The 56,080-nt window shown below is 66.9% G+C and carries 49 protein-coding genes and 1 other RNA gene (2 of these 50 cut by a window edge); 21 read left to right on the top strand and 29 right to left on the bottom strand.

Annotation, left to right across the window (positions count from 1 at the left end):
* Window positions 1-864: the 5' portion of a two-component system sensor histidine kinase AmgS gene (gene amgS, locus AC4OR5_RS08525; protein WP_058161024.1), read on the bottom strand. It extends 456 nt beyond the left edge of the window; 864 of the gene's 1,320 nt are visible here — the first part of the coding sequence; the start codon lies at window positions 862-864; the stop codon falls past the left edge of the window.
* 94 nt (window positions 865-958) lie between these two features.
* Window positions 959-1,702 (bottom strand): two-component system response regulator AmgR, encoded by a 744-nt coding sequence (gene amgR, locus AC4OR5_RS08520; protein WP_003096259.1) that lies wholly within the window; start codon window positions 1,700-1,702, stop codon window positions 959-961.
* 188 nt (window positions 1,703-1,890) lie between these two features.
* On the opposite strand from amgR, the gene AC4OR5_RS08515 reads away from it, so the two are divergent.
* The 3 genes from AC4OR5_RS08515 to gshA all read left to right on the top strand — a co-directional run bounded on the left by AC4OR5_RS08515 (window position 1,891) and on the right by gshA (window position 6,421).
* The gene (locus AC4OR5_RS08515) at window positions 1,891-4,230 is read left to right on the top strand and encodes a Tex family protein (protein ID WP_009878279.1); all 2,340 of its coding nucleotides are present in this window, start codon (window positions 1,891-1,893) and stop codon (window positions 4,228-4,230) included.
* Window positions 4,231-4,268: 38 nt separating this feature from the next.
* Window positions 4,269-4,631, top strand: a complete 363-nt coding sequence (locus AC4OR5_RS08510; protein ID WP_042115369.1) for a PaaI family thioesterase — start codon at window positions 4,269-4,271, stop codon at window positions 4,629-4,631.
* A gap of 206 nt (window positions 4,632-4,837) precedes the next feature.
* Window positions 4,838-6,421, top strand: a complete 1,584-nt coding sequence (gshA, locus tag AC4OR5_RS08505) for a glutamate--cysteine ligase (RefSeq protein ID WP_031639614.1) — start codon at window positions 4,838-4,840, stop codon at window positions 6,419-6,421.
* 42 nt (window positions 6,422-6,463) lie between these two features.
* Here the strand turns inward: gshA and argA are convergent, their stop codons facing one another.
* A complete protein-coding gene (gene argA, locus AC4OR5_RS08500; protein ID WP_003096265.1) occupies window positions 6,464-7,762 on the bottom strand; it encodes an amino-acid N-acetyltransferase in 1,299 nt (432 codons plus the stop codon).
* Between the two features lie 336 nt (window positions 7,763-8,098).
* Here argA and AC4OR5_RS08495 point away from each other — a divergent pair, with 336 nt between their 5' ends.
* A complete protein-coding gene (locus AC4OR5_RS08495; RefSeq protein ID WP_003096266.1) occupies window positions 8,099-8,800 on the top strand; it encodes a MarC family NAAT transporter in 702 nt (233 codons plus the stop codon).
* Here AC4OR5_RS08495 and argE read toward each other — a convergent pair.
* From argE to AC4OR5_RS08480, 3 genes are all read right to left on the bottom strand, one after another.
* The gene (argE, locus tag AC4OR5_RS08490; protein ID WP_003457770.1) at window positions 8,773-9,927 is read right to left on the bottom strand and encodes an acetylornithine deacetylase; all 1,155 of its coding nucleotides are present in this window, start codon (window positions 9,925-9,927) and stop codon (window positions 8,773-8,775) included. The two genes, AC4OR5_RS08495 and argE, sit on opposite strands and share 28 nt — an antisense overlap.
* A gap of 99 nt (window positions 9,928-10,026) precedes the next feature.
* Entirely contained in the window at window positions 10,027-11,295 is a 1,269-nt protein-coding gene (locus AC4OR5_RS08485) for an inorganic phosphate transporter (protein WP_023092740.1), read from the bottom strand.
* A 46-nt stretch (window positions 11,296-11,341) separates the two neighbouring features.
* A complete protein-coding gene (locus AC4OR5_RS08480; RefSeq protein ID WP_003096272.1) occupies window positions 11,342-12,019 on the bottom strand; it encodes a TIGR00153 family protein in 678 nt (225 codons plus the stop codon).
* Window positions 12,020-12,132: 113 nt separating this feature from the next.
* On the opposite strand from AC4OR5_RS08480, the gene AC4OR5_RS08475 reads away from it, so the two are divergent.
* The 4 genes from AC4OR5_RS08475 (at window position 12,133) to AC4OR5_RS08460 (ending at window position 16,454) form a co-directional block, all read left to right on the top strand.
* Window positions 12,133-13,497, top strand: a complete 1,365-nt coding sequence (locus AC4OR5_RS08475) for a CYTH domain-containing protein (protein WP_023107374.1) — start codon at window positions 12,133-12,135, stop codon at window positions 13,495-13,497.
* 37 nt (window positions 13,498-13,534) lie between these two features.
* The gene (gene tfpB / locus AC4OR5_RS08470; protein WP_003096276.1) at window positions 13,535-15,319 is read left to right on the top strand and encodes a type IV pilus assembly ATPase TfpB; all 1,785 of its coding nucleotides are present in this window, start codon (window positions 13,535-13,537) and stop codon (window positions 15,317-15,319) included.
* Between the two features lie 221 nt (window positions 15,320-15,540).
* Complete coding sequence (locus tag AC4OR5_RS08465) at window positions 15,541-15,993, top strand: NfeD family protein (protein ID WP_003109994.1); 453 nt, start codon at window positions 15,541-15,543, stop codon at window positions 15,991-15,993.
* A gap of 131 nt (window positions 15,994-16,124) precedes the next feature.
* Window positions 16,125-16,454, top strand: a complete 330-nt coding sequence (locus tag AC4OR5_RS08460; RefSeq protein WP_003096280.1) for a DUF2388 domain-containing protein — start codon at window positions 16,125-16,127, stop codon at window positions 16,452-16,454.
* Between the two features lie 34 nt (window positions 16,455-16,488).
* Here the strand turns inward: AC4OR5_RS08460 and gcvP are convergent, their stop codons facing one another.
* From gcvP to AC4OR5_RS08430, 6 genes are all read right to left on the bottom strand, one after another.
* A complete protein-coding gene (gcvP, locus tag AC4OR5_RS08455) occupies window positions 16,489-19,365 on the bottom strand; it encodes an aminomethyl-transferring glycine dehydrogenase (RefSeq protein WP_031285798.1) in 2,877 nt (958 codons plus the stop codon).
* 173 nt (window positions 19,366-19,538) lie between these two features.
* Window positions 19,539-19,928, bottom strand: coding sequence for a glycine cleavage system protein GcvH (gene gcvH / locus AC4OR5_RS08450; protein ID WP_003107397.1), 390 nt, complete (start codon window positions 19,926-19,928; stop codon window positions 19,539-19,541).
* 46 nt (window positions 19,929-19,974) lie between these two features.
* Complete coding sequence (gene gcvT / locus AC4OR5_RS08445; protein ID WP_003136048.1) at window positions 19,975-21,057, bottom strand: glycine cleavage system aminomethyltransferase GcvT; 1,083 nt, start codon at window positions 21,055-21,057, stop codon at window positions 19,975-19,977.
* Between the two features lie 150 nt (window positions 21,058-21,207).
* Window positions 21,208-22,827 (bottom strand): ABC transporter permease, encoded by a 1,620-nt coding sequence (locus AC4OR5_RS08440; RefSeq protein WP_003099178.1) that lies wholly within the window; start codon window positions 22,825-22,827, stop codon window positions 21,208-21,210.
* A 67-nt stretch (window positions 22,828-22,894) separates the two neighbouring features.
* On the bottom strand, window positions 22,895-23,893 hold the full coding sequence (locus AC4OR5_RS08435) for an extracellular solute-binding protein (RefSeq protein WP_003096289.1): 999 nt from the start codon (window positions 23,891-23,893) through the stop codon (window positions 22,895-22,897).
* A gap of 67 nt (window positions 23,894-23,960) precedes the next feature.
* Window positions 23,961-24,875: a LysR family transcriptional regulator gene (locus AC4OR5_RS08430; protein WP_015503819.1), complete on the bottom strand. Its 915-nt coding sequence runs from the start codon at window positions 24,873-24,875 to the stop codon at window positions 23,961-23,963.
* Window positions 24,876-24,971: 96 nt separating this feature from the next.
* Here AC4OR5_RS08430 and AC4OR5_RS08425 point away from each other — a divergent pair, with 96 nt between their 5' ends.
* Both AC4OR5_RS08425 and AC4OR5_RS08420 read left to right on the top strand, forming a co-directional pair.
* Complete coding sequence (locus AC4OR5_RS08425) at window positions 24,972-26,165, top strand: MFS transporter (RefSeq protein ID WP_058161023.1); 1,194 nt, start codon at window positions 24,972-24,974, stop codon at window positions 26,163-26,165.
* Window positions 26,166-26,203: 38 nt separating this feature from the next.
* Complete coding sequence (locus AC4OR5_RS08420) at window positions 26,204-27,025, top strand: hypothetical protein (RefSeq protein ID WP_003136060.1); 822 nt, start codon at window positions 26,204-26,206, stop codon at window positions 27,023-27,025.
* Window positions 27,026-27,061: 36 nt separating this feature from the next.
* Here the strand turns inward: AC4OR5_RS08420 and AC4OR5_RS08415 are convergent, their stop codons facing one another.
* The 5 genes from AC4OR5_RS08415 to AC4OR5_RS08395 are packed head-to-tail and all read right to left on the bottom strand — an operon-like array spanning window position 27,062 to window position 31,885.
* The gene (locus AC4OR5_RS08415) at window positions 27,062-28,279 is read right to left on the bottom strand and encodes a 2-octaprenyl-3-methyl-6-methoxy-1,4-benzoquinol hydroxylase (RefSeq protein ID WP_009314482.1); all 1,218 of its coding nucleotides are present in this window, start codon (window positions 28,277-28,279) and stop codon (window positions 27,062-27,064) included.
* Between the two features lie 28 nt (window positions 28,280-28,307).
* Window positions 28,308-28,790 carry a hotdog fold domain-containing protein gene (locus tag AC4OR5_RS08410; protein WP_019372280.1) on the bottom strand — a complete coding sequence of 161 codons (483 nt, stop codon included), beginning with the start codon at window positions 28,788-28,790 and terminating at the stop codon, window positions 28,308-28,310.
* Window positions 28,791-28,794: 4 nt separating this feature from the next.
* On the bottom strand, window positions 28,795-29,979 hold the full coding sequence (gene ubiH / locus AC4OR5_RS08405; RefSeq protein WP_058161022.1) for a 2-octaprenyl-6-methoxyphenyl hydroxylase: 1,185 nt from the start codon (window positions 29,977-29,979) through the stop codon (window positions 28,795-28,797).
* A gap of 7 nt (window positions 29,980-29,986) precedes the next feature.
* Window positions 29,987-31,321, bottom strand: coding sequence for a Xaa-Pro aminopeptidase (gene pepP, locus AC4OR5_RS08400; RefSeq protein WP_003096308.1), 1,335 nt, complete (start codon window positions 31,319-31,321; stop codon window positions 29,987-29,989).
* 9 nt (window positions 31,322-31,330) lie between these two features.
* Window positions 31,331-31,885, bottom strand: a complete 555-nt coding sequence (locus AC4OR5_RS08395; protein ID WP_003099193.1) for a YecA/YgfB family protein — start codon at window positions 31,883-31,885, stop codon at window positions 31,331-31,333.
* 188 nt (window positions 31,886-32,073) lie between these two features.
* Between AC4OR5_RS08395 and AC4OR5_RS08390 the strand changes: the two genes are divergently transcribed.
* The 4 genes from AC4OR5_RS08390 (at window position 32,074) to AC4OR5_RS08375 (ending at window position 33,427) form a co-directional block, all read left to right on the top strand.
* Window positions 32,074-32,283, top strand: coding sequence for a TIGR02449 family protein (locus AC4OR5_RS08390; RefSeq protein ID WP_003096314.1), 210 nt, complete (start codon window positions 32,074-32,076; stop codon window positions 32,281-32,283).
* Complete coding sequence (locus tag AC4OR5_RS08385) at window positions 32,280-32,594, top strand: cell division protein ZapA (RefSeq protein ID WP_003096316.1); 315 nt, start codon at window positions 32,280-32,282, stop codon at window positions 32,592-32,594. The genes AC4OR5_RS08390 and AC4OR5_RS08385 overlap by 4 nt, the downstream gene beginning before the upstream one ends.
* A 33-nt stretch (window positions 32,595-32,627) precedes the next feature.
* Window positions 32,628-32,806, top strand: a non-coding RNA gene (ssrS, locus tag AC4OR5_RS08380) — 6S RNA.
* 9 nt (window positions 32,807-32,815) lie between these two features.
* Window positions 32,816-33,427, top strand: a complete 612-nt coding sequence (locus AC4OR5_RS08375) for a 5-formyltetrahydrofolate cyclo-ligase (RefSeq protein WP_003096321.1) — start codon at window positions 32,816-32,818, stop codon at window positions 33,425-33,427.
* Between the two features lie 50 nt (window positions 33,428-33,477).
* Here AC4OR5_RS08375 and AC4OR5_RS08370 read toward each other — a convergent pair whose 3' ends face one another.
* The gene (locus AC4OR5_RS08370) at window positions 33,478-33,609 is read right to left on the bottom strand and encodes a hypothetical protein (RefSeq protein ID WP_003096323.1); all 132 of its coding nucleotides are present in this window, start codon (window positions 33,607-33,609) and stop codon (window positions 33,478-33,480) included.
* Between the two features lie 184 nt (window positions 33,610-33,793).
* Between AC4OR5_RS08370 and AC4OR5_RS08365 the strand changes: the two genes are divergently transcribed.
* Window positions 33,794-34,252, top strand: coding sequence for an EVE domain-containing protein (locus AC4OR5_RS08365; RefSeq protein ID WP_003096326.1), 459 nt, complete (start codon window positions 33,794-33,796; stop codon window positions 34,250-34,252).
* A gap of 9 nt (window positions 34,253-34,261) precedes the next feature.
* Here the strand turns inward: AC4OR5_RS08365 and AC4OR5_RS08360 are convergent, their stop codons facing one another.
* The 4 genes from AC4OR5_RS08360 to AC4OR5_RS08345 form a co-directional block, all read right to left on the bottom strand.
* Window positions 34,262-35,386: an ABC transporter permease gene (locus tag AC4OR5_RS08360; protein WP_003110669.1), complete on the bottom strand. Its 1,125-nt coding sequence runs from the start codon at window positions 35,384-35,386 to the stop codon at window positions 34,262-34,264.
* A gap of 3 nt (window positions 35,387-35,389) precedes the next feature.
* Window positions 35,390-38,140, bottom strand: coding sequence for a ribosome-associated ATPase/putative transporter RbbA (gene rbbA, locus AC4OR5_RS08355; protein ID WP_033985198.1), 2,751 nt, complete (start codon window positions 38,138-38,140; stop codon window positions 35,390-35,392).
* Window positions 38,137-39,210 (bottom strand): HlyD family secretion protein, encoded by a 1,074-nt coding sequence (locus tag AC4OR5_RS08350; protein ID WP_003099200.1) that lies wholly within the window; start codon window positions 39,208-39,210, stop codon window positions 38,137-38,139. Before AC4OR5_RS08350 ends, rbbA begins: the two co-directional genes overlap by 4 nt.
* A gap of 206 nt (window positions 39,211-39,416) precedes the next feature.
* Complete coding sequence (locus tag AC4OR5_RS08345) at window positions 39,417-39,836, bottom strand: flagellar basal body-associated protein FliL (protein ID WP_033985196.1); 420 nt, start codon at window positions 39,834-39,836, stop codon at window positions 39,417-39,419.
* A gap of 154 nt (window positions 39,837-39,990) precedes the next feature.
* Between AC4OR5_RS08345 and AC4OR5_RS08340 the strand changes: the two genes are divergently transcribed.
* Entirely contained in the window at window positions 39,991-40,968 is a 978-nt protein-coding gene (locus tag AC4OR5_RS08340) for an NADPH:quinone oxidoreductase family protein (protein WP_003118041.1), read from the top strand.
* A 249-nt stretch (window positions 40,969-41,217) separates the two neighbouring features.
* Window positions 41,218-42,564, top strand: coding sequence for a glycerol-3-phosphate transporter (gene glpT, locus AC4OR5_RS08335; RefSeq protein ID WP_003096330.1), 1,347 nt, complete (start codon window positions 41,218-41,220; stop codon window positions 42,562-42,564).
* 36 nt (window positions 42,565-42,600) lie between these two features.
* On the opposite strand, the gene AC4OR5_RS08330 is transcribed toward glpT, so the two are convergent.
* The 5 genes from AC4OR5_RS08330 to trxA all read right to left on the bottom strand — a co-directional run bounded on the left by AC4OR5_RS08330 (window position 42,601) and on the right by trxA (window position 49,003).
* Entirely contained in the window at window positions 42,601-43,569 is a 969-nt protein-coding gene (locus AC4OR5_RS08330; protein WP_031639622.1) for a CDP-6-deoxy-delta-3,4-glucoseen reductase, read from the bottom strand.
* Window positions 43,569-45,035, bottom strand: a complete 1,467-nt coding sequence (gene ubiD / locus AC4OR5_RS08325) for a 4-hydroxy-3-polyprenylbenzoate decarboxylase (RefSeq protein WP_058161021.1) — start codon at window positions 45,033-45,035, stop codon at window positions 43,569-43,571. Before ubiD ends, AC4OR5_RS08330 begins: the two co-directional genes overlap by 1 nt.
* 78 nt (window positions 45,036-45,113) lie before the next feature.
* Complete coding sequence (locus AC4OR5_RS08320; RefSeq protein WP_058161020.1) at window positions 45,114-47,102, bottom strand: acyltransferase family protein; 1,989 nt, start codon at window positions 47,100-47,102, stop codon at window positions 45,114-45,116.
* Between the two features lie 70 nt (window positions 47,103-47,172).
* Window positions 47,173-48,432, bottom strand: a complete 1,260-nt coding sequence (gene rho, locus AC4OR5_RS08315; RefSeq protein ID WP_003096334.1) for a transcription termination factor Rho — start codon at window positions 48,430-48,432, stop codon at window positions 47,173-47,175.
* Between the two features lie 244 nt (window positions 48,433-48,676).
* Window positions 48,677-49,003 carry a thioredoxin TrxA gene (gene trxA, locus AC4OR5_RS08310; RefSeq protein WP_003096336.1) on the bottom strand — a complete coding sequence of 109 codons (327 nt, stop codon included), beginning with the start codon at window positions 49,001-49,003 and terminating at the stop codon, window positions 48,677-48,679.
* A gap of 198 nt (window positions 49,004-49,201) precedes the next feature.
* Here trxA and ppx point away from each other — a divergent pair, with 198 nt between their 5' ends.
* A complete protein-coding gene (gene ppx, locus AC4OR5_RS08305; protein ID WP_003099207.1) occupies window positions 49,202-50,707 on the top strand; it encodes an exopolyphosphatase in 1,506 nt (501 codons plus the stop codon).
* Here ppx and ppk1 read toward each other — a convergent pair.
* Entirely contained in the window at window positions 50,694-52,904 is a 2,211-nt protein-coding gene (gene ppk1, locus AC4OR5_RS08300; RefSeq protein ID WP_003096343.1) for a polyphosphate kinase 1, read from the bottom strand. The two genes, ppx and ppk1, sit on opposite strands and share 14 nt — an antisense overlap.
* A 17-nt stretch (window positions 52,905-52,921) precedes the next feature.
* Complete coding sequence (hemB, locus tag AC4OR5_RS08295) at window positions 52,922-53,935, bottom strand: porphobilinogen synthase (protein ID WP_003096352.1); 1,014 nt, start codon at window positions 53,933-53,935, stop codon at window positions 52,922-52,924.
* A gap of 243 nt (window positions 53,936-54,178) precedes the next feature.
* Here hemB and AC4OR5_RS08290 point away from each other — a divergent pair, with 243 nt between their 5' ends.
* The 3 genes from AC4OR5_RS08290 to AC4OR5_RS08280 form a co-directional block, all read left to right on the top strand.
* A complete protein-coding gene (locus AC4OR5_RS08290) occupies window positions 54,179-54,769 on the top strand; it encodes a DedA family protein (protein ID WP_003096354.1) in 591 nt (196 codons plus the stop codon).
* 164 nt (window positions 54,770-54,933) lie between these two features.
* Window positions 54,934-55,602: an isoprenoid biosynthesis glyoxalase ElbB gene (gene elbB, locus AC4OR5_RS08285; protein ID WP_003099212.1), complete on the top strand. Its 669-nt coding sequence runs from the start codon at window positions 54,934-54,936 to the stop codon at window positions 55,600-55,602.
* Between the two features lie 95 nt (window positions 55,603-55,697).
* Window positions 55,698-56,080, top strand: partial view of a thioesterase family protein gene (locus AC4OR5_RS08280; RefSeq protein WP_003096359.1) — the 5' portion only. The gene runs 91 nt beyond the window's last position; 383 of the gene's 474 nt are visible here — the first part of the coding sequence; the start codon lies at window positions 55,698-55,700; its stop codon lies beyond the right edge, outside the window.

Here is a 56,080-nt window from a genome sequence, read left to right as displayed (position 1 = left end):
GCCCTCCTCCACCGGCTCGTCGCGGCCGTCGCGGATGAAGGCGAGGAACTGGTCGAGGATCGCATCCATGTCCTCGATGTCGCGGACCATGTCCTCGACCATCTCCCGTTCGCTCTCCGGCAGCAACTCCAGCGACAGGCGCAGGCGTGTCAGCGGGGTGCGCAGGTCGTGGGAGACACCGGCCAACATCAATTCGCGTTCGCGCCCGCCCTGCTCGATGTCCTCGGCCATCTGGTTGAAGGCGCGATACACCTCGGCCATTTCACTCGGCGTCTCCGGCCCCAGCGGCAGACGCACGCTGCGCCCCTGGCCGAACTGGCGGGCGGCGACCACCAGGCGCTTGAGCGGCTGGCTGAGCTGGCGGACGAAGATCCAGGCGGCGGCGGTGGAGAGCAGGCCGATGCCGAGGAACCAGCCGAGCACGCTCCAGATCCGTTGGCCACGCAAGGGATGCGGATACAGCGGCACCGCCAGCCAGCCTTCGCCGAGGCTCGGCGCGCGCACCCAGAGCTGCGACGGCTGGTGGATACGCAGGCGGGTCTCGGTGTCCGGCCCCAGTTCCATCTGCATCTGCCGCTGGAAGATTTCCGTGTACGGCCAGTGCTGCTCGCCGGGCTGGTCGGCGCTGCTCGGCACCCAGCGCAGGCCGGAAGCCTTGGCGATGGCCGCACGCGACTCCTCGTCGGCAGCCCAGAACGCGCGGATGGTCAGCGCCGCGCCGTGACTGTACTGGCGGTCGACGATCACGTCCTCGTTCATCAGCAGGTAGACCAGGGTCAGCGCCTTGGAGAACAGCACGACGATCAGCACCAGCCAGAGGGTGCGGGCGAAGAAGCTTTGCGGGAACCAGAGCGGGGTTTTCATCGATCGGACCGGTTGCGCGCCGGCGGACGGGGCCGACGCCTGTTGCGGGTAAGACGACGCGGCCGGTGCATCGCTGCACCGGCCGCGCGGAGACTCAGGCCTTGCGCGCGTTGCCGTCCGGCACGAACACGTAGCCGACGCCCCAGACCGTCTGGATATAGCGCGGCTTGGACGGGTCCGGCTCGATCAGCCGGCGCAGGCGCGAGATCTGCACGTCGATGGAACGCTCCAGGGCATCCCACTCGCGGCCACGGGCGAGGTTCATCAGCTTGTCCCGGGTCAGCGGTTCGCGGGCGTGCTGCACCAGGGCCTTGAGCACGGCGAACTCGCCGGTGGTCAGCATGTGTACCTCGTCGCCCTTCTTCAGTTCGCGGGTGGCGAGGAACAGCTGGTAGTCGCCGAAGGTCACCACCTCGTCGGCACCGGCAGGCGCGCCGGGCACCAGCGGCGCCTGGCGGCGCAGCACGGCCTTGATCCGCGCCAGCAGTTCGCGCGGGTTGAACGGCTTGGCCAGGTAGTCGTCGGCGCCCAGTTCCAGGCCCTGGATGCGGCTGCCCTCGTCGCCCTTGGCGGTGAGCATGATGATCGGCACCTGGTTGTTCTGTTCGCGCAGGCGGCGGCAGGCAGTGAGGCCGTCCTCGCCGGGAAGCATCAGGTCGAGCACAACCAGCTGGAACAGTTCGCGGGATAGAAGGCGATCCATCTGCTCGGTGTTCTCCACCGCGCGGACGCGGTAGCCCTGCTCGTCGAGGAAACGTTCGAGCAGGCGGCGCAGGCGGGCGTCGTCGTCGACGACGAGGATCTTTTCACCTTCGGCCAGGGCGGCAGGGTTCGACATAGAAACTCCCAGAATGAGTCAGGCGGGCATTATCGCCCAGGTAGCGGCTGGGCCGGACTGTCCATTGTTAGCAGATTTTTCCCCGACCAGCCGCCCTCCAAGGCGAAACTTGGCAGGTATAATGCGGCGCTTTTGCGGCGGGGCGTTGTCTACACGGCCCGTTTTCGTTCGTTTCACCAGGTGGATCAATGGACAGCATCAACACCCGTATCGCCGAAGAGCTCTCCGCACTGCCCTCCGGCCGCGTTCAACCGCAGCAAGTCGCCGCTGCCGTCGCCCTGCTCGACGAAGGCTCCACCGTTCCCTTCATCGCCCGTTACCGCAAAGAGGTCACCGGCAGCCTCGACGATACCCAGTTGCGCATGCTGGAAGAGCGCCTGCGCTATCTGCGCGAATTGGAAGAACGCCGCGGCGCGATCCTCGCCAGCATCGAGGAACAGGGCAAGCTGACCCCCGAACTGGCCCGCGACATCAAGCTCGCCGACACCAAGACCCGTCTCGAAGACCTCTACCTGCCTTATAAGCAGAAGCGCCGCACCAAGGGCCAGATCGCCCTGGAAGCCGGCCTCGGCGCGCTGGCCGACGCACTGTTCGACGACCCGACCCTGGTCCCGGAAAGCGAGGCCGCGCGTTTCGTCGACGCCGAGAAAGGCTTCGCCGACGTCAAGGCGGTGCTGGAAGGCGCCAAGTACATCCTCATGGAGCGCTTCGCCGAAGACGCCACGCTGCTCGACAAGCTGCGCGTGTTCATGAAGAACGAAGCGACCCTGACCGCCCGCGTGGTCCCCGGCAAGGAACAGGAAGGCGCCAAGTTCAGCGACTACTTCGAACACGACGAGCCGCTGAAAAGCGCCCCGTCGCACCGCGCCCTGGCGATCTTCCGCGGACGCAACGAAGGCGTCCTCAGCGCCTCGCTGAAGGTCGGCGAGGAAGCGCCGGGCACCCTGCACCCATGCGAGGTCATGATCGCCGAGCGCTTCGGCCTGTCCAACCAGGGCCGCGCCGCCGACAAGTGGCTGGCCGAGGTGGTGCGCTGGACCTGGAAGGTCAAGCTCTATACCCACCTGGAAACCGACCTGTTCGGCGAGCTCCGCGACGGCGCCGAGGACGAGGCGATCAGCGTGTTCGCGCGCAACCTGCACGACCTGCTGCTGGCCGCCCCGGCCGGCCCGCGCGCCACCCTCGGCCTCGACCCGGGCCTGCGCACCGGGGTCAAGGTCGCGGTGGTCGACGCCACCGGCAAGCTGCTGGACACCGCCACCGTCTACCCGCATGCGCCGAAGAACCAGTGGGACCAGACCCTCGCCGTGCTCGCCGCGCTGTGCGCCAAGCACCAGGTCGAGCTGATCGCCATCGGCAACGGCACCGCCAGCCGCGAGACCGACAAGCTGGCCGGCGAACTGATCAAGAAGTATCCGGGCATGAAGCTGACCAAGATCATGGTCAGCGAAGCCGGCGCATCGGTGTATTCCGCCTCCGAACTGGCGGCGAAGGAGTTCCCCGAGCTGGACGTGTCCCTGCGCGGCGCCGTGTCCATCGCCCGCCGCCTGCAGGACCCGCTGGCGGAGCTGGTGAAGATCGAGCCCAAGTCGATCGGCGTCGGCCAGTACCAGCACGACGTGTCCCAACTGAAGCTGGCGCGTAGCCTGGACGCGGTGGTCGAGGATTGCGTGAACGCCGTCGGCGTCGACGTCAACACCGCCTCCGCCGCCCTGCTGGCACGCATCTCCGGCCTCAACTCGACGCTGGCGCAGAACATCGTCGCGCACCGCGACGCCAACGGCGCGTTCCGCACCCGCGACGAGCTGAAGAAAGTCAGCCGCCTGGGCGAGAAGACCTTCGAGCAAGCCGCCGGCTTCCTCCGCGTGATGAACGGCGACAACCCGCTGGACGCCTCGGCGGTGCACCCGGAGACCTATCCGCTGGTGCAGCGCATCGCCGCCGACACCGAGCGCGACATCCGCTCGCTGATCGGCGACTCGGCGTTCCTCAAGCGCCTCGACCCGAAGAAGTTCACCGACGAGACCTTCGGCCTGCCGACCGTCACCGACATCCTCAAGGAACTCGACAAGCCCGGCCGCGACCCGCGTCCGGAGTTCAAGACCGCAGAGTTCCAGGAAGGCGTCGAGAGCCTCAAGGACCTCAAGCCGGGTATGGTCCTGGAGGGCGTGGTGACCAACGTCACCAACTTCGGCGCGTTCGTCGACATCGGTGTCCACCAGGACGGCCTGGTGCACATCTCGGCGCTGTCCGAGAAGTTCGTCAAGGACCCGTACGAAGTGGTCAAGGCCGGCGACATCGTCAAGGTCAAGGTCATGGAAGTGGACATCCCGCGCAACCGTGTCGGCCTGTCCATGCGCATGAGCGACACCCCCGGCGAGAAGGTCGAAGGCCAGCGCGGCGGGCGTCCCGCCGGCAGCGGCCAGCCGCGCCAGGAGCGTGGCGCCCCGCGCGGACAGAGCGCGCCGCCGGCGAACAACGCCATGGCCGCGCTGTTCGCCAACGCCAAGCAACTGAAGAAGAAGTGACGGAGCCGTCCATGAGCGAGATGCCCGCCCGCGAGCAGATGATCAGCGCCTACAGCGAACTGGTCGGCCTGGACCCGGTCAGCCTCGGCGACGGAGTCGCCGAGGTACGCCTGCCGATGGCCGCGCACCTGCGCAACCGCGGCGGGGTCATGCACGGCGGCGCGCTGTTCTCGCTGATGGACGTGACCATGGGGCTGGCCTGCTCAAGTTCCCATGGTTTCGACCGCCAGAGCGTCACCCTGGAATGCAAGATCAACTACATCCGCGCCGTCGCCGACGGCGAGGTACGCTGCGTCGCCCGCGTACTCCATGCCGGGCGCCGCAGCCTGGTGGTGGAAGCCGAGGTGCGGCAAGGCGACAAGCTGGTCGCGAAAGGACAAGGCACCTTCGCCCAGTTGTAAACCGGCGCGGCCGCCATGCGGCAGAATGGCGCGCAACGGCGATCCCGATCCGTGCCGGGCGCCCGCCTCGACGGCTCCCGCCGAAGGCGCGGCGACCGGCCCCCGGACGAAGCGAAAACGCATTTACGTCCTCCCTCTTGTAGACCGCTCGGTCCACCCTCATATTGGGGCGACCGATCTGGGACGCGATCACAAGGAATCCCGACTTGAGCGATCTTCTCTCCCGCCGCCTGGCTCTGCTCGGCGCCGCAGCCAACCTGCCCCTGCTGACCGAGTGCCTGCATGGCATCGAGCGCGAATGCCTGCGAGTCGATAGCGACGGCAAGCTGGCGCTCACCCCCCACCCCCGGGCCCTGGGTTCGACCCTGACCCATCCACAGATCACTACCGACTACTCCGAGGCCTTGCTGGAGTTCATCACGCCCACGGAAACCGACGTCGCCGACACTCTGGCCGATCTCGAGCGCATCCACCGCTTCGCCAGTTCGAAGCTGGACGGCGAATACCTGTGGAGCCCATCGATGCCCTGCGAGCTGCCGGACGAGGAGAGCATCCCGATCGCCCGCTACGGCAGCTCGATGATCGGCCGCCTGAAGTACGTCTACCGCAAGGGCCTGGCGCTGCGCTACGGCAAGACCATGCAGTGCATCGCCGGCATCCACTACAACTTCTCCCTGCCGGAGAGGCTCTGGCCGCTGCTGCGCCAGGCCGAAGGCAGCGAGCTATCGGAACGCGACTACCAGTCCGCCGCCTACATCGCCCTGATTCGCAATTTCCGCCGCTACAGCTGGCTGCTGATGTACCTGTTCGGCGCCTCGCCGGCCCTCGACGCCGGCTTCCTGCGTGGCCGCCCGAGCCAGTTGGAGCGCCTCGACGAACACACGCTCTACCTGCCCTACGCCACCAGCCTGCGGATGAGCGACCTGGGCTACCAGAACAACGCCCAGGCCGGCCTGACGCCCTGCTACAACGACCTGCAGAGCTACATCGACAGCCTGCGCCAGGCGGTCAGCACGCCCTACCCGCCCTACGAGAAGGTCGGCACCAAGCAGGATGGCGAATGGGTGCAGCTGAACACCAACATCCTGCAGATCGAGAACGAGTACTACTCGAGCATCCGGCCAAAGCGCGTCACCTACACCGGCGAGCGTCCGGTGCAGGCCCTGGCCGCTCGCGGCGTGCAGTACGTGGAAGTGCGCTGCCTGGACATCAACCCGTTCCTGCCGCTGGGCATCGACCTGGACGAGGCGCGCTTCCTCGACGCCTTCCTACTGTTCTGCGCGTTCAGCGACAGCCCGCTGCTGAATGGCGAGTGCAGCGACGCCACCGACAACTTCCTCGCCGTGGTCAAGGAAGGCAGGCGGCCGGGCCTGCAATTGCAACGTCGCGGCCAGCCGGTGGAATTGAAGGTCTGGGCCAACGAGCTGCTCGAACGAATCGCCGACACCGCGGCGCTGCTCGACCGCGCACGCGGCGGCGAAGCCCACGCGGCGGCGCTGGCGGCGCAGCGGGCGAAGGTGGCCGATGCGGAACTGACGCCTTCGGCGCAGGTGCTGAGAGTCATGCGCGAGCGCGGCGAGAGCTTCGAAGCGTTCTCCCTGCGCCAGAGCCGCGAACACGCGGAGTATTTCCGCCAGCATCCGCTGGCCGCCGAAGAGCAGGCGCGCTTCGAGAAGATGGCCAGCGAGTCCCTGGCCGAACAGACGGAGCTGGAACGCGACCAGGATGGCGACTTCGATACCTTCGTCGCCGCCTACCAGGCGAGCATCCTCGGCCTGATCAGCAACTGAGCCAAGCCGGCGCGCCCCTGCGCCCAGGGACGCGCCGGCGGATCACAGGCTCTTCTCGAATACCTGCGAATTGCGCTGGAAGTTGTACAGCGAGGCCCGCGCCGCCGGTAGCCGCTCTACGCTGCTGGGCTGGAAGCCGCGCTCGCGGAACCAGTGCGCGGTCCGCGTGGTGAGCACGAACAGGGTCTTCAGGCCGAGTCCGCGCGCGCGCTCCTCGATCCGCTCCAGCAGTTCGTCGCCACGCCCGCCGTGGCGGTACTCCGGGTTGACCGCCAGACAGGCCAGCTCGCCCGCCTCGGAATCGGCGATCGGATAGAGCGCGGCGCAGGCGATGATCAGCCCTTCGCGCTCGACGATGCTGAACTGTTCGATCTCGCGTTCCAGCACCTCGCGGGAACGGCGTACCAGGATGCCCTGCTCTTCCAGCGGGCGGATCAGCTCGATCAGCCCGCCAACGTCCTCGATGCCCGCCTCGCGCAACTGTTCGAACTGCTCCTGGGCGACCAGGGTGCCGTTGCCGGTGCGGGTGAACAGCTCGCTGAGCAGCGCGCCGTCCTCGGTGTAGCTGACGATATGGCTGCGCTTGACCCCGGCCCGGCAGGCCTGCGCCGCGGCGTCCAGCAGCTCGGCCTGGTAGCTGTTGCCCAGCCGTTGCAGGTGCGCGGGCACCTGCTGCGGGCGCAGTTCGCGGACCAGCTTGCCGGATGCGTCCAGCAGGCCCTGTTCGGCGCCGTAGAGAATCAGCTTTTCCGCTTCCAGGTCGATGGCGGCGCGCATGGCCACGTCTTCGCAGGCCAGGTTGAAGATTTCCCCGGTCGGCGAGTAGCCCAGCGGCGAGAGCAGGACGATGCTGCGCTCGTCGAGAAGGCGGCCAATGCCCTTGCGGTCGATGCGACGGACCTCGCCGGTATGGTGGTAGTCGACACCCTCGACCACGCCGATCGGCCGCGCGGTGACCAGGTTGCCGCCAGCGACCCGCAGGCGCGCGCCCTGCATCGGCGAGGCGGCCATGTCCATCGACAGCCGCGCCTCGATGGCGATGCGCAGGCTACCCACGGCGTCGATGACGCATTCCAGGGTCGGCGCATCGGTCACTCGCAGGTCGCGGTGATAGCGCGGAGCCAGGCCGCGCGCGGCCAGGCGCGCCTCGATCTGCGGGCGCGAACCGTGCACCAGCACCAGGCGCGCGCCGAGGCTGTGGAGAAGGACCAGGTCGTGGACGATATTGCCGAAATTGGGATGCTCCACCCCTTCGCCGGGGAGCATGACCACGAAGGTGCGGTCCCGGTGCGAGTTGATGTAGGGCGAAGCGTGACGTAACCAGTTGACGTAGTCGGGCATGGTGGGGAAAGCCTGTCGTTTCGTGAGCGAGAGCAAAGCGTGAGCGGCCGGGACGGCCCGAAGGGCGCCGTTATCGTCGTCGCAGCAACATCGACAGGCTTCTCCTCACTTTCTGGTTAACGAGACGGATGGATCACGCGCGAGTTTAAACCCTCGGCGGCCCCCCGGCCGCGGGATTCGACCATGGTACGGGGCCTGGGGCCGGAACGAACCGTTTTACCACTATTTCTGAAAAAAACTATCCGAAAACCCCGGTTAACTCGCGCAGCGCTTTTTCGCTAGGCTGCCTCGTTCGCCGTGCCGTCCGGCGCGCACCCACGCGAACGAGGAAAATCCATGAGCGAATACTTCCATCACGTCCTGGTCGGCCTGCTCGCCGTGCTCCCGGTGGCCAACCCGCTGACCAGCGTCTCACTGCTGCTCGGCCTCGGCGGCAGCCTGCCGCCGGCGGAGCGCAACCGGCAGATATTCAAGGCCAGCCTCTACGTGGCGCTGATCATGCTGGTCAGCTTCTACGGCGGCAGCCTGGTGATGCAGGTGTTCGGCATCTCCATTCCCGGCCTGCGCATCGCCGGCGGGCTGATCGTCGCCTATATCGGCTTCACCATGCTGTTCCCCGCCACCACGCCGGACGAGACCGAAGTCCAGCACGACCTGCTGTCGGACGAGGAAAAGATCACCCCGCACTTCCGCGACCTGTCCTTCGTTCCGCTGGCCCTGCCGGGTACCGCGGGGCCGGGGACCATCGCCCTGGTGGTCAGCTCGGCGTCGACGCTGCAATCCACCTACGGAAGCATTCCGCTGTTCATCCACCTCGCGGCGATCACCGTCACCCTGCTCACCGCGCTGATCTTCTGGATCGCCCTGCAAAGCTCCGGGCGCATCATGAAGTTCCTCGGCGAATCCGGGATCGACGCCATCTCGCGAGTGGTCGGCTTCCTGCTGGTGGCGATGGGCGTACAGTTCGTCATCAACGGCGGCTTCGAGCTGGTCGCCGGCCACGCCGCGCTTCAGTCGGCGGCGGGCGTCAGGCAGTAATGCTGGATCAGCCGGCGCAGCACGCCGACCATCGGTTCGATACGCGCCAGTTCGAGGTGCTCGTCGGGCTGGTGGGCACAGGCGATGTCGCCGGCGCCGAGGACCAGGGTCTCGCTGCCCAGGCGCTGGAAATACGGCGCCTCGGTACCGAACGCCACGGCCTCGGCGCGATGCCCGGTCAGGCGTTCGGCGACGCGTACCAGTTCGCTGTCCTGCGCCTGTTCGAACGGCGGCACGGCAGGGAACAGCGGCTGGTAGTCGATGCTCACCTGGTGCCGTTCGGCCAGCGGCCGCAGGCGCTGGCGGATCGCCTCGCGCAACTGCTCGGGCTGCATGCCGGGTAGCGGGCGCAGGTCGAATTCCAGCGAACACTGGCCGCAGATGCGGTTGGGATTGTCGCCGCCGTGGATGCAACCGAAGTTCAGGGTCGGCTGGGGCACGCTGAACTGCGGGTTGTTCCAGGCCTGCTGCCATTCCCCGCGCAGCGCCATCAGCTCGCCGATGGTCGCGTGCATCGCCTCCAGTGCGCTGCGCCCGAGGTTCGGATCGGACGAATGGCCGCTCTGCCCGAGAATCTCGATGCGCTCCATCATCACCCCCTTGTGCAGGCGGATCGGCCGCAGGTTGGTCGGCTCGCCGATCACCGTGGCGCGACCCAGCGGTCGCCCGCTTTCGGCGAGGGCACGGGCGCCGGCCATCGAGCTTTCCTCGTCGCAGGTGGCGAGGATCATCAGCGGCTGGCGGAACGGCTGGTCGAGCAGCGGCAGCAAGGCCTCGATGGCCAGCGGGAAGAAGCCCTTCATGTCGCAACTGCCGAGGCCGTACCAGCGGCCGTCGCGCTCGTCCAGGCGCAGCGGATCGCTGCTCCACAGCGCTTCGTCGTAGGGCACGGTATCGGTGTGGCCGGCCAGCACCAGCCCGCCGGGACCGCTGCCGTAGCTGGCCAGCAGGTTGAACTTGCCCGGCGAGACTTCCCGGATCTCGCAGCGGAAGCCTAGATCGCCCAGCCAGGAGGCCAGCAGGTCGACCACCGGGCGGTTGGTCTGGTCCAGCTCGGGCTGGGTGCAACTGACGGAAGACGCGGCGATCAGCGCGCCGAACTGGTCTTTCAGAGACGGCAACGGCATGGGACTCTCCACACGGATCGAGCCCCATCATGGCCTATCGCGGCGGTGGATAAAACCGTCCGTTCCGGTTCCGCCTGCGCCAGCCGACGAAGACCGCGCTCAGGCACCGAACAGCGCGCGCAGGACCAGGAAGAACAGGATCGCCAGCAACGCGCCGGCCGGCAGGGTCACTACCCAGGACAGGAAGATCGAGCCGATCACCCGCAGGTTGAGCGCGCCGATACCGCGCGCCATGCCGATGCCGAGCACCGCGCCGACCAGGGTATGGGTAGTGGACACCGGCAGGCCGATGGCCGAGGCGCCAACCACCGTGGAGGCGGTCGCCAGCTCGGCGGCGAAGCCGCGGCTGGGGGTCAGCTCGGTGATCTCCCGGCCGATGGTCGCGATCACCCGGTAGCCATAGGTAGCCAGGCCGATGACGATGCCCACCGCGCCCAGCAGCAGTACCCAGGACGGCACCGGCGAACGGCTCACCAGATCCAGGTCGCCGCCGGCCTGGACCACCGCGACGACCGCCGCCACCGGGCCGATGGCGTTGGCCACGTCGTTGGCGCCATGGGCGAAAGCCATGGAGCAGGCGGTGAAGATCATCAGCACCGCGAAGACCCGCTCGACGCTGGCGAAGCCGCCACGCGGATCGGCTCCGCCAGTGGGTCGGATGCGCAACAGCAGGACGATGCCCAGGCCCATCACCAGGCCGCCGGCGAGCAACGCCAGACCCAGCGTCTGGAGGCCGGAAAGCTCCAGGCCGACATGCTTCAGGCCCTTGCCGACGGTCATCAGCGCGACCATGAAGCCCGCCAGGAACATGTACAGCGGCACGTAGCGGCGCGCGCTGCGGAACGGGTCCTCGGCATGCAGTACCAGCCACTGCACGCTCCTGAACAGGGCGAAGGCGAGCAGCCCGGACAGCACCGGCGTCACCACCCAACTGGCGACGATCGGGCCGATCGCGCCCCAGTGCACCGCGTGCACCGAGACCCCGACCGAGGCGAAGCCGATGATCGCGCCGACGATGGAGTGGGTGGTCGACACCGGCCAGCCCTTGATCGTCGCCAGCAACAGCCAGACCCCGGCGGCCAGCAAGGCCGAGAGCATGCCGAAGACCAGCAGGTCGGGGGTCATGTACTGCGGATCGACGATGCCGCTCCTGATCGTTTCGGTGACCTCGCCGCCGGCGAAGTAGGCACCGCAGAACTCGAAGACCATCGCCACCAGGATCGCCTGGCGGATGGTCAGCGCCCGTGAGCCCACCGAAGTGCCCATGGCGTTGGCGACGTCGTTGGCGCCGACGCCCCAGGCCATGAAGAAACCGAACAGGCAGGCGAGTACGAGGAAGGCGAAGCCGTGGTCGGCGATCAGGGACATGGGCGGGGATCCGTATGCGGGCAGAAGGCGGAAAGAAACCTGGCGCTCAACGCGCCAGCAATTGCTCCAGGCGGTTGCCGACCCGCTGGGCGCGGTCGGCGACATCGCCGATCCATTCGATGATCTGGTAGAGGAACATCACGTCCACCGGCGGCAGCTCGCTTTCCAGGCGGAACAGCTCGCGACGCACCTCGACCTGGATGCGGTCGGTGTCGTTCTCGATCGCCTCGAGTTCCTCCACCATGCTCTCCACCAGACTGGTCTCGCGCCCGCCGAAGCCGGTCTCGAGCAGTTCGTTGAGTTCGTTGACCACCCGCAACGCCTGGGCGCTAGCGTCCACCGAGCGCTGCACGTAGGCGAGCATCTGGCCCTGCAGCGGCAGCGGGATGCGCATGCGCCGGCCGAGCATCAGCCCGGCGATGTCCTTGGCGCGATTGGCGACTTTGTCCTGTACACTGAGCAGCTCCAACAGATCGGAGCGCGGCACCGGAAGGAACAGGCTCTTGGGCAGGTGCATCCGGACGTTCTTCTTCAGCCGATCGGCTTCCTGCTCCAGTCGCACCATGTCCTGCTGAACCTGTTCGACCTGCGCCCAGTCCTCGGCGATCACCGCGCGGAAGAACGGCAACAGGCCGGCCGCGCATTCGTGGGCCTTGGCGATGTGCTGCTGCATCGGCCCGATCGGCGAACGGCCGAACAGGCTGATGAACGGATTGGTCGGCATGGAACGCCTCCCTGGTGGAAATGCCGAAAAGTATAGGCCACCCACCCCGCGCGCCTTTGATCTGGAACACCTTCACCCGCGGACGCCTGGCGTCCCGAGCCGGACATCGCCCCATGCAGAAAGAAACCGAAATCAAACTCCGCGTCAGCCGCGCCACCCTGGAAGCCTTGCAGGAGCACCCGTTGCTGAAGAAACGCAACAAATCGGGCTGGGAGCGCCGCGAACTGTACAACCAGTACTACGACACCCCCGACCGCGAGCTGGCCCGGGCCAAGGTCGCCCTGCGCATGCGCCGCGACGGCGAGCAGTACATCCAGACGCTGAAGAGCCGCGGGCAGAGCGTGGCCGGGTTGTCCGAACGCAACGAGTGGGACTGGTACCTGGAAAAGAACAAGCTCGACCTGAAGAAACTCGACGACAAGTGCTGGCCGGCGGCCCTCAAGGACCTCGACAAGAAGCAGCTCAAGCCGATCTTCAGCACCGACTTCGTCCGCCAGCGCGCCGAGATCGCCTGGGGCCGCGGCAAGGCCAGGGTAGTCGTGGAGGCGGCGCTCGACCTGGGCAAGGTGGTCGCCGGCGACAACCAAGAGGAAATCTGCGAACTGGAGCTGGAACTGCGCCAGGGCGATGCCGCCGCGCTGCTCGAGCTGGCCGCGGAACTGGCCGCCGACCTGCCGCTGATGCCCTGCGACATCAGCAAGGCCGAGCGCGGCTACCGCCTGTTCGACCCGAACAGCTACGAGGTCGATCCCCCGGCCCAGAAACTGCTGGCGGAAACCCCGCTGGACGGTGCCTTCGCCGCCATCGCCTGGTACCTGCTCGGCAGCAGCCAGCGACTGGCCGAGCAGTATCGCTTCAACGGCCACTGGCGCCTGCTGGAGGACTGGCTGCAACACTTGCAGGACCTGCGTACCCTGCTCGGCAGCCTCGGCCAGGCGGTGCCACGCGCCAGCAGTCGCGAGCTGCGCGAAGCGCTGGACGCTCTCCTCGCCGACTGGGCGCCGCGCATCGAGCGCGGCCGTGACGACGAGACGCTACGCCAGCAGGCGCCACAACTGTTCCGCGGCGAACTCGACGAGACCCGCTGGGGCCTGTTCTCCCTGAATGCCTCGCGCTGGCTGCTGGCCAAGGCCTGGACCGAGTCGCGCAACGAGCGCGGCAACCGCCAGGGCGCCGCCGCGCTGGGCAAGTGGCTGCTGCGCAGCCTTGCCGAAGAAGCCCAGGCCACGCCGCTGGCGCGCGCCCACCAGCATCCCGAGCTGCTCCCCGACCAAGCGCCGCGCCTGCAGCGCATGCTTACCTGGTTGCGCCTGGCGCGCGGCGTGCTCGACCTGCCGGAAGCCGACCGCCTCTACGGCGAACTGGCCAAGTTGCTGGAGCTGCTGCGGCAACCTGTCGATGCCGAGCGCCTGGCTGCCCGCGCCACGCAGGCCCATACTGTGCTGACGCTCAAACCCTGGAAGGCGCTGATGAAATAAGCTTCGCCGCTACCGCCATCATCCGAAGGGAGTCTGCATGTCCGTGTTCGCCACCGCCGCCCAGGACCGCCTGCTGGACCTCGGCGACCTGCTCCGCGAGCTGGTCGCCCAGGGCCGGGTCGGGCAGGAGCAGGCCGAACAGTGCCTGGCGATCCGCCGCAGCGCGGTGCGCAACCAGCAGCATCCGCTGGAGTTCCTCGCCGCGCAGCAGGTCGAGGATCTCAAGCGCCCCGGACGCAAGCTCGACCTGGAGACCCTCACCCAGTGGCTGGCCGAGTACGCCGGCCAGCCCTACCTGCGCATCGACCCGCTGAAGATCGACGTCGCCGCGGTGACTCCGCTGATGTCCTACGCCTTCGCCCAGCGCCATGGCATCCTCGCCGTCGCGCTGAGCCCGGAGGAAGTCACCATCGCCAGCGCCCAGCCCTTCGTACAGGGCTGGGAAAGCAACCTGGTGCATGTGCTCAAGCGACCGATCAAGCGGGTGGTGGCGAACCCGGCGGACATCCAGCGCTACACCGTCGAGTTCTTCCGCCTGGCCCGCTCGGTCAGCGGCGCCACCTCGCCGGACCAGAAGATCAGCGGCGTCGGCAACTTCGAACAGTTGCTCAACCTCGGCGCCGCCGACCAGGAGCCGGACGCCAACGACGCGCACATCGTCACCATCGTCGACTGGCTGTTCCAGTACGCCTTCCAGCAGCGCGCCAGCGACATCCACATCGAGCCGCGCCGCGAGCAGGGTACCGTGCGCTTCCGTATCGACGGCGTGCTGCACAACGTCTACCAGTTCCCGCCGCAGGTGACCATGGCGGTGGTCAGCCGCCTGAAGTCGCTGGGACGGATGAACGTGGCGGAGAAACGCAAGCCGCAGGACGGCCGGGTCAAGACCAAGACCCCGGACGGCGCCGAGGTGGAGCTGCGCCTGTCGACCCTGCCCACCGCCTTCGGCGAGAAGATGGTGATGCGCATCTTCGACCCCGAGGTGCTGCTCAAGAGCTTCGACCAGCTCGGCTTCTCCGCCGACGACCTGCGCCGCTGGCAGAGCATGACCAGCCAACCCAACGGCATCATCCTGGTCACCGGCCCCACCGGCTCGGGCAAGACCACCACGCTCTACACCACGCTCAAGCAACTGGCCACCGACGAGGTGAACGTCTGCACCATCGAGGACCCGATCGAGATGATCGAGCCCTCGTTCAACCAGATGCAGGTCCAGCACAACATCGACCTGACCTTCGCCAGCGGCGTACGCGCCCTGCTGCGGCAGGACCCGGACATCATCATGGTCGGCGAGATCCGCGACCTGGAGACCGCCGAGATGGCGATCCAGGCGGCGCTCACCGGGCACCTGGTGCTCTCCACCCTGCACACCAACGACTCGCCCACGGCGATCACCCGCCTGCTCGAACTGGGCGTGCCCTACTACCTGATCCGCGCCACGGTGCTAGGGGTCATGGCCCAGCGCCTGGTGCGCACGCTCTGCCCGCACTGCAAGGCGCCGATGCAACTGGCGGACAGCGACTGGCACGAACTGACCCGCCCCTGGAGCGCCCCGCCGCCCAGCGGCGCGCACCAGGCCGTGGGTTGCCTGGAGTGCCGCGACACCGGCTATCGCGGGCGCGCCGGCGTCTATGAAATCATGCTGCTCAGCGATAGCCTGAAAGAACTGATCACCGCCGACACCGACCTGGTCGCCCTGCGCCGCCAGGCGTACAAAGAAGGCACCCGCAGCCTGCGCCTGTCCGGCGCGCAGAAGGTCGCCGCGGGTATCAGTACGCTGGAGGAAGTACTGCGGGTGACCCCGCAGAGCGAACAGAAGTAGCGGCACATCCCGTCGGCGGAGTTCCGACGGTTGCACGGCACAACGCCGGACGGGCCTGCCAGGCCCACAGACAAGGATGTAGACGATGACGAGCGCTCCCCCCGCCGTCCCCGCGCCGACGCTCCCCAGCCCCGGCGCACCGCACCTGCGGCGAGCCGCGAGCGGCGTCCCTGGCCCGATGTGGCTCGGCCGGCCGCCGAGCCGGCGCTGAGGGCCGGCCGATGGAAATCCTGCTGCTACGCCTGGACTTCTGGGACTGGCTGGCCTTCGGTACCGTCCTCCTGCTCCTGGAAATCTTCGGTGCCGGCGGCTATCTGCTGCGGGTCGGCCTCACCGCCGCTTGTGTCGGTGCGCTCGGCGCGCTCCTGCCGGGACTGGCCTGGCCCTGGCAGGTAGGGCTGTTCGTCCTGCTCTCCGGGCTGGTCGCCGCCTTGCATCGACGCCGTCGCCGCAAGGCCGGTAGCGTCGAGGAAACGCCAGGGTTGCAGCGACGCGGCGACGACCTGTTCGGCCGCACCTTTCCCTTGCACCGGGCGATCGTCGGCGGGCTCGGCGAGCTGCGCGTCGAGGACGCGTTGTGGCTGGTCAGCGGTCCCGACCTGCCGCGCGGCGCCCTGGTCCGGGTCACCGGCCAGGACGGCGCCCTGCTGCACGTCGAGCCTGCCGCGCCCTGAATCGCTGTAGCTCCCGGCCGGCGGGGGCTGTACGGCAGCGGAAAAAGCGACCGGACGGTCATCCCCGCTGGAACTCCGGGACGGCAAACGCGATCTGATGTAACACGCAGCCCCCTATCAGGAGTTCCCCCATGCGTTCCGTCAAACTCGCCGCCGCCACCCTGGTCATCGCCGCCCTGCCGCTGGGCTCGGCCATGGCCGATACCTTCTGGCGCAACATCATTTCCTCGGGTGCCACCACGGCCTCCACCTACCTGACCTTCCGCCACGACCACAAGCTGATCGTCGCCGCGCAGGACGACGCCGGCAGCTACATCGCCAGCGACGGCGCGATCCGCGGGCCGTACCTGGAAGCCGCCCTGCAGAAGCTGCGCAACGACAACCCGGACCTGCAGGCCAGCGACATGGAACTGGCCAGCGCGATCCTCGCCGGCGGCGAGCAGTCCGCCGTCCAGCAGTAGGCCCCGGCGACCTCGCCTCCGCCCGGAGGCGAGGTCACTCGCGGTAGTCGTCCAGCGGCACGCAGGCGCAGAACAGGTTGCGGTCGCCGTAGACGTTGTCCACCCGGTTAACCGCCGGCCAGTACTTGAACGCCCGCGCATGTTCGCTCGGGGTCACTGCCTCGGCGATCTCGTAGGGTCTCTGCCAGATCCCGGTAACGTCGGCCAGGGTATGCGGCGCCCGTTTCAGCGGGTTGTCCTCCGCCGGCCAGTCGCCGCTTTCCACCTTGCCGATCTCGGCCCTGATGCTCAGCATCGCCTCGACGAAGCGATCCAGCTCCGCCTTCGACTCGCTCTCGGTCGGCTCCACCATCAGCGTGCCCGGCACCGGGAAGGACATGGTCGGGGCGTGGAAGCCGTAGTCCATCAGGCGCTTGGCCACGTCTTCCTCGGTGATCCCGGTCTGCGCCTTGAGCGGTCGCAGGTCAAGGATGCATTCGTGGGCGACGCGCTCGTTGCGCCCGCGGTAGAGCACCGGGAACGCCCCGTCCAGGCGGTTCGCCAGGTAGTTGGCGGAGAGGATCGCCACCTCGCTGGCGTCGGCCAGCTGCGGGCCCATCATGGCGATGTACATCCAACTGATCGGCAGGATGCTGGCGCTGCCCCAGGGCGCCGCGCTGACCGCGTCGTTCAGCGGGTTCGGCCCTTCGACGCGGATCACCGGATGGTTGGCGACGAACGGCGCCAGGTGCCGCTTGACCCCGATCGGCCCCATGCCCGGCCCACCACCACCATGGGGGATGCAGAAGGTCTTGTGCAGGTTCATGTGCGAGACGTCCGCGCCGATGTCCGCCGGTCGCGCCAGGCCGACCTGGGCGTTGAGGTTGGCGCCGTCCATGTAGACCTGGCCGCCGTGGCGGTGGACCACTTCGCAGATCTCGCCTATCCCCTCCTCGTAGACGCCGTGGGTCGAGGGATAGGTGATCATCAGGCAGGACAGCCGGTCGCCCGCCTCGGCCGCCTTGAGGCGCAGGTCGTCGAGGTCGACGTTGCCGCGGGGATCGCACTCGACGATCACCACCCGCATGCTGGCCATGATCGCCGAGGCCGGGTTGGTGCCATGCGCCGATGCGGGAATCAGGCAGATGTCGCGCTGGCTATCGCCGCGGCTCTGGTGGTAGCGGCGGATCGCCAGCAACCCGGCATATTCGCCCTGCGCTCCCGAGTTCGGCTGCATGCAGATGGCGTCGAAGCCGGTGATCGCCCGCAGCCAGGCTTCCAGTTCGTCGATCATCCGGCGATAGCCCTCGGCCTGCTCGCGCGGCACGAACGGATGCAGTTCGGCGAATTCCGGCCAGGTGATGGGGATCATCTCGCTGCTGGCGTTGAGCTTCATGGTGCAGGAGCCGAGCGGGATCATCGCCTGGTTCAGCGCCAGGTCCTTGCCTTCCAGCTGGCGCAGGTAGCGAAGCATCTCGGTCTCGCTGTGGTGGGCGTTGAACACCGGATGCTGCAGGTAGGCCGAAGTGCGTTGCAGGACCGCCGGGATGCCGTCGGCCACCGCCCCGCCATCCAGGTGCGCGACATCCAGCCCGTGGCCGGCGCCGAGGAAGATCTCGAACAGGGTCGCCAGGGTCGCCGCGTCACAGGTTTCGTCGAGGCTCAGGGCCAGCCGCCGGTCGTCGACCACGCGCAGGTTGACCCGCGCCGCCCGCGCCCGCTCGAGGATCGCCGCCTGACGCTCGCCGACCTCGTAGGTCAGGGTGTCGAAGAAGTACCGGTTGAGCCGCCGCAGCCCCTTGCTTTCCAGGCCCGCCGCCAGCAGCGCGGTCAGGCGCTGGACACGTTGGGCGATGCGTTTCAGCTCCTGCGGCCCATGGTAGACGGCATACAACGAAGCAATGTTGGCCAGCAGCACCTGGGCGGTGCAGATGTTCGAGTTGGCTTTTTCCCGACGGATGTGCTGCTCGCGGGTTTGCAGGGCCATGCGCAACGCCGGGTTGCCGCGGGCGTCACGGGAAACGCCGATGATCCGCCCCGGCATTGCCCGCTTGTACCCTTCGCGGGTGGCGAAGAACGCCGCGTGCGGTCCGCCGTAGCCCATCGGTACGCCAAAGCGCTGGGCGCTGCCGAGCACCACGTCGGCACCGAGTTCCCCCGGCGGGGTCAGCACCAACAGGGCGAGCAGGTCGCTGGCGACGCAGGCCAGCGCCTGTTGACCGTGCAACGCCTCGATAAGCGGGCGCAGGTCGCGGATCTCGCCACGACTGTCCGGGTATTGCAGCAAGGCGCCGAACACCGCGTGGGCGGCAAGATTGTCCGGCTCGTCGACGACCAGTTCGAAACCGAACGCCTCGGCGCGGGTGCGCAACACCGAAACGGTCTGCGGATGGCAATGCGCATCGACGAAGAACCGGTTGCTCCTGGCCTTCGCCACCCGCCTGGCCAGGGCCATGGCCTCGGCGGCGGCAGTGGCTTCGTCGAGCAGCGAGGCGCTGGCCAGGTCGAGTCCGGTGAGGTCGATGGTCAGCTGCTGGAAATTCAGCAGCGCTTCCAGGCGGCCCTGGGCGATTTCCGGCTGGTAGGGCGTATAGGCGGTGTACCAGCCGGGATTCTCCAGCACGTTGCGGAGGATCACCGGCGGCGTCACGGTGCCGTAGTAGCCCATGCCGATCAGGCTGGTCCAGCGCTGGTTGAGCCCGGCGTAGCCGCGCAGGCGCGCCAGGGCGGCCTGTTCGTCGAGCGCGGCGGGCAGTTCCAGCGGCCGGTTGAGGCGGATCGCCGGCGGCACCGTCTGCACGATCAGTTCGGCGCGAGTGGAAACTCCGAGGAAATCCAGCATGGCCTGCTGTTCCGCCGGATCGGGGCCGAGGTGGCGGCGCAGGAAGGCATCGGCGGGCTGGAGCTGGGCGAGGGACGGCGTCTGCGACATGGCTTCGGTCTCGTTGGGGGCGGCATCGCCCTGCCAGCGATCGTCGCCGAACGGATATCGAATGAGAAAGCAACGACGGCGAAAACGCATTTCGCCGCTGCAAAAAGAACAAAGCCTCGAATGATCGAGGCCTTGTCCAAGGATAGCGGGCTTTGTCGCGACTACGCGGCGGCTCAGCCTTCCGCGTCGACGGCGGCCTGGTAGCCAGCGGCGTCGAGCAGCTTGTCCAGCTCGGCCGGATTGCTCGGCTTGAGCTTGAAGAACCAGGACGCGTACGGATCGTTGTTGACGTCTTCCGGGGTGTCGGCCAGAGCTTCGTTGATAGCGATGACTTCGCCGCCGATCGGCGAATAGATGTCGGAGGCGGCCTTCACCGACTCGACCACGCCCGCTTCCTGGCCGGCGGCGAGGGTCTTGCCCAGCTCCGGCAGCTCGATGAAGACCACATCGCCAAGGGCTTCCTGGGCATGGTCGGAAATGCCCACGGTAACGCTGCCGTCGGCTTCCAGACGAGCCCATTCGTGGCTCTGGGCGTAACGCAGTTCGGCGGGAATATTGCTCATCTTGTTTTCCTCGAAGTCGGGGGCGACGGCGGTCGCCATTGCCAGGTTAGATCAGGGGCTTGCCGTGACGCACGAAACTGGGCTGGACCACCCGTACCGGGTACCACTTGCCGCGGATTTCCACCTCGGCGCGGTCGCCGGTGGCGGCCGGCACGCGGGCCAGCGCGATGGACTTGTTCAGGGTAGGCGAAAAGCTGCCGCTGGTGATCTCCCCCTCACCAATGCCAGCTACCCGCACCACCTGGTGGGCGCGCAGCACGCCGCGCTCCTCCAGAACCAGGCCGACCAGCTTCGGCTGGTCGCCGGCGGCCTTCTGCGCTTCCAGCGCGCGGCGGCCGACGAAGTCCCGCGCAACCGGCTCCCAGGCTACGGTCCAGCCCATGTTGGCGGCAAGCGGGGAAACGCTTTCGTCCATGTCCTGGCCGTAGAGATTGAGCCCGGCCTCCAGGCGCAGCGTATCGCGCGCCCCCAGGCCCGCCGGGGAGATCCCGGCGCCAACCAGCTCGTTGAGGAAGCCCGGCGCCTCGGCGGCCGGCAGCATGATCTCCAGGCCGTCCTCGCCGGTGTAGCCGGTGCGGGCGATGAACCAGTCGCCCTCGGCACGGCCCTGGAACGGCTTGAGTTCGCGAATCAGCGCGGCGCGTGCCGGGGATACCAGTTCGGAGCTGTGCACGCGGGCGTTGGGGCCCTGGATGGCGAGCATCGCCAGGTCGCCGCGTTCCTGCAGGTCGACCTTGAAGCCGGCGGCCTGCGCCTGCATCCAGGCGATGTCCTTGTCGCGGGTGGAGGCGTTGACCACCACCCGGTAGCCGTTCTCGGTCAGGTAGACGATCAGGTCGTCGACCACCCCGCCCTCTTCGTTGAGCATCGCGCTGTAGAGCGCCTTGCCGGTCTCGCCGAGGCGCGCCACGTCGTTCGCCAGGAGATGCTGCAGATAGGCCGTGGCCTGCTCGCCGGCGACGTCGACCACGGTCATGTGGGACACGTCGAAGACGCCGCAGTCACGCCGGACCTGATGGTGCTCCTCGACCTGCGAACCGTAGTGCAGCGGCATGTCCCAACCGCCGAAATCGACCATCTTGGCGCCGAGCGCGACGTGCAGCTCGTAAAGCGGGGTGCGCAATCCCATGGGTATTCTCCTTCCGGGCGTAGCGGGTGCCGTCGGCAGGGACCGCCGGCACGAAATCGCGCGCATTGTAGCCGCAAGCCCCGGAGCAGGACACCATGGAAGCGTGCCGCGATCCGTGCATAGACCCTATGGCCTGCATGGATACTAGGCTCAGCGATCGGAATGATGGGCAGAACGACGAATCAACCCGACCACCGGTAGCAGGCCGACCAGCACCAGGGTCAAGGCCGGCAGCGAGGCGCGCGCCCATTCGCCCTCGCTGGTCATCTCGAAGATCCGTACGGCCAGGGTGTCCCAACCGAAGGGACGCATCAGCAGGGTCGCCGGCATCTCCTTGAGCACGTCGACGAACACCAGCAGCGCGGCGCTCAGCGAGGCCGGCAGCAACAGCGGCAGGTAGACCCGCAGGAACAGCAGCGGGCCGCCCACGCCGAGGCTGCGCGAGGCTTCCGGCAGCGACGGGCGGATCCGCGCCAGCCCGCTTTCCAGCGGCCCGTAGGCCACCGCCATGAAACGGATCAGGTAGGCCAGCAGCAGGGCGAACAGACTGCCCAGCAGCAGCGGCTTGCCGGCGCCGCCGAGGGCGCTGGAAAGCGGGATCACCCAGTGATTGTCCAGCCAACTGAAGGCCAGCATGATCGAGACCGCCAGGACCGAGCCCGGCAGCGCATAACCGAGGTTGCCCAGGCCCACCGCGCCGCGGATAGCGCGGGTCGGCGCCAGGCGCACGGCGAAGGCCAGCAACAGGGCCACGGCGACCGTCGCCAGCGCGGCGATGCCGCCCAGCGTCAGGGTGTGGCCGATCAGGTCCCAGTAGCGCTCGTCGAGGTCGAAACGGCCCTGGCGCCAGAACCAGACAACCAGTTGCGCCACGGGAATCACGAAGGCGCAGAGGAACACCAGCCCGCACCAGGCGCTCGCCGCCAGCGCCCTGGCGCCGCGCAGGCGGTACAGCGGCGCGCCGCGCGGACGCTCGCTGGCGGCCTTGGCTCGGCCTCGCGTGTGGCGCTCGCCGAGCAGCACCAGGCATACCCCGAGCAACAACAGGCTGGCCAGCTGGGCGGCGCTGGAGAGGCTGTAGAAGCCGTACCAGGTCTTGTAGATGGCGGTGGTGAAGGTGTCGAAGTTGAACACCGATACCGCGCCGAAGTCGGCCAGGGTTTCCATCACCGCCAGCGCCAGGCCGGCGCCGATCGCCGGCCGCGCCATCGGCAGAGCGACCCGCAGGAACGCCTGCCAGGGCGACAGGCCGAGAACCCGCGCGGCTTCCATCAGGCCCTTGCCCTGGGCGATGAAGGCGCTGCGCGCGAGCAGGTAGACATAGGGATAGAACACCAACACCAGGACCAGGATCACCCCGCCGGTGGAGCGTACGCGCGGCAACCGCAGGCCGCTGCCAAACCACTCGCGCAGCAGGCTCTGCACCGGTCCGGCGAAATCCAGCAGGCCGACGAAGACGAACGCCAGGACGTAGGCCGGGATCGCGAACGGCAACATCAGCGCCCAGTCCAGCCAGCGCCGCCCGGGGAATTCGCAGAGGCTGGTGAGCCAGGCCAGGCTGACCCCGAGCAGAGTCACGCCGATGCCGACGCCGAGCACCAGGGTCAGGGTGTTGCCGAGCAGGCGCGGCAACTGGGTATCCCACAGGTGGCTCCAGATTTCCCGGTCGATCTCCAGCCAGCTCAGCAGCAGCACGCTGAGCGGCAGCAGCACCAGCGCGGCAACGGTGAAGGTGATGGGGTACCAGCGGCGGGGAGCGGGATGGGCCACGAAATCCTCGGTGCGGAACGAACGACGCCCCGCTCGGACGAGCCGGGGCGCCGAGTATAACCGGCGGTCAGTTCCAGCCGGCGCGGTCCATCAGGCGAATCGCCTCGGCCTGGCGCTTGCCGGCGACTTCCACCGGGATGCTGTCGGCCTTGAAGCTGCCCCAGCTGGCGACTTCGGCTGACGGCGCGACCTGCGGGTTGGCCGGGAATTCCTGGTTGATCCCGGCGAACAGCGCCTGGGCGTCGGGCCCGGTCATCCATTCCACCAGCGCCTTGGCTGCCTCGGGATGCGGCGCGTGGCGGGTCAGGCCGATGCCCGACAGGTTGACGTGGACGCCGCGGTCGGCCTGGTTCGGCCAGAACAGCTTGACCCGCAGGTTCGGGTTCTGCTTGTGCAGGCGTCCGTAGTAGTAGGTATTGACGATGCCGACGTCGCACTGGCCGGCGTCCACCGCCTGGATCACCGCGTTGTCGTCGGCGAATACGTCGGTGGCCAGGTTGTTCACCCAGCCCTGGAGGATTTCCTCGGTCTTCTGCGCCCCGTGGGTCTCGATCAGGGTGCCGGTCAGCGACTGGTTGTAGACCTTCTTCGCCGTGCGCAGGCACAGGCGGCCTTCCCATTGCTTGTCGGCCAGGGCTTCGTAGGTGCTCAGCTCTTCCGGCTTGACCCGCTCGGTGGAGTAGACGATGGTCCGCGCGCGCAGCGACAGTCCGGTCCAGCTATCGGTGCTGGAACGATACTGCGAGGGAATGTTCCGTTCGATGGTGGCCGACTTGAACGGTTGCAGCAGGCCCATCTGCTCGGCCTGCCAGAGGTTGCCGGCGTCCACGGTGAGCAGCAGGTCGGCCGGGGTGTTCGCGCCTTCGGCCTTGATCCGCGCCATCAGCGGCGCTTCCTTGTCGGTGATGAACTTGACCTTCACGCCGGTCTTGCTGGTGTAGGCATCGAACACCGGCTTGATCAGCTCGTCGATACGCGAGGAATACACCACCACTTCGTCGGCGGCCTGGGCCAGGCCGGTGATGCCCAGGGCCAGGGCGGCGAGTAGAGCTTTGCTTGCCTGCATGAAGAACAGCCTCGTCAGCGGAACGTAGGCACGAATGATAAGAAATCTCGCTTGCGAACCCGCGCGACTAAATGTGTCGGGGTGTTTCGCCTGCGTCCAGGCCGCCGAGGATGGCGAGAAACGCCTCCACCGCGGCGCTGCGGCCATGGCGGCGGGTGAAGACGAGGAAATCGGCCAGCGCCTCGGGCTCGGCCAGCGGGCGATAGACGACTCCGGCCCGGGCCAGCGCGGTGCTGCAACGCGGCACCAGGGCAACGCCCTGGCCGGCCGCGACCAGGGCGATGATCGAGGTGATCTGGCGTCCGGCCGGTCCCCTCGTCAGCGCCAGCCCGGCCTTCCGGTAGAGGCGCTCGATCAGTTCGTTGAGGCCGGAGCCGTAGTCCAGCGGAAACAGGATCAGCGGCCGATCACGCAGATCGTACAGGCCGATCCGCTCTTGCCGCGCCAGCGGATCGCCGTTGGGCACGGCCACCACCAGCGGCTCGCCGCCCAGGGCCAGCACCTCGATGCCGACCTGGCCTTCCGGCGGCGGCAGGCGCCCCAGCCCCACATCGATGCCGCCTTCGGCGATCTGCGCCCATTGCGCCGCCGAAGCGCCTTCGAGCAGCTCCAGTTGCACCTCCGGATGGCGCTCGCGGAACAGTCGGATCGCCTCGGTGAACAGGTCCGACAGGGCGATGGAGCTGGCGTAGCCGAGGGTCAGGTGGCCGGCCAGCCCCTGCGCCAACTTGCGGGCGAAGCCGGCGGTGCGCTCCAGTTGGTCCAGCAGGCCGCGTGCGTAAGGCAGGAACAGGCTGCCCTCGGCGGTGAGGGTCACCGCCCGGCTGGAGCGGTCGAACAGGCGAAAGCCCAGCTCTTCCTCCAGCGCGGATATCTGCCGGGTCAAGGGCGGCTGCGCCATGTGCAGGCGCTGGGCGGCGCGGCCGAAATGCAGGGTTTCGGCAACGGCTGCGAAGCAGCGCAGGCGGCGTAGGTCGAGCATGCGGTTCCTCGGTATCGATCGGTCCTGAATCGGTATTGGCCAGCCCGTCGGGAGCGCCCCTATAACAGGGGGTTTCTCGTCCAGGCAGAGCGTTCCATGAATTCGTCCCAGGGTTTCCCCCGCCTCGCGCTGTTTCTCTGCGGTTGCGCTGCGTTCCTCAATCTCTATACCACCCAGGGCATCTTCGACGAACTGGCGGCGAGCTTCCACATCAGCGCCCATCAATCGAACTGGAGCATCACCGCCACTACCCTGGCGGTGGCCCTCGCCGCGCCCTTCGTCGGCCGGCTCAGCGGCGGCCGCGAGCGCAGCCGGGTGATCGCCTTCGCCGCCAGCCTGCTCTGCGTGCCCATGCTGCTGGCCGCCCATGCCGGCAGCTTCGCCGCCTTCCTGCTCTGGCGCTTCGCCGAGGGGATGCTGATTCCCCTGCTGTTCGCCAGCAGCGTGGCCTACATCAGCGAGCGCTGGAGCGGCGGCGCGGTCATCGAGCTGACCAGCCTCTATGTCGCCGGGACCATCCTCGGCGGCTTCGCCGGACGCTTCCTCACCGGCCTGCTGACCGAGGAGTGGGATTGGCGCGTCGCCTTCCGGATCCTCGCCGGGCTGACCCTGCTCATCGCCGTCGCCATCCGCGCGCTGCTCCCTGCCAATTCTGGCAGGCACTCGCCCGCACCCGGGAAACGCCCCTTAGTATCCCGTGAACTGTTCCGGGCTCCGCTGCTGTCGTCCTACGCGGTGGGGTTCTGTGTCCTCTTTTCCCAGGTCGCCATGTTCACCTATATCGGCATCCATCTCAGCCGTCCGCCGTACAGCCTGGACACCGCTCAGCTCGGCTCGATCTACGCGGTGTTCCTCCTCGCCCTGCTGGTGATTCCCGCCAGCGGCCGCCTGGCCCGCGCCCGCCCGCACCGCCAGTTGCTGCTGGGCGCATCGCTGCTGGGCGTCTGCGGCTCGCTGCTGACCCTGGCGCCGGGCCTGCCGACGATTCTCGTCGGCCTGGCTCTCAGCGCCACCGGCGTGTTCCTCGCACAGTCCACGGTCAACGCTTTCACCGCCAGCAACGCCGGGACCGACAAGGCCGGCGCCGTCGGCCTCTACCTGGCCTGCTACTACGCCGGCGGCAGCTTCGGCGCGGTGCTGCCGGCGCCATTCTGGGACCGCTGGGGCTGGCCGGGCTGCCTGGGCCTGATCCTCCTGGCCCAGTTGCTGCCGTTGCTGCTGACCCGCTACGGCTGGTCCGCACCACAGGCCGAACGCGCGGCCCTGCGCGCGTCGCAAGGAAGACCGTAACCATCGCAAGAACAACAAGAACCGACAGGAGGTTAGCCATGAACCATGTCATCACCCCCCACAGCAAGCTGCTCGGCGTCATCGAGCCAGTCCTCAACGACATGCCCGCCGGCCCCCTGCGCCATGCGCTGTTCCGGGCCTTCTGGGACGAGACGGCGTCGTTGCTGGACATCGAGGACGCCTTCGCCCGGGTCACCGCCCGGCGCCAGGCGGTCGAGCCGCTGCGCAAGTTCTTCGCCAGCTGGTCGAAGACCAACAACTCGGCGGCCAGCGTTTCCGGGTTGGCCAATCGCCTGACCCTGCTGGCCCGTTCGGAACAGGGTTCGGCAGCGGCAGACCAGCTCTATCGAGCCTGCGGCAGCCTACAACGGATCACCGACGAAGACCTCGGCGCCCTCGGCAACACCGTGCATGCCGATCTTTTCTACACCATGGCCACCACCCTTTGCGGCGACGACCGCTGGCTGCTGCGCGAGAACTGCCTGCCTTCGGCGCAGGCGTTCAAGGACTGGACCGACCGCCAGCGCCTGCGCGAGCGCGACCTGATGCAGGGACTGCTGACCACGCTGGTACACGAGGTCTATACCCACGGCGAGGTGGAGTACATCCACCCGCTGTACAAGGAATGGTTCAGCCGCGACATGGGCGTACCCGCCGAACGCGCCCGCGCCACCGTGGCCTGGGTAACGGTGCACACCGGCGGCACCGAGAGCAATCACTTCGCCCACGCCACGGCGGCGGTGAACGCCTTCGTCGAGGCGATGGAAATCGAGGTGAACGAAGAAGCCGCGCGCAACCTGTTCGGGCTCTACCTGCGCAACAAGGCGCAGGTCATGCGTGACTGCGCGGCGATGTTCTGAGGACTGGCGGCCCTCCCGTCAGGGGAGCCGCCCCGCTCAGACTCGTGCCAGCGCCGGCAGGTCGCCGCTGAGGCCAAGCGCCTGGCGGACGAACAGCGCCTTGGCCTCGTGATGGCCGTCGACCAGGCGCAGGCCGGCGTTGCGCAGCCAGCGCAGCGGCAACCGGTCGGCCTGGAACAGGCGTTCGAAGCCTTCCATCGCCGTCATCATGCCCAGGTTGTGCGGCATCCGCCGCCGCTCGAAGCGACTCAGCACGCGTTCGTCGGCAAGCCGTTCGCCGCGCTCCAGGGCATGCAACAGGACCTCGGACAGCACCGCCGCATCGAGGAAACCCAGGTTCACGCCCTGTCCGGCCAGCGGGTGGATGGTGTGCGCAGCGTCGCCGACCAGCGCCAGGCCTGGCTCGACGTAACGCTTGGCGTGCCGCTGGCGCAGCGGGATGCACAGGCGCCGGTCGGCATGCAGGATGGCGCCCAGGCGCTGTTCGAAAGCTTCGCCGAGGGCGGCGCGGAAGCCATCCTCGTCCAGCGCCATCAGCCGTTCTGCCTGTTCCGGGGTGGTCGACCAGACGATCGAGCACCAGTGTTCGTCGCCGCGGTCCGGCAGGGGCAGGAAGGCCAGCGGGCCGTCGTCGGTGAAGCGCTGCCAGGCGGTTGCGCGGTGCGCGTTCTCGCAGCGCACGCTGGTGACGATGGCGTGGTGCAGGTAATCCCATTCGCGGGTGGCGCAGCCGGCCAGGCGGCGTACCGCCGAGTTGGCGCCGTCGGCGGCGACCACCAGCGGCGCGCGCAGCTGACGGCCGTCGGCCAGGGTCAGCAGCCAGTCGTCACCGGAGTGGCGCATCTGTTCCAGGCGCGCGTTGGCCAGCAGGCCGGTGGTGGAATCGTGCAGGCGTTCCAGCAGGGCGTCCTGCACCACCCGGTTCTCGACGATATGGCCGAGCACCTCGGCGTGCACGCTGGCGGCGCTGAAGCCGATCCGCCCGGTGCCGGAGCCATCCCACACCTGCATCTCGCGATAGGGCTCGGCGCGGCGCGCGACGATGCCGTCCCAGGCGTGCAGGCGCTGGAGAATCCGCCGGCTGGCTTCGGACAGCGCACTGACCCGCGGCTCGTAGGGCGCCTCCGGCTTGAACGGCGCCACGTCGAGCGAGCCGCCGTCCACCAGCAGCACCTCCAGGCCGCTGCCCTCCAGGGCCAGGGCCAGGGCGCTACCGACCATGCCGGCGCCGACGATGACCAGATCCGCGTGCATATCCTCGTTCTCCACTCGTGGGCCCTCTTCAGGCCGCGTTCCGCAGGCGCGGCTTAAGCCGCACGTACAGGGTTTTCTGAACCCGCGCCACCAGGGTGCCGGCGGCGTCGCGCACTTCGGCGTGCAGCCGGGGCAGGTACTTCTCGCCGCCGGCGGTCCGCTCGCGGACCTCGTCGAGCAGCTTCTGGTCGATGCTGAAATGCGCATACACCGGGCCCTTGCCCGGGCTGACGAACTCGATGTTGGCCGCCTTGTCCCAGACCACGTAGTCGCGGCCCAGGTTCTCCATCAGCATCAACATGAAGAACGGGTCGGTCATCGCGTAGAGGCTGCCACCGAACTGGGTGCCTACATAGTTGCGATTGAGCCGGTTCAGGCCCATGCGCACCCGAACCTCGCGGAAATCGCCGGCGATGTGCCGCACACGGATGCCCGCCCCCAGGAAGGGCGGGTAGAGGTTCATGGCGAAGCGCAGCAGGCGGGCCTTGCGCGCCCTCGACCAGACCGGCATGGCGCTACAGCGGCCGCGCGCCGAGGCCCATGGCCTGACGGGCGAACCAGCGCTTGGCCGGCGGCAGCAGGTCGAGCCCGAGCAGGCCGAGGTTGCGCCCGGCGCCGAGCAGCGCGCGGTCGTTGGAGAACAGCCGGGTCACCCGGTCGGAGAAGCCGACGGTCATCTGCTGGTCCAGGCGCTGCCCATCGAGGTAGCGCTGCAGCACGGCGAACTCGCCCAGCGGCGCGTCGTCGTGGAGCAGGGCGTCGACCAGCGCCAGGGTGTCGCGCAACGACAGGTTGAAGCCCTGGCCGGCGATGGGGTGCAGACTGTGCGCAGCGTTGCCCAGCACCACCAGGTGCGGACGCACCTGCTCGCGGGCCTCGACCAGGTGCAAGGGGTAGCAGTACCGTGCGCCGACCTGGCGGAAGGCGCCGAGGCGGTAGCCGAAGGCAGCCTGCAGCTCGCCGAGGAAGGCCGAGTCATCGAGGCCACGCAGACGTTCGGCGTCCTTGCCTGGGCGGGTCCAGATCAGCGCGCAACGGTTCTCCGGCAACGGCAGCAGGGCCATCGGACCGCTGGGGGTGAAGCGCTCGAAGGCCTGCCCGAGGTGCGCCTCGGAGGGCGATACGTTGGCGATCAGCGCAGTCTGCCGGTACGGCGTCTGCTCCACGGCGATGCCAAGTTGTTCGCGCAGCCCGGAACGACCGCCATCGGCGAGGATCGCCAGCTCGCAATCGAGTTGCGTCTCGTCGTCGAGGGTAAGCCGGTAACCGCCCTCCCGGGCTTCCAGGGTCTTCACTTCGGCCGGGCAGTGCCAGCGCACCACCTCGGGGTCGAGCGCCTTCCACAGGCACTGGCCGAGCCAGGCGTTCTCCACCACGTAGCCCAGCGCCGGCACGCCTTCCTCGATGGCGGTCAGGCGGGTGGCGCCGAAGCGGCCGCGGTCGGAAACATGGATATGCAGGATCGGCTCGGCGCGCTCGGCGATCGCCGGCCACAGGCCGAGTCGCTCGTAGATCTGCCGGCTGCCGTAGGACAGCGCCGAAGAGCGGGCGTCGTAGCTGGGCTGGTAGGCATTGCCGGGGGCGAAGGGTTCGATCAGCACGATCGACCAGCCGCGCTCCCGAGCGCCGGCCTGCAGGGCCAGCGCCAGCGAGGCGCCGACCAGGCCCCCGCCGATGATCGCCAGGTTGACCTTGCTCATCGTCACCTCAGGCTGCCTCGCTCTTGGCCGCGGCCATCAGCGCCTCGATCTCGGCGACGGTCTTCGGCACGCCGTTGGTCAGCACTTCGCAGCCATTGCGGGTGACCACCACGTCGTCCTCGATGCGTACGCCGATACCGCGCCACTTCTTCGCCACCGAGGTATTGTCCGGGGCGATGTAGATGCCCGGCTCGACGGTCATCGCCATGCCCGGTTCGAGCACCCGCCATTCGCCGCCGACGCGGTACTCGCCGACGTCGTGCACGTCCATCCCCAGCCAGTGGCCGGCGCGGTGCATGTAGAAAGCCTTGTAGGCCTCGTGGGCGATCAGCTCGTCGACGTCGCCCTCCAGCAGGCCCAGGCGCACCAGCCCGGCGGTGATGACCCGTACGGTGGCCTCATGGGCCTCGTTCCAGTGGCGACCGGGGGCGATGTAGTCGAACGCCGCCATGTTGGCTTCCAGCACCAGTTCGTAGATCGCCTTCTGCTCGGGGCTGAAGCGGCCATTGGCGGGGAAGGTACGGGTGATGTCGCTGGCGTAGCAGTCGATCTCGCAGCCGGCATCGATCAGGATCAGGTCGCCGTCCTTGATCGCCGCATCGTTCTCGCGGTAGTGCAGGATGCAGGCGTTGCGTCCGGCGGCGACGATCGAGCCGTAGGCCGGCATCTTCGCCCCGCCCTTGCGGAACTCGTATTCCAGTTCGGCTTCCAGGTGGTACTCGAACAGCCCCGGCCGGCACACCTCCATCGCCCGGATGTGCGCCCGGGCGGAGACCTCGGCGGCGTAGCGCATGACCTTCACTTCGTTGGCGCTCTTGTACAGCCGCTGGTCGTGCAGCAGATGGTCGAGGGCAACGAACTCGTTCGGCGGCTGCGCGCCCTGGCGGGCCTTGGAGCGGATCACGTTGATCCAGTCCATCAGCCGGCGGTCGAAGTCGGGATTGGCGCCAAGGGCGTAGTAGACCCGGTCGCGGCCTTCGATCAGGCCGGGCAGGATGTCGTCGATATCGCCGATGGGAAAGGCGTCGTCGGCGCCGTACTGGCCGATCGCACCGTCCTGGCCGGCGCGCAGGCCGTCCCACAGTTCACGCTCCGGATCCCGCTCGCGGCAGAACAGCACGTATTCGCCGTGGGCACGGCCGGGAATCAGCGCCATCACCGCCTCCGGCTCGGGGAAGCCGGTGAGGTACTGGAAGTCGCTGTCCTGGCGGTAGACATGCTCGACGTCGCGATTGCGGATGTACATCGGCGCCGCCGGCAGGATGGCGATGCTGTTGGGTTCCATCTGCGCCATCAGCGCCTTGCGCCGACGTGCGTACTCCGACTTGGGGATACGGATCATGCAGAAACCTCAGTGCAGTGAAGGCTTGGGAGCGGGCTCCAGCGGCTTGCCGCACTCGGCGAACAGCAGCAGCGGAGCGACCCGCAGGTATTCCATGACTTCCATATAGTCCGTCTCGCCGTCCTCGCTGTCTTCCAGCTGGCCCTGGACCTGGGCGATGGCGGCCATGTCCTGCAGCACTTCCTCGGCCTCGCCGGTCAGGCTGCCTTCGCGGGCGGTGAGGCCGAAGCCGGCGAGGAAACCCTGGCACCATTGGCCGAGCGCCTCGGTGCGCTGGGCGAGCGGGGTTTCGTCGTCGGGCAGGAGCATGACGACGGCGACCTCGCCGGCGGAAAAGTCCTGCCGGACCATGCCGAGCAGGCCGGACAACGCGGCCTTGAGTCGTTCGCCCGGCGCGCCGCCGAGCAGTTCGGCGGCGGCGTGTTGCCAGGCGGCCTCGTCGAAGCCGGCGCCGGCGCAGACCCGACCCAGCAGATGGCCGTGCAGTTCGGCCGGCGAGACCGGCATGGCCGCCTCGGCGAGAAGGGAGGAAAAGGCGCTGTAGGCGGAATTCTGAGTGGACATCTCGGGACCCTGACGGCTGGGCGCCATTGGGGCGCTACACGTGAAATGAAGATGGTTATCCTAGCACCGCCCGCCCCGGCAAGACCATGCGACCGGTTGCCGGCGCGCCGGCCCGGCCGGGGCATTGGCCCCGACCGGGGACGATCCTATATAGTTGTCCAATCACCCCAATTCCCAAGCGAGAGCCCATGGAAGACGCCGATCTGCAATTGTTGACGGCCAAGTTCGACCAGTTGCTCCAGAAGCTGGAACAGCTCAAGGCGGAGAACCGGCTGCTGCGGGCGAACGAAAAGTCCTGGCGCGAAGAGCGCGCTCATCTGATCGAAAAGAACGAAATGGCGAGACACAAGGTCGAAGCGATGATTTTGCGTCTGAAAGCCTTGGAGCAGGACACATGAGCCAGTCGAATACCCTCACCGTGCAGATTCTCGACAAGGAATACTGCATCAATTGCCCGGACGACGAGCGCGCCAACCTGGAAAGCGCCGCCCGTTACCTGGACGGCAAGATGCGCGAGATCCGCTCCAGCGGCAAAGTCATCGGCGCCGACCGGGTTGCCGTGATGGCCGCCCTCAACATCACCCACGACCTGCTGCACCGCAAGGAGCGCCTGGACCAGGAAAGCAGCTCGACCCGCGAGCGCGTGCGCGAACTGCTCGATCGCGTCGACCGCGCCCTGGCGAATCCGGCCGATGCCGGCGAAGCCTGACCCGGGCGCGGCCAATTCGGGTATACTGGCCTCCGCTCCCTGGTGTGTTGGCCAGTCGGTGATGTCCCTGAGCCGATAACTGCAACAACGGAGGTTGCCAGTTGGACCGGTGTGCATGTCCGCACGACGGAAAGCCTTAAGGTCTACTGCAACCGCCACCTTGAACTTTCGGGTTCAAGGGCTAACCCGACAGCGGCACGACCGGGGAGCTACCTTTCCACATGATCGAATCGCAAGACCTCAGCCGCCCGGCCCTGCGCCGCAAGCTCCGCCAGGCGCGCCGCGCGCTCTCCCCCCTGCAGCAACGCCTCGCCGCCCGCGCCCTCTATCGACAACTGGCGCAGCATCCCCTTTTTCGCCGTGCCCGCCATATCGCCCTGTACCTGCCCAACGACGGCGAGATCGACCCGCGTCCGCTGCTGCGTGCGGCGCAGAAGCGCGGCAAGGCCACCTACCTGCCGGTGCTGGCGCCCTGGCCGCGGACGCGCATGGTGTTCCAGCGGGTCGGCAGCGGCGAACGCTGGACCCGCAACCGCTTCCGCATCAGCGAACCGCTGGCCGACGCCGGCCGCCAGCGCAAGGCCTGGGCGCTGGACCTGGTACTGCTGCCGCTGGTGGGGTTCGACGAACAGGGCGGGCGCCTGGGCATGGGCGGCGGCTTCTACGACCGCAGCCTGGCCTACCTGGCGAGGCGCAAAAATGGTCACAAACCGACGCTGATCGGCCTGGCCCATGAATGTCAGAAGGTGGATCGACTGGCGCTGGCCAGCTGGGACATTCCCCTGGCGGGAACGGTGACCGATGCGGGCTGGTATGTGGCAGGGAAACGCTAGGAAGGAGGGAGAACCCTGGGTACCGCGTTCCATGCGATACCCGGCGAGTCTTACGGCTGTTGCGTCACCTGGGCGGGCGTACTGGCCTGTCGTTCCCAGAGGCTCTGGGTATAACCGGTGGTGACGACCCCAAGTCCGAAGATGATGACCAAAACCCACAGCAAGTCTGGCTTGCGCTTCATCGATTGCCTCCCCCTTCCAGGCAATTTTCGAGGCCGGTCCTTGCGATTATCTTATCGCCTGAGCACCCTGCCCCGCTGAAAAACGGCATTTTCCGATAAGCTGAAGTCATACGCAATTACACCGGCGACCGGTGGTCACGCGCAGACGTTTCCTACGTACATCTACGAAAGAGGAGCAAAGTTCATGCCTGCCTACTGGCTGATGAAATCCGAGCCGGACGAACTCTCGATCCGCGACCTGCAGCGCCTCGGAACCGCCCGCTGGGATGGCGTGCGCAACTACCAGGCGCGCAACTTCATCCGCAGCATGAACCCCGGCGACCTGTTTTTCTTCTACCACTCCAGTTGCCCGCAGCCCGGCATCGCCGGTATCGCCCGCATCGAAGGCGAAGCCTACCCCGATCCCACGGCCCTGGATCCCGCCAGCCCTTACCACGACCCCAAGGCCAGCGCCGAGAAGAATCCCTGGAGCGCCCGCGACGTCAGCTTCGTCGAAGCCTTCGCCGAGGTCGTTCCACTGGCCCGGCTGAAGGCGCAGGACGCCCTGGCCAACCTCGCCCTGGTGCAGAAGGGCAGCCGTCTCTCGGTGATGCCGGTCAGCGCCGAGGAATGGCAGGCGATCCTGCCGCTGGCGAAACGCTGAAGCCATCGCTCAGGCCATCTGCGAGATGGTCCGGCGGAAACGCCAGAGCGCGCCGAAGAAGAACGCCGAACCGATCGCCACGATGCCGGCGAACTGCGGCCAGACGATGTCGAAACCGGCGCCGCGGAACAGGATCGCCTGGGCCAGGCTGACGAAATGCGTGGTCGGAGCCGCCAGCATGATGTTCTGCACCAGTTCCGGCATGCTTTCCCGTGGCGTGCTGCCGCCCGAAAGGATGTTCAGCGGCAACAGCACGAGGATGGTCAGCAGCCCGAGCTGCGGCATCGAGCGCGCCACCGTGCCGAGGAATATGCCCATGGAGGTGGTGGCGAACAGATGCAATCCGGCGCCGAGCAGGAACAGCCCCACCGAGCCACTGATCGGCACGTCCAGCCAGCCACGCACCACCCACTGCAACGAGAGCCCCGCCGCCACCAGCACCACCAGCCCCATCGACCAGACCTTGGCCATCATGATCTCGAAGGCCGACAGCGGCATCACCAGCAGGTGCTCGACGGTGCCGTGCTCGCGCTCGCGGATCAGCGCGGCGCCGGTGAGGATGATCGACAGCATGGTGATCTGGTTGATCACTTCCATCACCCCGCCGAACCAGGCCTGGGTCAGGTTCGGGTTGAACTCCATGCGCACCTCGATCTGCGCCGGCATGCTCGGCTCCGCGCGGTAGCGGCTGACGAACTCGCGCACCTCGGTGGCGACGATGTTCTGGATGTAGCCCGCGCCGGAGAACGCCTGCCCGGTCTGGGTCGCGTCGACGTTGACCTGGATCGAGGGCTTGCGCCCGGCCAGCACGTCGCGCTGGAAGTCCGGCGGGATATCGAGGGTGAAGGTATACAGGCCGACGTCCATGCCGCGATCCATCTCGGCATGCCCGATCATTTCCGGCGGCCGGAAGTATGGGGGCTGGAAGGCATTGACGATACGCGACGAGAGTTGCGAGCGGTCCTCGTCGACCACCGCGATCGGCGCGTGATGCAAGGTTTCCGGAATACCGGTGGCGGAACTGTAGACGCCCAGGGTGAAGGCCCAGACGATCAGTGCCAGCATCGCGTAGTCGCGGCCGAGGCTGCGGAACTCCTTGATGCCCAGGTTGAAGATGTTGGCCAGGCTGCGCATCGCTCAGTCCTCCTGCTTCTTCAGGCAGGCCACGCTGAGCAGGGTCAGCACCACGATGGAAGCGGCAAGCGGCAGGTAGTAGGCCCAGAGATCGGGCAGGCCCAGCGATTTGGAAAAGGCGCCGCGGCTGACCACCAGGAAATGCGAGGTCGGATAGAGCTTGCCGATCCAGGCCGCCGCACCTTCCAGCGAGGACACCGGGTGGATCAGCCCGGAGAACTGGATCGCCGGGATCATGGTGGCGATCGCCACGCCGAATACAGCGGCGATCTGGCTGCGCATGAACGTCGAGAGGAACAGCCCGAGGCCGGTGCTGGTGACCACATAGAGGAAAGCGCCGATGGTCAACGCCAGGAAGCTGCCCTTGAGCGGCACGCGAAATACCACGATGGCCAGGACCAGCATCAGCAGGAAGTTGATCATGCCCATGGCGACGTAGGGCAGCTGCTTGCCGACCAGGAACTCCAGGCGCGTCACCGGGGTGACATAGAGGTTGGTGATCGAACCCAGTTCCTTTTCGCGCACCACGCCGAGGGCGGTGAGCATGGCCGGGATCATGATCAGCAGCAGCGGGATCACCGCCGGCACCATCGCCTTCAGGCTTTCCACGTCGGGGTTGTAGCGATAGCGCACCTCGGTGCTGGCCGCCGCGCTGACCTCGGCCCCACCCGCCTGCCGCGAGAGGTCCGCCAGGTAGCTGGTGTGCAGGCCCTGCACGTAGCCGAGCACGGTGTTGGCACGGGTCGGCATCGCTCCGTCGATCCACACGCCGATGGCCGGATCGGAGCCACGCTTGAGATCGCGCCCGAAGTTCGGCGGGATCTCCACCGCCAGGCTCAGTTCGCCGCTGCGCAGGCGCCGGTCGAGGTCGTCCGGGTCGGTGATCGGCGCATGTTCGACGAAATAGCGCGAGCCGGCGATGTTCAGCGCATAGGCCTGGCTGGTGGTGGTCTGGTCACGGTCGAGGACCGCCCAGGAGAGGTCCTCGACGTCCATGTTGATGCCGTAGCCGATGATGAACATCAGCAGCGCGGTGCCGAGCAGGGCCAGGGTCAGGCGGATCGGGTCGCGGCGCAGTTCCATGGCTTCGCGGCGCGCATAACTGAACAGCCGCAGGGGGCTGAAGCGTTCGCGTTGCGCCTGGCGCCCCTGGCCATCACCTGGCTGCTCCGCGACGGCCGGCGCCTCGGCCGGTTGCGCTGGCGCGGCGGCGCCGGCGGCTTCTTCCAGGTACGCGATGAAGGTCGCTTCCAGGGTCGGCAGGCCGCGCTGGCGCACCAGCTCATCGGGAGTATCGCTGGCCAGTACCTTGCCGGCATGCATCAGCGAGATGCGATCGCAGCGCTGGGCCTCGTTCATGAAGTGGGTGGAAATGAAGATGGTCACCCCGTCGCGGCGCGACAGCTCGACCATCAGTTCCCAGAAGCCGTCGCGAGCCACCGGATCGACCCCCGAAGTGGGCTCGTCGAGGATCAGGATCTCCGGCTTGTGGATCACCGCCACCGCCAGCGACAGGCGCTGGCGAATGCCCAGCGGCAGGTCGTCGGGCAGCTCGTCGGCAACCTTCTCCAGATCGAAGCGCCGGAGCATTTCGCCGACCCGTGCCGGGATGCCATCCGCCGGCAGGTGGAACAGCCGGGCGTGCAGCACCAGGTTCTGCCGCACGCTCAGCTCGGCATACAGGGAGAAGGCCTGGGACATGTAGCCGACCCGGCGACGGGTCGCCATGTCGCTGGCGTCCACCGGCTGGCCGAACAGCGCGCACGTGCCTTCGCTGGCCGGCAGCAGGCCGGTGAGCATCTTCATGGTGGTGGACTTGCCGCAGCCGTTGGAGCCGAGGAAGCCGAAGATTTCCCCACGCTCGATACGGAAGCTGACGTGATCGACCGCGACGAAGTCGCCGAAACGACAGGTCAGGCCCTCGGCCTCGATGGCGATCCGCGGCGCGCCTTCGCTCTGCGGTCGCGGCGGGATCACCAATCGATGGTGGCCGGCGCGCTTGCTTTCCGGCAGCAGGGCGATGAACGCCGACTCGAGGCTCTGCGTCCCGGTACGCTCGCGCAACTCCTGCGGCGTACCGGTGGCCAGGACCTTTCCATCATCCATCGCCACCAGCCAGTCGAAGCGCTCGGCTTCCTCCATGTAGGCGGTGGCGACCAGCACGCTCATGCCTTCGCGGCCCGCGCGGATACGGCCGATCAGTTCCCAGAACTGGTTGCGCGACAGCGGGTCGACGCCGGTGGTCGGCTCGTCGAGGATCAGCAGGTCGGGATCGTGGATCAGCGCGCAGCACAGCCCGAGCTTCTGCTTCATGCCGCCGGACAGCTTGCCCGCAGGACGCTCGGCGAACGGCGCCAATCCGGTGCTTTGCAGCAGATCGGCGATGCGCCGCTCGCGCTCGGCCTTGTCGTGGCCGAACAGCCGACCGAAGAAGTCGACGTTCTCGAACACCGAGAGCGTCGGGTAGAGGTTCTTGCCCAGCCCCTGGGGCATGTAGGCGATGCGCGGGCAGACCGCCCGGCGGTGGCGGCGGTCGCGCATGTCGCCATCGAGCACGCGGATCTCGCCATCCTGCATCTTCCGTGCGCCGGCCAGCAGCGCCAGCAGGCTGGACTTGCCGACCCCGTCCGGACCGATCAGGCCGACCATGCGGTTGGCCGGGATATCCAGGCTGACGTCGTCCACCGCGCGCGTCTCGCCGTAGCGCAGCGAAACGCCCCGGAGGCTCGCCACGCCGCTCCCGCCAGCGGTCATTGCGGAACCTTGATCTGCAGGTTGGCCGGCCACTCGACCTCAGGGTCCAGTCGCAGGTAGGCCATTCCGGGCACGCCGGTCTTGACGTAGGTGATGTATTTTTCCAGCAGCGCCGGATCGAGCCGCGCCTTGACCCGGAACATCAGCTTCTCCCGCTCGTTGGCGGTTTCCACCGTTTTCGGGGTGAACTGGGCGACGCTGGCGACATAGGAAACCTTGGCCGGGATCACGTAGTCCGGCACCGCGTCGATCACCAAGCGCACTTCCTGGCCCAGTCCGACCCTGCCGGCCTGCATGGATGGCAGGAAGAAAGTCATGTAGACGTCGGCCAGGTCGACCATGTTGAGCAGCTTGCCACCGGCCGGCAGCACTTCCCCCGGCTGTGCCACGCGGTACTGCACGCGGCCGTTGCGCGGCGCCTTGAGCAGGCTGTCGTCGATATCCGCCTGGAGCCGGGCGACGCTGGCCTTGGCCGCCTCGATGGCCGACTGCGCCTCGATTACCTGGGAACGCCCGGCCTCGATCGCCGCCTGCGCCGAAATCACTTGCGAGCGAGCCGCGGACAACGCCGCCTGGGCGCTCTGCAGGGTCGCCCGATCGTCGTCGAGTTGCTGTTGCGGCAGGGCATTGCGCTTGACCAGCGCCTCGGTACGGGTGAAGCGCTTCTGCGCCGCTGTCAGCTCGGCCTGGCGCTGCGCCACCACGGCCTGGGCGGTGCTCTTCTCGCTCTCGCGCTGGGCCACCAGCGAGGTCGCGGTGAGCTTGGCGTTCTCCGCCTGGCGCACCTGGGCCTGGGCCTGGGCCAACTGCGCCTCGAGCACCTGGGTATCCATCCGCGCGACGATTTCGCCGGCCTTGACGAAGTCGCCCTCGTCGACCTTGATCTCGGCGACCCGCCCGGGAAGCTTGGCCGCCACATCCACCTCGGTGGCCTCGATGCGTCCGTTGCCGCTGGCGAATCCCTCGCCCAGGCCGGTCGGTCGCGATACCTGCCAGACCAGCACGCCTACGCCGAGCAGCGCCGCCACGATCAAGGCACGGCTCAGCCACCGTTTGCTTTCCTGTTTCATCCCTTCTCCTCGCACGTCCGGCCAGGCCGCGGCGATGGCGCTCACGCTGGAAAGCGCGGCCGCCGCGGACTTCACTGGCTCGATTGTCCCTCCAGGGCGGCGCGCGGGTGTTGATGCACGTCAGACGCGCCCGACCGAACCTCACAGGAAAGCAGAATCCCCGGTGCCTCGCATCCGGGAGCGCGGGACAGAACGGATAGTTGACCTCAGGGCTGGACGATGAGGTTGTTGAACAGCAGGTCGGTCACCAGCGGCTTGCCCTCTTCCTGCTCGAGGGTCTGCTGGACCTGCTTCAGCGCCTCCTGGCGCAGGCCTTCCTTGGCCTCGACCGTACCCAGGCTCTGGTCGGTCTGCTGGGCGAACAGCATGATCAACTGGTTGCGGATCAAGGGCTCGTGATGCTCGACCTTGGTCGCCGCGTCCTTGTCGGCCACCTGCAGGGCGATGTCGGCCTTGTAGTACTGCAGGCGCGGCCCGCTGCCGTAGTTGCCGACCAGCGCCGGGGTCAGGTCGACGTAGACCGGCTTGTTCGCGCCCTCGCCTTCCGGCGCGGCCTCCTCGGCCGAGGCGAACGACGGGAACAGACTCAGGCACAGGGCCAGCGACAGGGCAATGGGGGTTCTCACGGGCGCATCTCCTCGACGAATGCCGGCAAGCATAGCCAGACTCTCGGCCGGGCCCAAGCCCGGGGTTTATGGACAACCATCAGTTGCGGCGATGCTGATTGACCCCCGGCGTCTCCCTCCTACACTGGCCGGACCGCAAACTGGAGCGTCCCCGATGAAAGCCGTCCTCTGCAAAGCCTTCGGCCCGGCCAGCAGCCTGGTCCTGGAAGAAATCGCCAGCCCGAGCCCGGCGAAGAACGAAGTCCTCCTCGATGTGCACGCCGCCGGGGTCAACTTCCCCGACACCCTGATCATCGAGGGCAAGTACCAGTTCAAACCGCCCTTCCCCTTCTCCCCGGGCGGCGAGGCGGCCGGGGTGGTCGCCGCGGTCGGCGAAAAGGTCGCCCACGTCAGGCCCGGCGACCGGGTCATGGCCCTGACCGGCTGGGGCAGCTTCGCCGAGCAGGTCAAGGTGCCCGGCTATAACGTGATGCCGATACCCGAAGGCATGGACTTCGCCAGCGCCGCCGCCTTCGGCATGACCTACGGCACCTCGATGCACGCCCTGAAACAGCGCGCCAACCTGCAACCCGGCGAGACCCTGCTGGTGCTCGGCGCTTCCGGCGGGGTCGGGCTGGCTGCCGTGGAGATCGGCAAGGCCATGGGCGCCCGGGTGATCGCTGCCGCCAGTACCCCCGACAAGCTCGCCGTGGCCAAGGCCGCCGGCGCCGACGAACTGATCAACTACAGCGAAGGTAGCCTGCGCGAGCAGCTCAAGGCCTTGACCGGCGGCCAGGGCGTCGATGTGATCTACGATCCGGTGGGCGGCGAACTGTTCGAGGAGGCCTTCCGCAGCATCGCCTGGAACGGACGGATGCTGGTGGTCGGCTTCGCCAGCGGCAGCATCCCTTCGCTGCCGGCCAACCTGACCCTGCTCAAGGGCGCCTCGCTGGTCGGCGTGTTCTGGGGATCGTTCGCCCAACGCCAGCCGCAGGACAACGCTGACAACTTCCGCCAGCTGTTCGCCTGGCACGCCGAAGGCAAGCTGAAGCCGCTGGTGTCGCAGCGCTTCCCGCTGGAACGGGCCGGCGACGCTATCGACGCCCTCGGCCAGCGCAAGGCGGTCGGCAAGGTGGTGGTGGAGGTTCGCTGAGCCACGAAGGCGGCGAGTATTGCCTCCCGCACCTGCGGAGAGAGGCATGGCGGGCCGGAGCGATACACCGGCCGAGGCCCACGCTGTCAGATGTTTTTCCCCTATGAAGGCCCCGGTTTCCGACCGGGGCTTTCTTATTTCCGACCAATGCACTCAACCTGTAACATTTCCGCTATTTTTTCATTTACGAAAAATGTAGTGTTCGCAACCGCGTAAAAAGGCGCGACACAACAACAAGCGGAGCTCGCGATGTTCGGAATCTTTCGTCCCGCGCCACACCAGGCGCCACTGCCCGATGCCGAGGTGGACAGCACCTACCGGCGCCTGCGCTGGCAGATCTTCGCCGGTATCTTCATCGGCTACGCGGGTTACTACCTGCTGCGCAAGAACTTCTCCCTGGCCATGCCCTACCTCATCGAGGACGGCTACAGTCGCGGCCAGCTGGGCGTCGCGATGTCGGCCATCGCCATCGCCTACGGCCTGTCGAAATTCATCATGGGCCTGGTCTCGGACCGTTCCAACCCACGGGTCTTCCTGCCGTTCGGCCTGTTGGTGTCGGCGGCGGTGATGTTCATTTTCGGATTCGCGCACTGGGCTACCTCCAGCGTCGCCATCATGTTCGTCCTGCTCTTCATCAACGGCTGGGCCCAGGGCATGGGCTGGCCGCCGAGCGGACGGACCATGGTCCACTGGTGGTCGCAGAAGGAGCGCGGCAGCGTGGTCTCGGTGTGGAACGTTGCCCACAATGTCGGCGGCGGCCTGATCGGCCCGCTGTTCCTGCTCGGCCTGGCGCTGTTCGGCGACTGGCGCTCGGCCTTCTACGTGCCGGCCATCGTCGCCGTGGGCGTAGCCGTGTTCGCCTATTTCGCCATGCGCGACACCCCGCAATCCTGCGGCCTGCCGCCGATCGAGAAGCACAAGGACGACTACCCCGAAGGCTACGACGAACACCACGAGCGCGAGCTGTCGACCAAGGAGATCTTCGTCACCTACGTGCTGCGCAACAAGCTGCTCTGGTACATCGCCCTGGCCAACGTGTTCGTCTACCTGCTGCGCTACGGTGTGCTCGACTGGGCGCCGACCTACCTCAAGGAGGCCAAGCACTTCAACGTCGACAAGTCGTCCTGGGCGTACTTCTTCTACGAATGGGCGGGGATTCCCGGCACCCTGCTCTGCGGCTGGCTGTCGGACAAGCTGTTCAAGGGCAATCGCGGCGCCACCGGCGTGGTGTTCATGATCCTGGTGACCGTCGGCACCCTGATCTACTGGCTGAACCCGGCCGGCAACCCGGCGATCGACATGGCCGCGCTGATCATGATCGGCTTCCTGATCTACGGCCCGGTGATGCTGATCGGCTTGCAGGCCCTGGAGCTGGCACCGAAGAAAGCGGCCGGCACCGCCGCCGGCTTCACCGGTCTGTTCGGCTACCTCGGCGGCTCGGTGGCAGCCAACGCCCTGGTCGGCTACACGGTGGACCACTTCGGCTGGGACGGTGGCTTCAAGCTGCTGATCGGCGCCTGCCTGCTGGCCATCCTGTTCCTCTGCCTGACCCTGCGCAAACCCGCGGTCCAGGCCGCGCCGCAGCAAGCCGGCTGATGACGCGGCGGCTCCGGCGCCAGGCCGGAGCCGCGTTCAGTCCCGCGGCGCGTAGGCGAACACGTCGGCGCGCATCTGGTGCGCGTCCATCCCTGCTTCGACCAGGGCATCCAGGGTCGCGTAGACCATCGCCGGCGAGCCGCTGGCATACACATGCAGGCTCGACAGGTCGGCGAAATCCTCGCGCACCGCCTCGTGCAGCAAGCCGCAACGCCCCTCCCAGCCACAGAGGTCGCTGACCACCCGGTGCAGGAACAGGTTCGGCAGGCCTTCCCACTCCGTCCAGTGCGGCAGTCGGTAGAAATCCTCCGGACGCCGAACGCCCCAGTAGAGATGTACAGGATGGGCGAAGCCGGCGGCGCGGCAGTGCTCGATCAGGCTGTGCATCTGCGACATGCCGGTTCCCGCGGCGATCAGCACCAGCGGACCGTCGGGCAGTTCCGCCAGGTGCGCGTCGCCGAACGGCAGCTGGACCCGTGCCAGGCGCTCGCGCTGCAACTGCGCGATCAGCGCGACGGCACTGTCTTCCTTGGCCAGGATGTGCAACTCAAGGTCGCGTCCCGCATGCGGCGCGGAGGCCAGGGAAAACGCCGCGCTGTCGCCGCCGTCACGCTCCAGCAACAGGTACTGCCCGGCGTGATAGCGTGGCGGCTTGCCGGCCGGCGCGCGCAGGCCGACCCGGTAGACGTCGCCGCCGACCTCTTCGCAGAAGCTCAACTGGCAGGTCAGCTTGCGCAGAGGCAGTTCACCCGGCGCCAGCACCCCGTCCCAATGCAGCACACAGTCTTCCAGCGGCTCGGCGAGGCAGGTGAAGAGTTCGCCATGATCGCGTACCTCGCCGTTCTGGCGTACCCGCCCCTCCACCAGCAGCGCCGCGCAGATATGGCAGTTGCCGTTGCGGCAGCTCTGCGGACAGTCGTAGCCAAGCCGCCGGGCGCCATCGAGGATGCGTTCCCCCGGCAGCAGCTCGAGGCAGGCGCCGGACGGTTGCAGGACGATACGCATCAGTCGATCCCGAGGCTCAACCAGAGCGCGTCGATGCGCCGTGTCACCGCTTCGTCCTTGACGATGGCGCGTCCCCATTCGCGGCTGGTCTCGCCCGGCCACTTGTGGGTGGCATCAAGCCCCATCTTCGAGCCGAGGCCGGAGACCGGCGAGGCGAAGTCGAGGTAGTCGATGGGCGTGTTGTCGATCATCACCGTGTCGCGCTTGGGGTCCATCCGCGTGGTGATGGCCCAGATCACATCGTTCCAGTCGCGCGCATCGATGTCATCGTCGGTGACGATGACGAACTTGGTGTACATGAACTGCCGCAGGAACGACCAGACCCCGAGCATCACGCGCTTGGCGTGCCCTGGGTACTGCTTCTTCATGGTCACCACCGCCATCCGGTAGGAACAACCTTCCGGCGGCAGGTAGAAATCGACGATTTCCGGGAACTGCTTCTGCAGGATCGGCACGAACACTTCGTTCAGTGCCACCCCGAGGATCGCCGGCTCGTCCGGCGGACGCCCGGTGTAGGTGCTGTGGTAGATCGGTTTCTGCCGGCGGGTGACGCGCTCGACGGTGAACACCGGGAAGCGATCGACCTCGTTGTAGTAGCCGGTGTGATCGCCATAGGGACCTTCGTCGGCCATCTCGCCGGGGTGGATCACCCCTTCGAGGACGATCTCGGCGCTGGCCGGCACCTGCAAGTCGCTGCCGCGACACTTGACCAGCTCGGTACGATGCCCGCGCAACAGGCCGGCGAAAGCGTATTCGGAAAGGGTGTCCGGCACCGGCGTCACCGCACCGAGGATGGTCGCCGGATCGGCGCCCAGCGCCACGGCTACCGGATAGGGCTGGCCCGGATGCTTCTGGCACCACTCGCGGTAGTCCAGTGCGCCGCCGCGATGGCTGAGCCAGCGCATGATCACCTTGTTGCGACCGATCACCTGCTGGCGGTAGATGCCCAGGTTCTGCCGTTCCTTGTTCGGCCCGCGGGTAACGGTCAGGCCCCAGGTGATCAGCGGCCCGACATCGCCCGGCCAGCAGGTCTGGACCGGCAGCCGGCCGAGGTCGACGTCCTCGCCCTCCTCGACCACTTCCTGGCAGGGGGCATCCTTGAGCACCTTCGGCGCCATGGACAGGACCTTCCTGTACATCGGCAGCTTGGCCCAGGCGTCCTTGAGGCCCTTCGGCGGCTCGGGCTCCTTGAGTTGCGCCAGCAGCTTGCCGATCTCGCGCAGCGCGCCGACGTCCTCGGCGCCCATGCCCAGCGCCACGCGCTCCGGCGTACCGAACAGGTTGCCGAGTACCGGCATGTCGAAGCCGGTCGGCTTTTCGAACAGCAATGCCGGGCCCTTGGCGCGCAACGTGCGGTCGCACACCTCGGTCATCTCGAGCACGGGGGAAATCGGCACCTGGATGCGCTTCAACGCACCGCGCTGCTCCAGCTGGGCGATGAAATCGCGGAGATCCTTGAACGTCATTGGCCTAACCATTCACTGCAAGACCCCACATCCTACCTGCTCCCGGCCCATCCGGCAGCAGGCAAACGCGGCATTCGGTCACTGCTGGCTGGCGATCCGCGAGTCGTCGAGGCTCTGTAGCATCGGTTCGAACAAAGGCCCGAGTTCATGGGCCCCCTGGGTCGAAAGGTGGTTGTTATCCATGTACAGCGACCAGCCATCACGTTCGGCGAAACAATCCAGGCCATCGCAGAGCACGCTGGAGGGGTCGATCACGCTCACCCGCGGGTTGCCTTCGGCCAGCGCATCGAACAGCGCATTCACGTAGGCGACGCGCGCGGCGTGCTCAGCGAAGGGAAAACGTGCGCGCCCGACATCCTCCCCGCTCAGACTCAGCCGCACCAGCCGCGCCGGTGCCTTGAATGGCAGCAGCGGTACGTCCTTGACCAGCCAGACATGTACGTCGGCCGCGTTCAGCCTTTCGATCATCCCGCTCAAGCGTTGCCGCAGCAGCGCCTCGGCGATCGAGCTGTCCGGCGTGTCGTCCGGCTCGCGGAGAATGTTGCGGGTGCCGTCCTGCGAGTCGCCGTAGACATACATGTCCCAGCGCCCGGCGAGGATCACCCCGCCCGGCCGCTGCTGTTCGACGAACTCGAGCATCTGCTGGTTGAAACGCAGGCAATTGTCCTTTTCCAACATCCCCAGCAACGGCGGACAGCCCGCCAGCGAAGCCTGCCAGATCGGCAGTCGGCGACTGGTAGCCAGTTCGCGCAGCAGCGGGCTCAACGCCGCGGAATGGCTGTCGCCCCAACTGACCAGCAGCGGTCGTTCGGCAGCCAGTTCCGCCGGGAAGCGGCAGATGCTTTCCTGACTGAGCGCCTTCTTGTCGAACATGCAGTCGGTCTGCCCATCGCGCCACTTGGACGCCTTGGCATAACGCAAGGCTTCCTCGGAAAGACGCGACGGCACGCCGTCGTAATGCCGCACCAACTGGCCGACGACTCCCAGCAGCAGCAAGCTGCACAGCGCCGCGCCAAGCATCTGCCGGCGCCCGGCGAACAGCTTGCGCTCGCGGAACGGTGCCTCGACGTAGTACAGCGACAGTGCCGCCAGGCCGATGCTCGCCGCCAGCAACCCCAGGCGTGCCGGCAGGCCCAGGGTTTCCAGTGCGTGGTACTGGACGAAGACGTACAGCGGCCAGTGCCAGAGGTACAGCGAATAGGAGATCAGACCGAACCAGACCAGCGGTTGCCAGCCCAGCAGGCGGCGAGCCCAAGTGTCGCCGGTGCCGTTGGCCCAGATCAGCAGGGCGGTGCCAAGCACCGCCGGCAGTGCCGCGAGGCCGGGGAAAGGAGTGTCGCTGTCGTAGAAGAACACCGGCAGGAGAATCGCCGCTATCCCGAGGGTGGCCGCCAGTTGCAGGGACCATTGCGAATGACCGCGGCTACCGCCCGGCAGCAACGCCAGCGCGGCACCCGCCAGGAGTTCCCAGGCGCGCATCGGCAGGAGGAAGAAGGCACTGCCAGGTCGCTGGCTCACCGCCCAGACGCTGGCCGCCAGCGATAGCGCCAGGACCGCGAGGAGGATGGCGAGCCGCCAGCGCAGCAGACGCCCGGAGATCGCGGCCAGCAGTAGAGGGAAGAGAATGTAGAACTGCTCTTCCACCGACAACGACCAGGTATGCAATAGCGGCTTGAATTCGGACGCGGCGTCGAAATAGCCATCCTGCTTCCAGAACAGGATGTTCGAGGCGAACATCGTCTGGTAACGCACCGAACGACCCAATTGCTCGTAGTCCCGCGGTTCCATCAGGAACCAGCCGGCCGCCAGGCTGACGGCCATCATAACGAACAAAGCGGGGAGGATGCGTCGCGCCCGGCGAGCCCAGAAATCGACGAAGCTGAAACGCCCGGCCTGCCGATCGCGCCGGATGATCGAAGTGATCAGGTAGCCGGAAATCACCAGAAAGACATCGACGCCGACATACCCGCCGGTGAAACCGCCCAAGCCCAAGTGATAGAACACCACCGGCAAGATGGCCAGTGCGCGCAATCCATCGATATCTCTTCGATAAGGCAGGCTCGACATCTATTTTTCTCCAGGCATGAAAAAAGGCGCTCCGGTCAAACCGGAGCGCCTTCTTCAATTCCCTGGAAGACTACTTCCGTTTCATCGAGTCGAAGAACTCATCGTTGGTCTTGGTCTGCTTGAGCTTGTCGATGAGGAATTCGATCGCGGAGATCTCGTCCATCGGGTGCAGGATCTTGCGCAGGATCCACATGCGCTGGAGCTCGTCCTCGCTGGTCAGCAGCTCTTCGCGGCGGGTACCCGAACGGTTGATGTTGATGGCCGGGAACACGCGCTTCTCGGCGATCTTGCGATCCAATGGGAGTTCCATGTTGCCGGTACCCTTGAATTCCTCGTAGATCACCTCGTCCATCTTCGAGCCGGTTTCCACCAACGCCGTGGCGAGAATCGTAAGAGAACCGCCCTCTTCGATGTTCCGCGCGGCGCCGAAGAAGCGCTTCGGCTTCTCCAGGGCATGGGCGTCGACACCGCCGGTGAGCACCTTGCCGGAGCTGGGGATCACGGTGTTGTAGGCCCGCGCCAGACGGGTGATGGAGTCGAGCAGGATGACCACGTCCTTCTTGTGCTCGACCAGGCGCTTGGCCTTCTCGATCACCATCTCGGCGACCTGTACGTGACGGGTCGGCGGTTCGTCAAAGGTCGAGGCGACCACTTCGCCGCGCACGGTGCGCTGCATTTCGGTCACTTCCTCAGGGCGCTCGTCGATCAGCAGTACGATCAGGTGGCATTCGGGGTTGTTGCGGGTGATGTTGCTGGCGATGTTCTGCAGCATGATGGTCTTGCCCGCCTTCGGCGGCGCCACGATCAGGCCGCGCTGGCCCTTGCCGATCGGCGCGCAGAGATCGATGACGCGGCCGGTCAGGTCTTCGGTGGAGCCGTTGCCGGCTTCCATCTTCATCCGCTCGTTGGGGAACAGCGGCGTCAGGTTCTCGAAGAGAATCTTGTTCTTCGCATTCTCCGGACGATCGAAGTTGATCGAGTCGACCTTGAGCAGGGCGAAGTAGCGTTCGCCCTCTTTCGGCGGCCGGATCTTGCCGATGATGGTGTCGCCCGTGCGCAGGTTGAAGCGCCGGATCTGGCTCGGCGAGACATAGATGTCGTCGGGGCCGGCCAGGTAGGAAGAGTCGGCGGAGCGCAGGAAGCCGAAGCCGTCCTGAAGAATCTCCAGCACGCCATCGCCGGAGATCTCTTCACCACTTTTCGCGTGCTTCTTCAGCAGGGCGAAGATGATGTCCTGCTTGCGCGAACGGGCCATGTTTTCCAGGCCCATGGCATCGGACATTTCCAGCAGTTCGGCAATCGGCTTTTGCTTGAGTTCGGTCAGATTCATAGGAAAGAGATAGGTACGCAGAAAGAGGAATTGGAGAAAGCGTCGAGCTTGGGAAAGCCGTGTCGCAAGGGGGCGACAGGAGCGCTAGAAAGTTCGAGTAGGAAGTGCGTCCGGGACGGCATGCAGAAGGCGACGGAAAAAACGTCGCGAACCCGAATTTAACACCGTGGCCGCGTGGCGTCTATAGAAACGCAAAAAAAAGCCCCGCGAATCGCGGGGCTTTCCAGCGAGGCCTGGGCCCGGCTCAGATATTGGCGTCGAGGAAGGCCGCCAACTGCGACTTGGACAGTGCGCCGACCTTGGTCGCCTCGACATTGCCGTCCTTGAACAGCATCAGGGTAGGGATGCCACGCACGCCGTACTTCGGCGGGGTGTCCTGGTTCTCGTCGATGTTCAGCTTGCAGACCTTCAGCTTGCCCTGATAGTCCCTGGCGACTTCGTCCAGCACCGGCGCGATCATCTTGCACGGACCGCACCACTCGGCCCAGTAGTCCACCAGCACAGGGCCGTCGGCCTTCAGCACGTCCTGCTCGAAGCTGGCATCAGTAACGTTGACGATATGTTCGCTCATGAAATCTCTCCGTAGTCGGACGCGAATTGAAACGCGAAAGTGCCGACCATCATATCCCGCCTTGACCCTCGCCGGAAGGCGCAGCCGATTGAGAGTCTCTATCGTTGGTCGGCTGATTCCCGATTGATCGGCTGCCGCATTGGCGACCCTCGCCCTATCGTGGCAGGATGGCGCAGTTTTCCAATGGACTTGCAAAGCATGCCGCAAAAACCTGCCGAGGCATTCCCGCTGATTGCCGCCCTGGACCTGGGTTCCAACAGTTTCCACCTCTGTCTGGCCAAGGCCAATATCCACGGCGAAGTCCGCATCCTCGAACGGCTGGGCGAGAAGGTTCAACTGGCCGCCGGCCTCGACGAGGAGCGCAATCTCAGCGAGGAGGCCACCCAGCGTGGCCTCGACTGCCTACGCCGCTTCGCCCAGTTCATCAGCGGCATGCCCCAGGGTTCCGTACGCGTGGTCGCGACCAACGCCTTGCGCGAGGCGCGCAACCGCAGCGATTTCATCCGTCGTGCGGAAGAGGTTCTCGGCCATCCCGTGGAAGTCATCTCCGGCCGCGAGGAAGCCCGCCTGATCTACCTCGGCGTCGCCAACAGCATGCCCGACAGCGGCGGTCGCCGGCTGGTCAGCGACATCGGCGGCGGCAGCACCGAGTTCATCATCGGCCAGGGTTTCGAGTCCGAGCTGCGGGAAAGCCTGCAGATGGGTTGCGTCAGCTACACCCAACGCTACTTCCGCGACGGCAAGATCACCCCGGCCCGCTACGCCCAGGCGTACACCGCCGCACGCCTGGAACTGATGGGCATCGAGAACAGCCTGCGGCGCCTCGGCTGGCAACAGGCGGTCGGCGCCTCCGGCACCATCCGCGCAGTGGCGCTGGCGATCAAGGCCGGCGGCCACGGCAACGGCGAGATCAGCCCGGACGGACTGGCCTGGCTGAAGCGCAAGGTGCTCAAGCTCGGCGACGTGGAGAAGCTCGATCTGGAAGGGATCAAGCCGGACCGCCGGACCATCTTCCCGGCCGGACTGGCCATTCTCGAAGCGATCTTCGACGCGCTGGAACTGGAGCAGATGGTTCACTCCGAGGGCGCCCTGCGCGAAGGCGTTCTCTACGACCTGGTCGGCCGTCACCAGCACGAGGACGTGCGCGAACGCACCATCAGTTCGCTGATGCAGCGCTACCACGTCGATCCGGAGCAGGCTTCGCGGGTGGAGGCCAAGGCCCTCAAGGTGCTTGCCGAAGTCGGCGACGCCTGGGAGCTGAACGACGAACTGCACCGCGACCTGCTGAGCTGGGGCGCACGGGTCCACGAGATCGGCCTGGACATCGCCCATTACCACTACCACAAGCACGGCGCCTACCTGATCGAGCACTCCGACCTGGCTGGCTTCTCGCGCCAGGACCAGCAGATGCTGTCGCTACTGGTACGCGGCCACCGCCGCAACATTCCGGCGGATAAGCTGGCGGAGTTCGCCGCGGAAGGCGACAAGTTGGTGCGCCTGTGCATCGTGCTGCGCTTCGCGATCCTCTTCCACCACATTCGCGGCACCCAGGAAATGCCCTCGGTGCGCCTGAAGGCAGAGCCCAAGAGCCTTTCGGTGACCTTCCCCGAGGGCTGGCTGGAAGCCAACCCGCTGACCCAGGCCGACTTCGCCCAGGAAGCCGAATGGCTCAAGCGGGTCGGCTACAGCCTCAACGTGCGGTAAGCACCGGCGCGGCCAGCTTCTCCAGCAGGGTCGCCTGGGTATTGCGGGGGTTCTGGTTACCGGTGGGACTGAGCCGCTGGTAGCTACCGTCGGCCTGCAACACCCAGGCCTGGGTGTTGTCGGTCAGATACGTTTCCAGTTCCTTCTTGACCCGCTGCACCAGCTTCTTGCCTTCCACCGGGAAGCAGGTCTCGACGCGCATGTCGAGGTTGCGCTCCATCCAGTCGGCGCTGGAGAGATAGAGCTTCTCGTCGCCGCCGTTGAGGAAGTAGTAGATGCGGCTGTGCTCGAGGAAGCGTCCGATGATCGAGCGCACGTGGATATTGTGCGAGACCCCCGGGATGCCTGGCCGCAGGCAGCACATGCCACGCACCACCAGGTCGATCCTGACCCCGGCCTGGCTGGCCTTGTACAGGGCGCGGATGACCTTCGGATCGGTCAGCGAGTTGACCTTGGCCATGATGTGCGCCGGCTGGCCGAGCGCCGCCTGGGCCGCCTCGCGGTTGATCATTTCCAGCAGGTTCTTCTTCAGGGTGAACGGCGCATGCAACAGCTTCTTCATGCGCAGCGTCTTGCCCATCCCGATCAGCTGGTTGAACAGCTTGTGCAGGTCCTCGCAGAGCGCCACGTCGGCGGTCAGCAGGCTGTAGTCGGTGTACAGGCGAGCGTTGCCGGCATGGTAGTTGCCGGTGCCCAGGTGCGCGTAGCGGCGCAATTCGCCGTCCTCGCGACGAAGGATCAGCATCATCTTGGCGTGGGTCTTGAAGCCGACCACGCCGTAGATCACTACCGCGCCGGCCTGTTGCAGGCGGCTGGCCAGTTGCAGGTTGGACTCTTCGTCGAAGCGGGCGCGCAGCTCGATCACCGCGGTGACCTCCTTGCCGTTGCGTGCCGCCTCAACCAGGGCGTCGACGATCTCCGAGTTGGCGCCGCTGCGGTACAGGGTCTGCTTGATCGCCAGCACGTTCGGATCCTTGGCGGCCTGGCGCAGCAGGTCGATCACCGGGGTGAAGGACTCGAACGGGTGCATCAGCAACACATCGAGCTTGCTGAGGACGTTGAAGAGGTTTTCCTTCTTCTGCAAAAGACGCGGGATCGCCGGGGTGAAGGGCGGGTACTGCAGCTCCGGATGGCTTTCCAGGCCGGTGACGCTGAACAGGCGGGTCAGGTTGACCGGGCCGCTGACCTTGTACAACTCGCTTTCGGACAGGCCGAACTGCTTGAGCAGGTAGTTGGTCAGGTTCTGCGGGCAGGTATCCACCACCTCCAGGCGTACCGCGTCCCCGTAGCGACGCGAGAACAGCTCGCCGCGCAGCGCACGGGCCAGGTCCTCGACATCCTCGGTGTCCACCGACAGGTCGGCGTTGCGGGTCAGGCGGAACTGGTAGCAGCCCTTCACCTTCATGCCGGGGAACAGGTCGTCGGCGTGGGCGTGGATCATCGACGACAGGAACACGTAGTTGTCGCCCTCGCCGCCAACGTCTTCCGGCAGCTTGATGATCCGTGGCAGCAGGCGCGGCGCCGGGATGATCGCCAGGCCGGAGTCGCGACCGAAGGCATCCATCCCCTCCAGCTCGACGATGAAGTTGAGGCTCTTGTTCACCAGCAGCGGGAACGGGTGGGTCGGGTCGAGGCCGATCGGGGTGATGATCGGCGCGATCTCGTCGCGGAAGAAGCGCCGCACCCAGGTCTTGATCTTCAGCGTCCAGTGACGCCGGCGGATGAAGCGGATCTGGTGCTTGGCCAGCTCCGGCAACAGGGTCTCGTTGAGGATCCGGTACTGCCGCGACACCTGCTCGTGGACCAGCTCGCTGATCCGCGCCAGGGCCTGGTGCGGCAGCAGGCCGTCGGCGCCGGCCTGCTCGCGGGCGAAGGTGATCTGCTTCTTCAGGCCGGCGATGCGGATCTCGAAGAATTCGTCGAGGTTGCTCGAGAAGATGAGGAGGAACTTCAGCCGCTCCAGGAGCGGGTAGGACTCGTCCAGCGCCTGTTCCAGCACGCGGATGTTGAACTGCAACTGGGAGAGCTCGCGATGAATGTACAGGCTGCTGTCATCCACGCTGGGAACCACCGCAGGTGGCGTTTCCACCGGGATCGTTTCGGCCATCTTCACTTCTGCTTCGCTTTCCACGTTCGCCACTACGGTTTCGTCGGCGGCGATACGTTCGATCTCATCAAGTCCTTGCTGCGTATTCATTCATCTTCCCGAGGGGGTCAACGCCCCCGTCTTAATTGTTCTGCGGCCTGCTTGGCGAAGTAGGTCAGAATGCCATCGGCGCCGGCACGTTTGAAGGCGGTAAGGGATTCGAGGATCACCGATTCGGCCAGCCAGCCGTTCTGGATGGCGCCCATGTGCATCGCATACTCGCCGCTGACCTGGTAGACAAAGGTCGGGGCGCGGAATTCATCCTTCACCCGACGCACGATGTCGAGGTAGGGCATGCCCGGCTTGACCATCACCATGTCGGCGCCTTCGGCCAGGTCGGCGGCCACTTCGTGAAGTGCCTCGTCGCTGTTCGCCGGATCCATCTGGTAGGTGGCCTTGTTGCCCTTGCCGAGGTTCGAAGCCGAGCCGACCGCATCGCGGAACGGACCGTAGTAGGCGCTGGCGTACTTGGCCGAGTAGGCCATGATCCGCACATTGGTGTGACCGGCAGACTCCAGGGCCTCGCGGATCGCACCGATGCGACCGTCCATCATGTCCGAGGGCGCTACCACCTGGGCGCCGGCCTCGGCGTGGGACAGCGCCTGCCGTACCAGCACGTCGATGCTGACGTCGTTGAGGACGTAACCATCGTCATCCAGGATGCCGTCCTGGCCATGGGTGGTGAACGGGTCGAGCGCCACGTCGGTGATGATGCCCAGCTCCGGAAAGCGCTCGCGCAGGGCGCGGGTGGCGCGCTGGGCGATGCCTTCCGGGTTGTATGCCTCGGCGGCGTCCAGGGACTTCTTCTCCACCGGGGTCACCGGGAACAGCGCCAGCGCCGGAATGCCCAGGGCCACCCACTCTTCCGCCTCGATCAGCAACTGGTCGATGGACAGGCGCTCGACGCCGGGCATCGACGGAATGCTTTCACGCTGGTTGACCCCATCGAGGACGAACACCGGCAGGATCAGGTCGTCGACGGTGAGGACATTCTCGCGGACCAGGCGGCGGGAGAAGTCATCGCGGCGATTGCGCCGCAGGCGGGTGTAGGGATAGGCGCGGTTGGCGGGAGTGAAGCTCACGGTTTACTCCAGGGCCCAGATAACGGGCACAGTGTGACAGTTATAGTCCCTGATTATGACGGATTGGCAACAAGCGACGACAGTGACTCAAGGTCGCGGCATCCTGCCGCACCGCCAATCATCGCAAAAAGCCAGCGGCAAAGGCCATTCATTGCACAATCAATGACCTGGGCCGTGACGATCGCGCTTTCCCCACGCCCTCAACCGAGTTAGGCTGCGCGTTCATTTCGCTTCGCTGCCCCGATGATGCTCCAACAATTCCTGCAGGACTTCGGCTATTTCGCCCTTTTTCTCGGTACTTTCTTCGAGGGCGAAACCATTCTCGTGCTGGCCGGGTTCCTTGCCTTCCGCGGCTACATGCAGCTGGATACCGTGATTCTCACCGCCTTCCTCGGCAGCTACGCCGGTGACCAACTCTGGTACTTCCTCGGACGCCGCCACGGCCGCCGGTTGCTGGCGCGCAAGCCGCGCTGGCAGAAGCTCGGCGACAAGGCGCTGGACCATGTGCGCCGCCATCCTGACCTGTGGGTGCTGAGTTTCCGCTTCGTCTACGGCCTGCGTACGGTGATGCCGGTGGCCATCGGCCTGTCCGGCTATCCACCGGCCCGCTATCTTCTTCTCAACGGCATCGGCGCCATCGTCTGGGCCGCCGCGCTGGGCTCCGCCGCCTACTATTTCGGCAGCGTACTGGAAGGCATGCTCGGCAACATCAAGAAATACGAACTCATGGTCCTCGGCGGCCTGATCGTGCTGGGCCTGCTGCTCTGGCTATGGCGGCGTTTCAAGACACCGCGCGGCAACGGCGCGGGCGGCAACGCCGACAAATCCGAGTGAACCCGCGCCGGCGCGACTGAACAGCCGGCCCCTTCGCACACTCCAACTCCTTGTACCCTCCGCTCCGGCTGGCCGCCGGGGCCGGCGGCTCGCTATGCTTGCGCGATACCGACCCCGGCCAGGCCCGTCCGGTCCGGATCCTGCGTTCCCAAGGAGTAAGCCTCATGCACAAGAAAGTTGCCGTCATCCTCTCCGGTTGTGGCGTCTACGATGGCGCGGAAATCCACGAAAGCGTGATCACCCTGCTCCGCCTCAGCCAGCGCGGCGCCGAGGCACAATGCTTCGCGCCGAACATCGCCCAGCACCATGTGGTCAACCATCTGACCGGCGAGGAAATGCCGGAAAGCCGCAATGTCCTGGTCGAGTCCGCGCGTATCGCCCGCGGCGAAGTCAAGGACCTGCGCGAAGCCCGCGCCGAGGACTACGACGCGCTGATCGTGCCCGGAGGCTTCGGCGCTGCGAAGAACCTCAGCGACTTTGCCATCAACGGCGCGCAATGCCAGGTGCAGCCGGACGTGCTGGCGCTGGCCAAGGCTTTCGCCGAAGCCGGCAAGCCAGTCGGGCTGATCTGCATCGCTCCGGCGATGGCGGCGAAGATCTACGGCGCCGGCGTCCAATGCACCATCGGCAACGACGCCGACACCGCCGACGCGCTGAAGCAGATGGGTGCCGAGCACATCGACGCGCCGGTGGACGAGATCGTCGAAGACAGCGCGCGCAAGCTGGTGACCACCCCGGCCTACATGCTCGCCCAGTCGATCGCCGAAGCCGCTTCCGGGATCAACAAGCTGGTCGACCGGGTGCTCGAACTGGTGGACCAGGACAAGGCCTGATCGGCCAAGCACGAGGGCGGTCGCGCCGCCGCCCTTTTCAAATCCGTGCCGCTACGCCAGCGTGCGTCTCGAAACCATCGAATCGAGACGCCGCGATGAGCGAAACGCCCTCCCCCGCCCTGCCTGACGACGTCCACCAACTGGTGGCGGATTTCTTCCAGCGCATCCCCTTCAACCGCATGCTCGGCATCCGCGTGGCGAGCCTGGGCCGCGAGCGGGTAGTCCTCGACCTGCCGATGAAGGACGAACTGATCGGCAACTTCGTCCAGGGCATTCTCCACGGCGGGGTGATCTCCAGCCTGCTCGACGTCACCGGCGGTGCGATGGCCCTGATCGGCGCCCTCGAACGGCATCGCGAACTGCCAGGCCACGAGCGCATGGCGCGGCTGTCGAAGCTCGGCACCATCGACTTGCGCGTCGACTACCTGCGCCCGGGACGCGGCCGGACGTTCACCGCCCATGCGGTGCCGCTTCGCTC

The sequence above is a fragment of the Pseudomonas sp. YA1 genome, from assembly GCF_058680555.1.
The sequence above is the reverse complement of the archived record's forward strand: the minus strand, read 5'-3'. Positions and strand labels throughout refer to the sequence as shown.

What these genes read in the sequence shown, in the direction of transcription:
- amgR (WP_003096259.1), bottom strand. Translation starts at nt 1,702, where the DNA reads ATGTCGAACCCTGCCGCCCTGGCCGAAGGTGAAAAGATCCTCGTCGTC.
- AC4OR5_RS08515 (WP_009878279.1), top strand. Translation starts at nt 1,891, where the DNA reads ATGGACAGCATCAACACCCGTATCGCCGAAGAGCTCTCCGCACTGCCC.
- AC4OR5_RS08510 (WP_042115369.1), top strand. Translation starts at nt 4,269, where the DNA reads ATGATCAGCGCCTACAGCGAACTGGTCGGCCTGGACCCGGTCAGCCTC.
- argA (WP_003096265.1), bottom strand. Translation starts at nt 7,762, where the DNA reads ATGCCCGACTACGTCAACTGGTTACGTCACGCTTCGCCCTACATCAAC.
- AC4OR5_RS08495 (WP_003096266.1), top strand. Translation starts at nt 8,099, where the DNA reads ATGAGCGAATACTTCCATCACGTCCTGGTCGGCCTGCTCGCCGTGCTC.
- argE (WP_003457770.1), bottom strand. Translation starts at nt 9,927, where the DNA reads ATGCCGTTGCCGTCTCTGAAAGACCAGTTCGGCGCGCTGATCGCCGCG.
- AC4OR5_RS08485 (WP_023092740.1), bottom strand. Translation starts at nt 11,295, where the DNA reads ATGTCCCTGATCGCCGACCACGGCTTCGCCTTCCTCGTACTCGCCTGC.
- AC4OR5_RS08480 (WP_003096272.1), bottom strand. Translation starts at nt 12,019, where the DNA reads ATGCCGACCAATCCGTTCATCAGCCTGTTCGGCCGTTCGCCGATCGGG.
- AC4OR5_RS08475 (WP_023107374.1), top strand. Translation starts at nt 12,133, where the DNA reads ATGCAGAAAGAAACCGAAATCAAACTCCGCGTCAGCCGCGCCACCCTG.
- tfpB (WP_003096276.1), top strand. Translation starts at nt 13,535, where the DNA reads ATGTCCGTGTTCGCCACCGCCGCCCAGGACCGCCTGCTGGACCTCGGC.
- AC4OR5_RS08465 (WP_003109994.1), top strand. Translation starts at nt 15,541, where the DNA reads ATGGAAATCCTGCTGCTACGCCTGGACTTCTGGGACTGGCTGGCCTTC.
- AC4OR5_RS08460 (WP_003096280.1), top strand. Translation starts at nt 16,125, where the DNA reads ATGCGTTCCGTCAAACTCGCCGCCGCCACCCTGGTCATCGCCGCCCTG.
- gcvP (WP_031285798.1), bottom strand. Translation starts at nt 19,365, where the DNA reads ATGTCGCAGACGCCGTCCCTCGCCCAGCTCCAGCCCGCCGATGCCTTC.
- gcvH (WP_003107397.1), bottom strand. Translation starts at nt 19,928, where the DNA reads ATGAGCAATATTCCCGCCGAACTGCGTTACGCCCAGAGCCACGAATGG.
- gcvT (WP_003136048.1), bottom strand. Translation starts at nt 21,057, where the DNA reads ATGGGATTGCGCACCCCGCTTTACGAGCTGCACGTCGCGCTCGGCGCC.
- AC4OR5_RS08435 (WP_003096289.1), bottom strand. Translation starts at nt 23,893, where the DNA reads ATGCAGGCAAGCAAAGCTCTACTCGCCGCCCTGGCCCTGGGCATCACC.
- AC4OR5_RS08430 (WP_015503819.1), bottom strand. Translation starts at nt 24,875, where the DNA reads ATGCTCGACCTACGCCGCCTGCGCTGCTTCGCAGCCGTTGCCGAAACC.
- AC4OR5_RS08425 (WP_058161023.1), top strand. Translation starts at nt 24,972, where the DNA reads ATGAATTCGTCCCAGGGTTTCCCCCGCCTCGCGCTGTTTCTCTGCGGT.
- AC4OR5_RS08420 (WP_003136060.1), top strand. Translation starts at nt 26,204, where the DNA reads ATGAACCATGTCATCACCCCCCACAGCAAGCTGCTCGGCGTCATCGAG.
- AC4OR5_RS08415 (WP_009314482.1), bottom strand. Translation starts at nt 28,279, where the DNA reads ATGCACGCGGATCTGGTCATCGTCGGCGCCGGCATGGTCGGTAGCGCC.
- AC4OR5_RS08410 (WP_019372280.1), bottom strand. Translation starts at nt 28,790, where the DNA reads ATGCCGGTCTGGTCGAGGGCGCGCAAGGCCCGCCTGCTGCGCTTCGCC.
- ubiH (WP_058161022.1), bottom strand. Translation starts at nt 29,979, where the DNA reads ATGAGCAAGGTCAACCTGGCGATCATCGGCGGGGGCCTGGTCGGCGCC.
- pepP (WP_003096308.1), bottom strand. Translation starts at nt 31,321, where the DNA reads ATGATCCGTATCCCCAAGTCGGAGTACGCACGTCGGCGCAAGGCGCTG.
- AC4OR5_RS08395 (WP_003099193.1), bottom strand. Translation starts at nt 31,885, where the DNA reads ATGTCCACTCAGAATTCCGCCTACAGCGCCTTTTCCTCCCTTCTCGCC.
- AC4OR5_RS08390 (WP_003096314.1), top strand. Translation starts at nt 32,074, where the DNA reads ATGGAAGACGCCGATCTGCAATTGTTGACGGCCAAGTTCGACCAGTTG.
- AC4OR5_RS08385 (WP_003096316.1), top strand. Translation starts at nt 32,280, where the DNA reads ATGAGCCAGTCGAATACCCTCACCGTGCAGATTCTCGACAAGGAATAC.
- AC4OR5_RS08375 (WP_003096321.1), top strand. Translation starts at nt 32,816, where the DNA reads ATGATCGAATCGCAAGACCTCAGCCGCCCGGCCCTGCGCCGCAAGCTC.
- AC4OR5_RS08370 (WP_003096323.1), bottom strand. Translation starts at nt 33,609, where the DNA reads ATGAAGCGCAAGCCAGACTTGCTGTGGGTTTTGGTCATCATCTTCGGA.
- AC4OR5_RS08365 (WP_003096326.1), top strand. Translation starts at nt 33,794, where the DNA reads ATGCCTGCCTACTGGCTGATGAAATCCGAGCCGGACGAACTCTCGATC.
- AC4OR5_RS08360 (WP_003110669.1), bottom strand. Translation starts at nt 35,386, where the DNA reads ATGCGCAGCCTGGCCAACATCTTCAACCTGGGCATCAAGGAGTTCCGC.
- rbbA (WP_033985198.1), bottom strand. Translation starts at nt 38,140, where the DNA reads ATGACCGCTGGCGGGAGCGGCGTGGCGAGCCTCCGGGGCGTTTCGCTG.
- AC4OR5_RS08350 (WP_003099200.1), bottom strand. Translation starts at nt 39,210, where the DNA reads ATGAAACAGGAAAGCAAACGGTGGCTGAGCCGTGCCTTGATCGTGGCG.
- AC4OR5_RS08340 (WP_003118041.1), top strand. Translation starts at nt 39,991, where the DNA reads ATGAAAGCCGTCCTCTGCAAAGCCTTCGGCCCGGCCAGCAGCCTGGTC.
- glpT (WP_003096330.1), top strand. Translation starts at nt 41,218, where the DNA reads ATGTTCGGAATCTTTCGTCCCGCGCCACACCAGGCGCCACTGCCCGAT.
- AC4OR5_RS08330 (WP_031639622.1), bottom strand. Translation starts at nt 43,569, where the DNA reads ATGCGTATCGTCCTGCAACCGTCCGGCGCCTGCCTCGAGCTGCTGCCG.
- ubiD (WP_058161021.1), bottom strand. Translation starts at nt 45,035, where the DNA reads ATGACGTTCAAGGATCTCCGCGATTTCATCGCCCAGCTGGAGCAGCGC.
- AC4OR5_RS08320 (WP_058161020.1), bottom strand. Translation starts at nt 47,102, where the DNA reads ATGTCGAGCCTGCCTTATCGAAGAGATATCGATGGATTGCGCGCACTG.
- rho (WP_003096334.1), bottom strand. Translation starts at nt 48,432, where the DNA reads ATGAATCTGACCGAACTCAAGCAAAAGCCGATTGCCGAACTGCTGGAA.
- trxA (WP_003096336.1), bottom strand. Translation starts at nt 49,003, where the DNA reads ATGAGCGAACATATCGTCAACGTTACTGATGCCAGCTTCGAGCAGGAC.
- ppx (WP_003099207.1), top strand. Translation starts at nt 49,202, where the DNA reads ATGCCGCAAAAACCTGCCGAGGCATTCCCGCTGATTGCCGCCCTGGAC.
- ppk1 (WP_003096343.1), bottom strand. Translation starts at nt 52,904, where the DNA reads ATGAATACGCAGCAAGGACTTGATGAGATCGAACGTATCGCCGCCGAC.
- AC4OR5_RS08290 (WP_003096354.1), top strand. Translation starts at nt 54,179, where the DNA reads ATGATGCTCCAACAATTCCTGCAGGACTTCGGCTATTTCGCCCTTTTT.
- elbB (WP_003099212.1), top strand. Translation starts at nt 54,934, where the DNA reads ATGCACAAGAAAGTTGCCGTCATCCTCTCCGGTTGTGGCGTCTACGAT.